Below are 57,671 nucleotides of genomic sequence, written 5' to 3'. Positions count from 1 at the left end.
TCAGGACTATATTCCAGTTCGTTTAAAAAATCGAAATCTTCATCAGCGGCTGCAGCTTCGGCAGTAGGCGTGTAAACGTTGCCAAACTGTTTAGGGGCTTCACCAGCGGTTTTAACCGTTGCGGGATAAGTTACGCCGGCCGTTTCATCTAATATTTTTACCAGTTCTACGTGGAAATCAAACGGACGGTCAAAATTTGATGTATAGTAGAATTTTTGGTGAGGATCGTCTATAAAAGCGGCAAGCTTTGAATTTTCCATCAGGGCAATACCGCGGTTTACCTTGCGCTCGCTGGGTTTAAAGGCAATTTCCTCGCCTTTGGTCCACTGGTCGTTGCTGATGTAAAAAGAAGAAGAGTAATCAGGGTTATAACCAATTGACTGATGAATGGCCTGATGCAGATCGGCAAAAGTATGAGTTGATTTAATATCAACTTCCCTGCTTACATCATCATAATCTTCAAAAGTTACCCTGAACCGGTATAGTGCCATTTTTATTAGGTTGATTTGTTAAATAATACTGTTAAAATTTATTTTGTGTTTGCCACAACTTTTAAGCCAATTTCGTTACCCTTTTGAATTGTGAAGGCTAAAGCGGCCTCGTACGTGTTCGAAATGTCGCCTTCCAGTATGGCTTCGCGGATCTGATTTTTGATAATACCTACCTCGCGGCCTTCCTTTAGCCCAAAAAGCTGCATAATATCATTCCCGGTAATGGGGGGCTGCCAGTTGCGTAATTGGTCGCGCTCTTCAACATCTTTTAATTTTTGTTGAACCAGCTCAAAGTTTTGACGATACTTTTTTACTTTGTACTCATTTTTGGTAGTAATGTCTGCTTTGCATAACAGCATCAGGCTTTCAATATCATCGCCGGCCTCAAATAGTAAGCGGCGCACGGCCGAATCTGTTACAATGTCCTGCGTTAAAACTATGGGGCGCATGTGTAATTGTACCAGCTTCTGCACAAATTTCATGCGGTCGTTCAGTGGCAGTTTCAACTGGCCAAAAAGCTTGGGCACCATTCGGGCACCGCGGTCTTCGTGGCCGTGAAAGGTCCACCCGTGGCCGGGTTCAAAACGTTTGGTGGCCGGTTTGGCAATATCGTGTAAAATAGCACTCCAGCGCAACCATAGGTCATTAGTGGTCGCCGCTATATTATCGAGCACTTGGAGCGTATGGTAAAAATTATCTTTATGCCCGCGGCCGTTCACATAATCTACGCCATACAAATTGGCCATTTGAGGAAAAATGATTTTCAGCAAACCGGTATCCATTAAGTACTTAAAGCCTATAGAAGGCAAGGGCGATAGGATGATCTTGTTCAGCTCATCGGTAATGCGTTCCTGCGATACGATGTGAATGCGATCTTTATTAAGTTTAATAGCTTCTACCGCTGCCTCCTCAATGGTAAAGTTCAGTTGCGAGGCAAATCTTATGGCGCGCATCATGCGCAAGGGGTCGTCTGAAAATGTTTCTTCAGGGTTTAGCGGCGTACGGATAAGTTTATGCTCCAAATCGGCTATGCCGCCAAACGGGTCTATCAGTTCGCCAAAATTATCGGCATGCAGGGCAATAGCCAGTGCGTTTATGGTAAAATCGCGGCGTTGCTGGTCGTCTTCCAAAGTGCCGTTCTCTACAATGGGCTTACGCGACTGCGCCCTGTAAGATTCTTTGCGTGCACCTACAAACTCCACTTCTACATCCTGGTACCTGAGCATAGCCGTGCCAAAGCTTTTAAACACGGCAAGCTTAACATTCAGTTTTCTGGCAGCAGCCTCGGCAAAATCAATTCCGTTGCCCACTACTACAATGTCAATATCTTTAGAAGGGCGGTTGAGGAAAATATCGCGCACAAAACCACCTATGGCATAAGCCTGCACTTGCCGCTCGGCTGCTATGGCCGATATAATTTTAAATACAGGATGCTGCAGGTGTTGTTTCATGAATAGGTTTGTACAGCTTTATAGTCAATTTGGCCGCAAAGGTAAAACTAAATTGTAAATACTGCGGTGCATATGCTTAAACAGGACACATTGTTACTTGTACATAAGTATAGCTAACAAAAAAAGAGCCGTGTATCCACACGGCTCTTTCTATCACTCTGCACCTAAAATCACACTCACAATATGTATGTAGTTAGGCAAAGTTGATGCCAAAGTGTATTTATATAGTATTAGATCATGTCAGAATACTCGTAAGTTATACTTATTATTACCTTATGAGTGATCTTCAAAGCCTATTAAGCCAAATCAATGCGATACTAACAGCATATAACAAAGTCATCAAGAACAGCAGTGAAAATTACAATATATTTAAGGTGCTAAACCTTCAAACAGATGAGGTAAAATTACATTCACTTTTTCTGGCAGAATTACTCAATCCAAAGGGTAGTCATAACAAAGGGAACTTATTCTTAAAATGCTTTATTGAAGTAGTATTTACTGATAATACTCCTATTAATATTGAAAACGTAACATTAGAGATAGAAAAGTTTATTGGGCCAGTCAGCCAAGATAAAAATACAGGTGGGCGAATAGATATTTACTTAGAAGATCACAAAGGTAACTGTCTCATTATTGAGAATAAAATATATGCAGGCGATCAGGAAAAACAGTTACAACGTTATTTTAATTACAAAGGAAACCGGCAAGGAGCTATATTATATTTGACATTAGACGGAAAGTCACCAAGTAAAATTAGCTGCTGTGATTTGATAGAAGGCAAAGATTTTCAACTTATCTCATATAATTTTACCATTTTAAGCTGGCTGGAAAAGTGTCATCAAATTGCATCAGATTCACCATTTGTACGCGAAACAATAAGGCAATATATCAATTTAATTAAATCATTTTCGGGACAAACAATTTTAAAAGAGATGTATAAAGATTTTAAATCAATAATACTTCAAACACCGCAAAATTTTGAAAGTGCATTTCAGATTGAGGTTGAATTAAAAAATATCAAAATTGATCTGTTAGTTGATTTTTGGGAAGAAGTATATCAAAAGTTAAAAGAAAAATTAGGCAATGAGTATAAGATTTCATATCAAAAAGATAAAATAAAAGGAAATGCAAACTATCCCGGCATGTGGGTTAATAAGAATAATTATTCTAATGATCCATGTCAGTTTGTGTTAGAACCCTTAAATGGAAATAGCTTGTGGAATAAACACTCTTTATACTATGGTATATGGATTAATGGCAATGAAAAAATTGTTCAGCAAAAAAGTGTAGAATTACGAAAGTTGTTCGACCAAAAACTAAGGAATTCCTCTTGGTGGTTAGATTACATTTACGTAAAAAATTTATACTTTAACGGTAAAGAAACTCTTAAATCAATTTTGCCTGGAACAGAATCTCGAAGTAAAATTCAAGAAAGAATTGTTGTTAATTACAGTGAGTATATAATAAAGAATGAGGATTTAATGAGCCGTTTGATTAATATTTTAACTTAAAATAGGCTGTTTTAAGTAGCTCATAAAAAGGGGGTCGCCAAACGGCAGCCCCCTTAAATAATAGACACGATTTAACTATTTAGCCGAACCGTATAATTGGTTAAATAACGATTTAAAAGTGCCATGCGCCTGTGCCCTGAAAGTAATTTCGGGACCGAACACGTAGAGTTTACCGGCACCCACAGGAGCCATGAAAGAAGCTACGCCGCCTTTTAAATATTTTTGTCCCCAGGCCCAACCGCTGCGTAACGATTTTTCGGTAGGGTAGGTGGCTAATGGCTTAATGCCCATGCCGGGTGCTTCTGTACCTAATTTGAAAACAGGGCTGCCGTCAAACATCACATCGCCGGTGGCAGGCATACCCCAGTTGGCGGGTTGTGTGGTATCGTAGGCTACTTCCAGTACGCTGCCCGGAATGTAAAATTTATCGCCCGAAAGTGGTCTTTCCTGTCCGTTTACGGTTTCAGAAAGTGCACTGCTTACCGGTAGTTTTAATTGGTAAGCCAGGTTGGCGCTGCTGCCAATGGTTACAATGTTGCCACCTGCTTCTAAAAATGCTTTTAATTGAGGGACAGATTTATCGGGCGTAATGCGGCCGGTTTGTGTACGATACTCGGCAGGCAGTTCATCATTAGATGGTCCGCGACCGCCAAACTCTCCACCACCAAAGTTGCTGCCACCGCGGTTTGCCGATGGTATAGCGCCACCTACAAATACTAACACATCATATTTGTTTTTCAGGTTTCCGGCATCAATTTCTTGTGCGTAAACACGCTCAAAGGTAAAGTGCTGCTGCTCCATTAACCAGCGCAACCATCCCGAAGGGATAGAACCACCGTAAATATCCCACAAACCAATCCGCAAAGCATTTATCTTAACGGCACCTTTGGGAGCTTTGCCTGTAGCAACAAGTTCAACACCTAAATCTCTGTCTTTTGTAAACACGGTTTGAGCAGTAGCCGACAGTGGTACATAAAATGTACCGGGAGCAAGCGTTGTACCTAAACCATTAGGCAAACGGTATACAGGTACACCAGCCTTGAGTAAATCGTTTACTACTGTAAACGTATTATTCACACTTGGGCTTAAGGTGTAACCTCCCTGGGCTTTAACCGGAATAGTTGTCATAGGCGGGGTTTGCAATTCGCCGTAAGGCAAACGCTTGAACGGACCATCAAAGCCATCCATCATACGGTCAAACTTTACGCCCATTTGGAAAGCCAGTGTCCAGCCTGCATTGTCATACGGGCGAATAGGAGGGCCTCCCGGGTATTGAAAATCGTTAGGGTGATCTTGCGGTTCAAACATATCCAGCACATGCGGACGGAAAGCCTGATCGGTTTTAACAATGTACGAACCGGCAGGATAGCTTGTGCCGTTCACTTTAAAATCAGCCGTAGCTTTTTGAATAACGATACCCGCACGTACCAAAGTATTGATGAATTTAACCGCGGTAGGAAAATCGGTTTGATTGGCCGGGATGATGTAACCACGCGGATCGCGCAGTTTAGGGTCTTTTAATACCTGGTCGTAATATTTAACCGGTACACCGGCACCACGGCCACCTGCAAAGCCTCCGCCTGCACCTGCTGCCGGAGCTGGCGTATCTTTACGGAAAGCTGCATTAATAGAGTCGGCTTTTTTGGGCGATAAGGTCCAGTTATCCGCGCTGCCACGTTTAATGGAGTTTTGTCCCATTACATACATGTTGTACAACAAAATATCGCGCTGGCGTGTGGCATATTCTAACACCGCATAGTTTAACGATACCGAGTAATCAATAGACTGCTTATAGTGCCAGGACTGTGGCGTAACCGGGAAAGGGGTGTTGCTGCTGGGCACTAAACGCTCGGGCACCAAAGGAATACTTGATGGGGTAGGGCTACCTATAATTTCGGTTAGCAAGCCAACCATGTTATGAAAGTAAGTGGTAGTACGTAATCCACCGTTCCACCAGGTAGAAAAACTGGTTCCGTTGCGTTCGGTATAGCCGGGTTTGTTTTCGGCATTTAAGCGGCTGCTCATGGCGGCACCCAAAGCATCGATACTGGTTACCAGCAAAGGATCATATACGTAGTTGAACGGGTCGCGGTAAGGCGGGCCTGCTACTACCGAACCTGCTGGGCCGGTTTGGTGGTGGTTATACACAATTTGCGGAAACCATTCCAAAAATTGCTGGCGGGTAATGTTTTGCGATTCTTTCATGTTCATCATGTAGAAATCGCGGTTATTATCGTGGCCAATGTATTTCTCATACAGGCGCGGAATGTTCATGTTACGCTTTGCCGGGTCTTTTTGGCCCATATACCAGCTCGACACCAGTTCCTGTCCGTCGGGATTGGCATGCACCATCAAAATAATGGACTGATCCAGAATGCGCATGGTTTCGGCATCGGTGCGGCTAACAAGGTCATAAGCCGTTTCTATGAGTTGGTGCGTGCCCACGGTTTCGGTGGCATGCAAGCCGCCATCTATCCATACAATGGCTTTACCTTGCTGCGAAAGTGTTTTGGCTTGCTCTGGTGTAAGGTTTTCGGCCCGGGCCAGTTTACGCGATATCTCCTTGTATTTTTCTAAGTTCTTAATGTTCTCGGGCGATGAAACAATGAGCATCCACTGGTGGCGGCCTTCTTCGGTTAAGCCAATATCAACCAGTTTGGTACGCGGCGAGGCCGACAGTTTTTTAAAATAGGCTTCCGTTTGGGTGTAGGTAGCCAGTTGGTAATCGTCGCCAATGTTAAACCCAAAGTGCTCCTTGGGCGAGGGGACGTTTTGTGCCTGTACCGCCGTGGTAAGCCACAGCGACAAAGCCAGCGTGCCGAGTAAGTTTAGTTTCATCAGGAAATATAGTTTAGTTTTAGAATGCCCTAATTTAAAAATTAATGAACGGGGTGCATGTAACTTTTTTGAGAGATGCCCCTCCCAACCCTCCCCGGGAGGGAGGGCTTTTCTATTCAGGCGTTAAAATCTTCTACTTGAGAGAAAGTAGGCAATGATATTTTGGGGATATATTATTGAAGCCCTCCCTCCCGGGGAGGGAGGGGAGGGGCTATTTTTCTTCAATCAAAACAACTTCTGCAACGCAATGGTTAATACCTAAGCAGCCTGCAACCAGCTGCGCTTAACTTAAACATATACTATTATGGCAAATTATGAAACTTTAGTGGATGCCACTAACGATTTGATGCAACGAGGATATACTGCCAACCTTAGCTTTGAGGATGATGGCGAAACTATAGATGACAAAAGCAATAACATACACATGCACGCCGATGACTTTGAGGTAGACGAATTTTTCCGCTTTGAAGGGGCAAGTAACCCGTCGGATATGTCTATCGTGTATGCCATTTCATCGGCTAAATATAACTTGAAAGGTGTTTTGGTTGATGCTTACGGAACTTATGCCAACACCAGCGCATCGGCTATAGAGGCTAAGCTGCATCACCACCAGGTGAGTGATAACCTGCACGGCGAAGACCGCCCTACAGATAACAGTCCGGCTAACCAGTAATTAGCCTGCTTAATAAACACGGCGGCCTGCGGCTTGTATGCCCCGGGCTGCCGTTTATTTTTCATGCCTCAACGCATTTCGCAGTTTCTCTGCCAACCAACTGTGCGGGCGGCGTAAATAAAACACCGCTTGGGCGGCGCAAGCCTTAACACATGTCTTAATATTAAGGTTAATAAGTCAGTCAAAGCGGTGCTAACCAATGGCTCCATATCCGTTTTGGAACTCTTCTATTATGCTTTAATTCCAGGTACAATGCCAACCCAAATAAAACTCTTGGGAGTAAAACTGCTTGTACTTGCAGTTTAGAAACGAAAACCTTTACCTTTGGCCTTCTAAAATTTGTTCTGAACTACATGGTTAAATTCAACCGTTTTATACTCGACAACGGCCTGCGGGTTATTGTGCACGAAGATAACACTACCCCTATGGCGGTAGTTAATATATTGTATGATGTTGGTGCCCGTGATGAAAACCCCGAACAAACCGGCTTTGCCCACTTGTTTGAGCACCTCATGTTTGGCGGGTCGGTAAACATTCCTACATACGATGAGCCTTTGCAACGGGTAGGGGGCGAAAACAACGCCTTTACCAGCAACGATATTACCAACTATTACATTACCCTGCCGGCTGCCAATCTCGAAACCGCCTTTTGGCTCGAGAGCGACCGCATGTTGAGCCTGGCCTTCAGCGAAAAAAGCTTGGAAGTGCAGCGCAACGTGGTGATGGAAGAGTTTAAGCAGCGCTATCTTAACCAGCCTTACGGCGATGTTTGGCTGCGCCTGCGCCCTTTGGTATACAAGCACCACCCTTACCAGTGGGCAACCATAGGTAAAAATCTGGAGCATATTGAGCATGCTAAAATTGAAGATGTAAAAGCGTTCTTCAAAAAACATTACACCCCGCAAAATGCCATAATGGTAGTAGGTGGCGATGTGACCCTGGAGCAGGTAAAACAACTGGCCGAAAAATGGTTCGCGCCTATCCCTGCCGGCGAAAAGTATGTACGCAACCTTCCCCAGGAGCCCGAGCAGCACGAAGAACGCCGCGAAACGGTGACCGCTAAGGTGCCATTGAATGATATTTATATTGCCTTCCAGGTACCGGCGCGTACCGATGGCGATTACTTTGCACTCGATCTGATATCGGATATTCTTTCGCGCGGACAGTCTTCACGCTTATACCGGTCGCTGGTGAAAGAAAAGCAATTGTTCAGCGAGATACATGCCCACTTAACCGGCAGTTCTGATAAAGGGATGCTGGTAGTAGAAGGCAAGCCACTCGAAAATGTGAGTATTGAAGAAGCCGAAGCTGCTATTTGGCTTGAACTGGAAGCTATTTGCAATAACCCGGTGCCCGAAGATGAATTGATCAAGGTGAAAAACAAAACCGAATCAACCATGGTGTTCTCGGAAATGGCTTTGCTGGATAAGGCTATGAACCTGGCGTTTTTTGAATTGCTTGGTGATGCCGATCTGTTTAATCATGAAACAGAAAAGTATTTGGCCGTAAACGCGCAGCAAATTCAGGAGCAATCTAAATCTGTTTTCCGCAGAGATAATTCGTCTACGTTAATTTACCTGGCCGAGAAATAACTAAACACCCTGTCAGTCTGAGCCTGTCGAAGACCTCACCAAAGCGGCGAATGCTTCAACAAGCTTAGCATTACAAAGGGCTAATTGCTTAGAATAAAACACCCTGTCAGTCTGAGCCTGTCGAAGACCTCACCAAAGCGGCGAATGCTTCAACAAATTCAGCATGACAAAGGACTAATTGCATCATAACATAACTAACCATGTTAGACAGAACCATTGCACCCGATTTTGGGTCTATTGATATTATAAAACTAATTGAACCGGAACATACCACTTTGCCTAACGGTTGTGAGGTGTACTTGTTCGATAGCGGCGACCAGGAACTGGTGCGTATAGAATGGATTTTTGGCAACCTGCGCTTCAATCCCGAAAAGCCGTTATTAAACATGGCTGCCAATACACTCCTTACCGAAGGTACGTCGGCATTAACGTCATCACAAATTGCCGACCGTATTGATTACTACGGCGCATTTTTACAGGCCGAATATGGTTATGACCAGTCTACCGTGACCTTGTACAGCCTTACCCGCCACCTGGGTAGCACGCTGCCTGTTATATTCGATGTTTTAACTGATAGCCAGTATCCTGAAAAAGAACTGGATACTTTTATCCGCAACCAGCAGCAAAAATTACAGGTAAGCCTGCAAAAGAACGATGTGCTGGCCCGCCGTGCTTTTAACAAAGCCGTTTATGGCAATACCATCTACGGACAATCGGGCGAGGCGGCCGACTATCAGCAGTTAAACTGTACCGATCTGCTTGACCATTTCAAGCAAATGTATCAACCGTCAAACTGTACGCTGGTTATTGCCGGTAAGGTTAAAGAAGATACGCTGAAGCAAATTACCGATGCCTTTAACGGCTGGACCAACTATTCCCAGCCTGCCAATACTACGCAGCCAACTGTAATACCGCAAACCGAGCGTTTGTATTTTACTGATAAGCCTGATGCCCTGCAATCGGCCATTCGCATGGGCTTGCCTATGGTAAACCGTGCACACCCCGATTTTCCTGCCTTACAGGTGTTGAACACCGTACTGGGCGGTTATTTTGGATCGAGGTTAATGGCCAATATCCGTGAGGATAAAGGATATACGTATGGCATAGGCTCGGGTATATCATCGCTTAAACATGGCAGCGCTTTCTTTATTGCTACCGAGGTAGGCGCCGATGTTTGCCACAGTGCCATTGCCGAAATTGAAAAAGAGATCAAGTTACTAAAAACAGAACTTATTTCGGAAGAAGAACTTTCGTTAGTGCGTAACTATATGCTGGGCAGCCTGCTGGGTAGCCTGGAAAACGTATTTTCTCATGCCGATAAATTTAAGAATGTATATTTCTCAGGCTTAACGTACGATTACTATACCCGCTACACCGAAATTATTAAGCATGTTACAGCCGAAGATCTTCGTGCTTTAGCAAACCAATATTGGGATTTCGACAGCTTTTACAAAGTAATTGTAGGTAAGTACTAAAGCTTGCAAGCAGGACTTTAATGGCCTTAAATAAAAAATCCCCGTACCGGCAAACCAATATTTGACTTGCTGTACGGGGATTGATTTTTATAAGACTACATCAATGTAGTTTTAATTTTCTAATTTCTGTGCCGTCTGCGCTTTCTGTTGCTTTCACGGCTGCGCGACGATTTTTTCTTTACTGATGATGAACTGCTTCTGCTCGAAGAGGTTTTGCGGGTCTGTGTGCTATTTGAACTGCTTTCTGATTTAGGCTTTTCTGCTACTGCAGTTGCAGCGGTGCTCTCTTTCAGGGTAGAATCTTTACTTACCTGGTCGGCAGATAAGCTGTTGCCGCTTAACGTGTATTTGATTAGCCTTTTTTGAACAGGTTTTTTAGCCAGGGAGTCGGTTTCGTCAAACACATCAAACTCACGCATCAAATTGCCGTCTTTCACAAAAAAGTTATCGTTGCCGCGGTAGCCTTTACGCTGCGAGCGGGTAAGGCGCGGAAAGTCTAATTCGCGGGCTTTATCGTTATTATACTCAAAAGCGAAAACCTTGGCCGCGTTAGTACTATCGCTGGCCTGGGTGTGTATAAAAATCTCGGGATTGCCGTCGGTATCCATATCGGCGTTCAGCACATCTTTGATACTTCCTTCCAGGTCGCCCGTGGTGGTGGTGTATTTCATTGCAGCCGAATCGGACCGGAGGATCTCAAATGCGCCCACCGTTTGCGACCCGCGCCCCCATGACAAAACATCGTACGACTGTCCCGGCGCAACTTCAATGGTTTTATGATATCGAAAAGGTGCCAGCACTTTAGGAGATTCAACAGCACTGGGCGCAGCAATAGTTGCTTTGTCCGCCGGATTACTACAACCTGCAGCCACAGCCAGGCAGCCAAGCCCTACATAAATACCGTACTTTTTAATCATAGTTTATCAGTTATATGTTCTGCAACCACTATTAGGGTAGGGTTGAAGAAGTTTTGTTTACTATTGTTATCTAACCGTTATTGCGAGGTACGAAGCAATCCCTGCGAAGGCTTATCATGCGCCTACCCGTCGTGCAGCGATTGCTTCGTACCTCGCAATGACGTGTTTTTATATTGTCGTTCTTAGTTTGTCGAAGTCTTTTACGCTTGGTTAAGTCTTTGACAAGATCAGACTGTCAGTTTAAATGATGTCATTTCGAGTGATAACGAGAAATCTTGTTACTCCTATAACACGGATAATATCCGTCTAAACAAGATCTCTCACTATCGTTCGAGATGACAACAGATTGTTTGTTTGAAATACATAAACGCAATTACTTCTTACTTCCAATAATCACATTGACAATTCTTACCATTTACTACAAACGCAGATTTGCCTAATTTAACATAGTTTCTGCCGAAAATTCTCCTTTAGGCTTACCCGGCATGGTCAGGTACACACGCAGGGTACTAAAAGCACCGGCTTCAAAATATTTCAGCGTGAACTTGTGCATGCCTTTTTGCAGCAAAACTTCGCCTGGTTGTTCGTAGAGGCTGTGCTTGCCATCATTGTCTACCACTAACTGGTCGTCTATAAATATAACCGAACCATCGTCAGACTGGGTAGAGAAGATGTATTTACCATCGGCGGCTACATTAAAGTAACCCTCGTAAGTAACACCGAAGGTGCGGTTGCCTTTTTTAAAGGCCGCCGTGTTAAATGTTTTTACAGTACCGGTATCTAAAATACGGGCACCATCTAACTGGCCTGTGCCGGTAAACAGTCCGGCTACCAATTCGTACTTTACCCCGGGCTTAGTGCCGGTAAAGGCAACCGCCGGCAAAGCGGCGCGGTTATAAACCATAGTACTGGTAACCAGGCTACGCTTGCCGGTAGGGGTAATTACAATGGTTTTTAATTCGCGGTAGTTTTCTGCCGGTATGTTTAGTGTAAACGGTTTGGTATAAACCAGGTCGGTTTCGCTTGGGTTATAGCCATCTATGGTATAATAAATAGTTGCGCCATCTACCGGTGCTTTGAGGTTAACGGTAAGCTGCGGAGCCGTGTAAGAGGTGTCTTTAGCGCCAATGGCCACAGGCACACGGTAATTGAAACCATTTTTATCGAACCAGGCCAGGTGGCGGGCCACACGGGTTTCTGAGAAATCGGTATAATTCTTATTAGCCAATGGTGTCCATGCCACTTCAGATAGTGCCATTAAGCGGGGTAAGAGCAAATATTCCACTTTCTTCTCGGTGGCTACGTACTCTGTCCACAAATTGGCCTGCACTCCTAAAATGTATTTGTTTTGGGCAGGAGTTAACGCCGCAGGGGTAGGATTATAAGCGTAAACTTTTGACAGGGGGGCAAAACCTCCTATGCTTAATGGCTCCAGATCTGACCGTGCCTGTGAATGGTCAAAGTACAGGGCGCTGCTGCTGGGGGTCATAATTACGTTATGGCCTTGCTTGGCGGCGGCAATACCACCGGCCTCACCGCGCCAGCTCATTACAGTAGCGTTGGGGGCTAAGCCGCCTTCGAGTATCTCATCCCAGCCAATAATGCTGCGGCCTTTGCTGTTCACAAATTTTTCCATCCGTTGTATGAAATAGCTTTGCAGGCCGTGCTCATCTTTCAACTTTAATCGCTTGATAATGGCCTGAGCCTCGGGCGATGATTTCCAAACCACTTTAGGCGCTTCATCACCACCAATGTGAATGTACTTACTCGGAAACAGGTCTATTACCTCACTCAAAACATCCTGCAAAAAGCCGAACGTTTTTTCCGTAGGGCAAAAAATATTATTAAATACCCCCCAAGTGCCCGAAACTTTGTAATCCTGCTTTGGGTCGCAGCTCAATTCGGGGTAAGCGGCCAGGGCAGCCATGGCATGACCCGGCATTTCAATTTCGGGGATGATAGTGATGTATTTAGATGCTGCATATTGAATAACCTCGCGTATTTGGTCTTGCGTATAATAGCCTCCGTAAGGTGTATTATCAAATTGCTGAGGCATACGGTCGTGGTAGTTACCTATCAGGGTTTCGGCACGCTGACTGCCTACCTGGGTTAAGCGCGGGTATTTCTTGATCTCTATGCGCCAGCCCTGATCGTCGGTTAAGTGCCAATGGAAGGTATTGAGCTTATAAGCGGCCATGAGGTCGAGGTAGCGCTTCACAAACTCAACTGAGAAAAAGTGGCGGCTCACGTCCAGGTGCATGCCCCGGTAGCCAAAGCGTGGGTAATCTTCAATGCGGGCACAAGGCAGTTTAATTGTACCCGACCGCTCTAAAGGAAATAGCTGAATAAGAGTTTGAATACCATAAAATAAGCCCGCTCCCTTACCTGCAATAGTAATTTGATTAGGTGCTATGGTAAGGCGGTAACCCTCGGCCGGTAAGCCTTCGGTGCCGGCAGCGGTCAGGATGATAGCATTGTTAGCAGCAGTGCCGGTATTGGTTTGTAATTTGTTACTGAACGAGTATCTGTTTTGCAGGTAGTCGGCCAAAAATCGGACAGCTTTATTAGTAACCGTATCGGCCTGTATAAGTGTTTCCTGGCTTAACACAAAAGTACCTGCTTGCTTTTGTACCGATACTGGGGCAGGAATAACACCCATGTTGGGATCGGTGTTTTGAGCCTTTACACCGGCACTAAAAATAAATACAGTAAGCAGAAAAAGTAGACAGGATTTATAAGACATATCCAGGTTTAATCAGTTTAAATAATAACGAAAAGTGAAGTTAGCAGAATTGGCAGAGAGCCCCAACCCAAAATGTAAAAAAATGTAATTAAACGTAAAAAAGCCATCATTTCTGGTGGCTTTTTGTACTTTATTAAAGTTCCTGAAACAGGAAATAGGAGTGTTATTGATGGGCCATTACTTCTTCGGCTTCTTTGTCAGCCAGGTAACGTTCGGCATCCAGGGCGGCCATACAACCGGTACCGGCGGCAGTTACGGCCTGGCGGTAAATGTTGTCTTGCGCATCACCACAGCAAAATACGCCTTCTATATTGGTTTGGGTAGTACCGGGCTTGGTTTTAATATAGCCGGTTTCATCCATATCAATAACGCCTTTAAAAATATCGGTATTAGGGTGGTGGCCGATAGCTACGAAAAAGCCGGTTACATCCAATACTTTTTCTTCACCGGTTTGATTATTAACAATAGCTACGCCATTGACACCCTGTTGGTTACCCAAAATTTCCTTGGTTTCGGTGTTATATAATATTTCGATGTTGGGAGTATTTTGCACACGGCTAACCATAGCTTTTGATGCTCTGAATTCACCTCTGCGTACCAGCATATATACTTTGCGAGCCAGTTTAGCAAGGTAGGTAGCTTCTTCGGCAGCGGTATCACCGGCACCAACAATGGCTATATCCTGACCACGGAAAAAGAAACCGTCGCACACGGCACATGCAGAAACGCCAAAACCGTTGTATTTTTGCTCAGATTCCAGTCCCAGCCATTTAGCCGATGCACCTGTAGAAATGATCACGGTATCAGCTGTAATCGTCTTTACTTCATCTACCACCACCTTATGCGGCAGGCTCGAGAAGTCAACAGAACTTACGTATCCAAAGCGTATATCGGTACCAAAACGTTCGGCTTGTTTGCGGAAATCTTCCATCATTTCGGGTCCCATAATCCCTTGCGGGTAACCTGGAAAGTTCTCTACATCAGTAGTTTGGGTTAACTGACCGCCGGCCAGCATGCCGGTATATAAAACAGGCTTCAGATCGGCGCGGGCAGCATAAATAGCAGCCGTATAACCGGCTGGCCCCGAACCAATGATAAGACATTTAACGTGTTCTGTTTCTTGAGACATCAGCAATGATATTTAAGCTACAAATTTAAGCTTTTAAATAGGTTACCGCAATGCTGCACGGTCAATTAATTGACATGCTTTTGTGATACTACGCTTATAGTTTTCGTTTAACTAATACTATTTAACGCTTTAGCTTCTTTTTTGCTTTTAGGTTAGTACTAAGTCTCACAGGACTTTACGGATTGAATTACCTATCCCTGCTCAGCAATTCAATGATCTTTTCTTTATCCTTCAACTGGCTTTCCAGCAGGCTGATCTGCTTTCTTAAACCCTCCTTTTCTGAGCCATATTGGGCAGGCGGCTCAGCTAAATTAAAAGATGATGATGCTGTTTCGTAAGATGACGCCGAAGAATGATCGTCAAAGAAATAGGCTACTGGCTGCCTCAAAACTTCAGATACCTTCTTGAGCGTTTTTACCTTAATGCTGTCGGTCGACAGCATTTTGTAAAACCCGGCTTCGGTCATCTCAATGTGTTTAGCCAGATCAGATAACGTAATGCCCAGCGCCTTGGCCTGTTGCCTTATGTTGCGCTCAATAACACTAAAAAAATTATCTGATTGTTTAACAGCCATTTTAACTAAATAAATATAAAAATTAAACTAAAATTGTATATTTACTAAACTTTATTTTAGTTTGGTGTTTGTAATATATTACAAAACTTGGAAAATTTTTACTGAATACACAAATTTATGAGCGAAATTAAGTTTAAGTATAAAATTGATGAGTTATTGAAGAAGTTTTCAATTACTCAGTACAGACTGGCTATGCGGATGATACCAGAACAATTAAATGTAAGTGCTAAAACTTTTGCCAATTATCGCAATATTAAACTAAACGATAGTCAGGATATTCCGCATGAGAAAGTGGTAATTTTAGAAAATTTATTTGATTTGGCAGCCGGTAAGCTTCAAAATTTCGTAGTTACTATAAAGCCTATTACTGAATTTACTGAAACAAACATTTAAAACACGTAACAAAAAACGTATATTTAACAAATATGGATTCACAAAACCACCAGTACTTTGCCGGCTTGCTGGAAGAACAGCGATCTAAGCAACTGGCTTTCGATGAACAAATAACACTCGAACTTTTAGGCCTTGAAGAACCGGTTTCTGATAAAGATAACCGACAGGAATACATGAAATATTTAGCTAACCGCATACTCCAAATAAACAGTCTTATGGAAAAGTGGCTAAATGCTATTGAACTCAATGTTGACCGCTTTGTCAAATAAAACTCAGGCACTAAATACTCCTCATAGGGAGACATTCTTATTTATATATTAAATTAAATTACGGTCTTTAAACCATACGTCGTCAGGCTCTGCTTTAAAGCCTTCCATAAGGTTAACTAATTCAATGGGATTAGCCGAGGTTAATACCAGTTCACGGTTTACAGGTTTCAGAAAACGTTGCTCTACCATTACGTCCATTTGCTTGAGTAGGAAGTCGTAAAAGCCATTTACATTCAGTATACCAATGGGCTTTTGATGAAGGCCCAGCTGTAACCAGGTAAGCACCTCAAAAAATTCTTCAAGGGTGCCAAAGCCGCCGGGCAGTGTCATGATTCCATCGCACAGATCATTCATCATTTGCTTGCGCTGATGCATGTTTTCAACCAGATGCAACTCCGTTAAACCTGTGTGGCCTACTTCTTTGTTCAGTAAAAATTCCGGGATAACTCCTATGGCCTTACCGCCTTGTTTCAACACGGCATCGGCAATCATACCCATTACACCTACACGGCCGCCACCAAATACAAGCGCTATATTGCGGCTAACCATCACTTGTGCCAGTTGTTCAATTGCTTCGGTGAGTATTGGGTCGCCGTTAAAATTAGCGCCGCAGAATACGCAGATTGATTTCATTTTGGGTTGATTTTTGATTGGTTGATTGTGTTAAGTAGTTGTATATATGGTCAGTTATTTAACTGGCTTCTGATTGGACATATCATCAAGAAGCGAATATCGTTTTGCACTTTTCTCGGGCTGTAAGTGGCTGTTTACATCAATAACCATAACCTGCCTGGGCATATTGCCTTTTAAAGCGTTCCAGTTGGGTAAGCCGCTACCGTCTGGATTGCCGGTTTTAATGAAATTAACGAAATAGCCCTGTAAAGTTTCGGCTACCTTGAAATCATCTGCAGTCCAATTGTAGGTTTTGTTGTATTGCAAATTGCCCAAAGCATATTCTATTTCGGCCGAATGTACGGCACCCGACGCTTTTTCAGGATCACCGCGCTTGCGGGTATAATAATAAAGATAAACGGGCTTACCGCCTGTTTGGCTTTGCATATGTGCAAATTTCCATGTAGCAAAGGCAATAAAGCGGTCAGATGCTAACTCGGTAGCTACCTGCTTTACCTCGTCGTTATTAGTTGCCGGGTATACTTCCAATACCTGATTGGCTTTATTGCCATATAATTTCTGAACTGCATTTTTATAAGCCTCAGGCGTAGGTTCATCTTTGCCTAAAATAGAATGATAGTCGCCTTCGGCAGAGTTCCAGCCTGCTAACAATGGAATATGCATTTGTTTACCTTCTTCAAATATTTTAGCGGGTAATTGTGGTAGAAGATACCCGTCTACAGTAGATGGAAAACGGGTATTGGCAGTAAGTGCTAAAAGCGTATCAGCAGAAAGATTACGCAAATCTGCGAGGCTTTTTGCACCAATATTGCTCGCAAAAGCTGCACCAAACTGTTCAGCATCGGTATGCGAAACCGGCGATAAATTGGCAAGCAAAGCACCACTCTCGCCAATAGCACGTGCAAATAGGCCTTTAGAAAGCGGAGAGGCTACCTGTGCACTTACAGACATTGAACCCGCCGATTCGCCTGCAATAGTTACTTGGTTAGGGTCGCCGCCAAAAGCTGCAATGTTTTTCTGTACCCATAGCAGAGCGGCATGCTGATCCAATAATCCATAATTACCCGAGGCCTGGTAAGGCGATTCTTTAGTCAATTCTGGATGTGCCAGGAAACCGAATATACCCAGGCGATAATTTACGGTAATAGCCACGATGCCTTTTTTGGCCATGCTTTCGCCATCATACCTGCCTTCAGAACCATCGCCTGCTATAAAGCCTCCACCGTAAAAGTAAACTAACACGGGCAGTTTTTCTTTGGATGATTTGGCGGGCGTCCAAACGTTCAGGTACAGGCAATCTTCGCTTTTACCATCGCTTCTGAAAATCATATCGCTGTAAATGGCACGTTGCATAGCCTGCGGGCCAAAGTGATCGGCTTTGCGTACGCCCTGCCAGTTTTGCGGCGCTTGTGGTTCTCTCCAGCGCAAATTGCCCACTGGCGGCTGGGCAAAAGGCACGCCCTTAAAAGAATGAATACCGCTGGTTTCTACAACGCCCTGCAATATGCCATTGGAAGTTTTTACCTGCGGCGCATCTTGTGCGTAGGCGCCAAAACCAATGAGTACAAGTAATAATGATTTGAATATTTTCATAAGAGATGAGAACTGATAATTGGTTAACAAATTTAGCGTTATTTAGCAACCAGCAATGTTATGAAACGAAAAAAGGTTATTAAGCTGCCGGGTGGCAACTCAATAACCTTAATCTGTAAAGTTTGTCTGTCGGATACCTAATCAAACGGCTAATGCTTTGACAAGCTCGGCATGACAGACATTAACTACCGACTATAGTTCGGAGCTTCTTTTGTAATGGTAATATCGTGCGGGTGCGATTCGCGGATACCGGCTGCTGTAATGCGTACAAAGCGGGCTTGTTGCAAGGCCTCAATGTTTTTAGCACCGCAGTAACCCATACTGGCTTTTAAGCCACCTACAAACTGGTAAGTAATTTCGGCCAGAGTACCTTTTAATGGAACACGACCCACAATACCTTCCGGAACTAACTTCTTGATGTCATCTTCTACGTCCTGGAAATAACGGTCTTTCGAACCTGATTCCATGGCCTCGATAGAACCCATGCCGCGATAAGATTTAAAGCGACGGCCTTCGTAAATGATAGTTTCACCCGGCGATTCTTCAACACCGGCAAACAATGAACCAGCCATGATAGAGCTTGCACCGGCAGCAATGGCTTTGGCAATATCGCCTGTGTGCTTAATACCGCCATCGGCAATAACAGGTACGCCTGTACCTTCTAATGCCTTGGCGCATTCGTAAACGGCATATAGTTGCGGTACACCTACACCGGCAATAATACGGGTAGTGCAAATACTACCAGGGCCAATACCCACTTTAACGGCATCGGCACCGGCTTCGGCCAGTGCACGGGCGGCATCGGCAGTGGCAATATTGCCGGCTATTACCTGTAGATCGGGGTATTTGGCTTTAACTTCTTTTAATTTATTGATTACGCCTTTAGAGTGGCCATGCGCAGTATCTATGGCAATAACATCAACCCCGGCTTTTACCAATGCATCTACACGTTCCATGGTATCGGCAGTTACGCCAACAGCAGCACCTACCCTTAGGCGGCCATGCTCGTCTTTACAGGCAATAGGGTAGTTTTTAAATTTTTGGATATCTTTAAAGGTAATGAGTCCGCAAAGGCGGCCATCAGCATCTACCACAGGTAATTTCTCAATTTTGTGATTTTGCAATATTTCTTCGGCTTGGGTAAGGCTGGTTTTAAGCGGAGCGGTAATGAGGTTTTCGGTGGTCATTACCTCACGTACCGGCTTGGTCATGATCTTTTGGAAACGAAGGTCGCGGTTGGTTACAATACCTTTCAGTTTGCGTTCGGCATCAATAACAGGGATACCACCAATGCGGTACTCACGCATAATTTTAATAGCATCGGCCACAGTAGCATTTTCATCAAGCGTAACCGGGTCCTGGATCATGCCGCTTTCTGAACGTTTTACTTTACGCACCTCATCGGCCTGACCTTGAATACTCATGTTTTTGTGCAGCATACCCAAACCACCGGCTTGTGCAATGGCTATAGCCAAAGCTGATTCGGTTACGGTATCCATAGCGGCCGAAACAATAGGAATGTTCAGTTTGATTTTCTTGGTCAGATACGAACTCGTATCAACTTCGCGCGGTAAAACTTCTGAATAAGCCGGTAAAAGCAGTACGTCATCGTACGTTAAACCTTCGGCAACAAATTTGGAGGGGTCGAGCTGCATGGCAAATAATTTTGTTATTTGCCGGGCAAAGCTAAGTTTAAATCTGCAGATGTGCAAATGAGCATATCTGCAGATAGTTGAAATGACAATCGAATGTAGAAGCAGACTGCTACATTAAGCAGTTTACACGTCATAAGTTAACTTTGTGAACTTAGGGAGTAAAAAAGATCCCGTTTAAAGCCGTTTGGGTTGACTATTGGAACGGGATTCTTGAATATTGATAATGACAGGCGTTATGTTTATTTAATTTATAAGGTGCACTTTATCCAGTTCTCCGGTAATAAAAGCCATTTCATCATCATTCAATTTGATCTCAATGGCTTTTGCATTTTGCGAGGCCTGCTCCGCGTTGCGGGCACCAACAAGGGCCACAGTTATGCCCGGGCGGTTTATGGTCCAGCGGATAACTAACTGTCCTAATGTGGCGTTCTTTTCATCGGCAAGTGGCTTGATTTTAGCTAAGAATGCATTAGTGCGTTCAATGTTCTCGTCTTTAAAAAATTTAAGACCAGCACGGTGATCACCTTCGCCAAACTGTTGTCCCGGCTTCATTTTGCCGGTAAGCAAGCCGCGTTCCATAGGGCTATAGGCCAATATGCCTTTGTGGTGTTCTATGCAATAGGGTACAATGTCTGCTTCAATGTCGCGCTTAACCATGCTGAAGGGTGCTTGGTTTGAGGCAAGTTTGATGGTTTTTTCAGCTTCTTCCATTTGGCTTGCACTGTAGTTACTAACACCAGCTTCGCGTATTTTGCCTTGTTCTTTCAACAGCAGTATAGCCTCCATAGTTTCGGCAATAGGTGTGCTGTCATCGGGCCAATGTATCTGGTACAGATCAATGTAATCGGTACCCAGTCGCTTAAGGCTATCTTCGCATTCCTTAATAATACTCTCTTTGGCGGCATATTTATAAACATCTAAATCTTTGCCTTCATTATCCTTTGATTTAAAACCAAATGTACCTTTAGCCAAATCCCAGCGCATGCCATATTTGGTAAGTATTTGCACTTTATCGCGCGCTATGTCTTTAATGGCCTGGCCAACCAGTTCCTCGCTCTTTCCCTGTCCGTAAATAGGAGCGGTATCAATGCTGGTTATGCCTAAATCATAGGCCGCTTTCATTGCGTTTATAGCTTCATTATCGTCATTTCCACCCCACATCCATCCACCCGCAGCCCAGGCGCCAAAGGTAATAGCCGAAACCTCGAGATTGGTTTCTCCCAATTTTCTGTATTCCATATTTGTAAATTATTATTGATACGGAAACAGCTAAAATGCAGTAATGTTCGTATTAGGTAAAAAGGGGAAAATAATAAGTGTAAGGCATGATTTTATTTTTACTTTAAAGAAAGGCGAAATTTCGTTTCTTTTAAATAAATTTTTTTACAACAATTAACCTGTTTAATCGTAAGAGAAACAGTAAATTTAGCCTCTAAACCGAGGCTATAATCCATATTCAGAACCAATAGTTGTTACCCGTCGATACTTATAATTACCAGTTAGTAAATTTGCTTCTCCTCAGAAAAAGCAAGAGGATATTTTTTAAAAGCTTGTTCGTATGGGCAGCTCTGGTGTTTACACTTGAGGTTAATGCCAAGTCTAAAGATGCCAGGCATCATCCTAAAATTACCGCTTACGTAGATTCGCTTAACAGCAAGGCTGCGCGTTTAATAAGGCGTGATGCAGGTAGTGCTTTTACTTTGCTAACCGAAGCAGAGCTGCTGGCCACCGAATACAAATACGATAAAGGTTTAGCCATTGTTTACCTTAACCAAGCTGAAGTTTTGAGTCAGCGTGGTTACTCGCAGCGTGCGCTCGAATTATACTACCGTTCTATGCAGCTGAGCATGCATAATAAAGATATTTATAATGTAGCCCGTGCCGAGCAGCATATAAGCTCTATAAAGCGTAAAGGCGGTAGTTTGGCAGAGGCAGGCATTTTATTGCAGCGTACGCTTAGCATATTTACCAGACTTAATAAGCCTGTTGATATGGTTAACATACTGCTGCGCCTTGGCTTGTTGCGTACCGATCAAAAGCAATATGATGACGCCAGGCATTATTACGACCAGGCCTTTCAGCTTAGTAAAAAAATAGCGTATTCGTTCGGGGAAAAGAAGAGTTATTACGACAGAGCTCTGCTGTTGAAAACGCTGAATAAGCCCGATTCGGCTATTTATTATTTGAACAAAGCCCTGCATATTGATACCATAACTAAAGATGATTATGGCATGGCACTGTCGTACATTGAACTAAGCCGCATTTATATTAACCTAAAGCAATATAACAAAGCCAAGCCCTATGCCAGGCTGGCTTATGCCAAGGCCGATAGCGTTGCGGCGTTGCCATTAGTTAAAACGGCTACCGAGTTGCTGCTTTACGTTAGTAAGGAAGCTCTGGATAAAGACGCGATCATAGAGTGGCAGGATCAGCTGCTTATTTTAGATAATACAATATCCGAACGCGAAAAGCGGGAATCGACAAACTTTATTGATGCTCTTCGCATGCAGGAAGACCAGCAGCTTAAAAGCCAGCAACGCATTAGTGAGGTAGAAAAGCAAACCCGCAAGCAAGACTCGTTATTACTGGTATATACAGCGCTGTTATTGGCAGGTTCAGCTGTGGTAATAACACTGGCTTACAACTTTCGCAAAGCCAAAAAGTACAGCGCTAACTTAAATGCCAAAAATAGCCACATAGAACAGCAAAACCAAAAATTGGAAGAAGACAGCGAGTTGAAAAGCAAGTTGATCTCTATCATGTCTCATGACTTGCGTAAACCTCTTGCTAATACGCAAAGCATTATTCAGTTGGTTAATATGGATCTGTTATCTCCCGAAGAGTTTAAAGATTTGTTTAAGCAACTGGAAGATCAGTATGCCCGAGTAATGGCACTTACCGATAATTTACTGTTTTGGATAAAAGGCCAGGTGAGTGGTGCCCCGGTTGAACTGGCGAAAGTACCTATGCAACAACTGGCAGACAGTGTTATAGAAGAACAAAAAATACCACTTACCGAAAAGGAGATCACAATAAGTAACCGGCTAACCCCCGGCTTTGTATGGCTAAACGAAACCGAAATGCTACGCATCGTTCTTAGAAATTTGCTCAGTAACGCCGTGAAGTTTACGCCGGCTGGTGGCATTATCGAAATTTATGGTAGCAATACTGCCTCCGAAACATCTATTACGGTGAAAGATACGGGGATAGGAATGAGCCCGCAGGCCATAGAGCGCATTAACGATGAAAGCTATTACACCACCAAAGGTACCCAAAATGAAGAAGGCAGCGGCTTTGGCTTAATGCTTATTCGCGACTTGGTTAAGAAGCATAACGGTAAATTAACAATTGAGAGTACGCAGGGCCAGGGGAGCGCTTTTACCATCAGCTTTCCGCCATCCGTGTTTATAAAGGCATAATTGTTGGTATTTTGCCTCATTAAGGTATATTTGCTATAAGTACATCTATCTTCATACCACGGATATAATTAATGCAATTTATCTATCCTGCCTTTTTGTTCGCTTTGCTCTCACTGGCTATACCGGTGCTGGTGCATTTATTCAATTTCAGGCGGTACCAAAAGGTATATTTCAGTAATGTACAGTTTCTTAAAGAGGTAAACGAGCAGCAATCTTCAAGACGTAACCTGCGCGAAAGGCTGATACTGGCCAGCCGCTTACTGGCACTTACATTTTTAGTGCTGGCGTTTGCCCGTCCATACCTCCCTAACCAAAATACCATTACACCCGGTGTGCAACAAGCCATAAGCATTTTTGTAGATAACTCTTACTCTATGCAAACGCTAAGTCCCGAGGGCAGTTTGTTAGATGAGGCCAAGCGCAGAGCCAAAGAAATTGCCGCTGCCTATTCTATTAATGACCGCTTTCAATTGCTTACGCAGGATTTTGAGGGCAAACATCAACGCCTGCTAAACCGCCAGGAGTTTAATGATGCGGTTGATGCCGTTAATATTGGACCTCAAAGCCGTACTTTGCAACAGATTGTACTACGGCAACAAAGCTTATTACAAAACAGACCGGGTGGATTGTCGTCTGCATATATCATTTCCGATTTTCAGAGAGAGGCCACGGGCACTTCGGCTACAAAAGCAGATAGCGGCTTCAGGGTAAATTTAGTGCCATTGCGTGCCAATGTGCTACCCAATGTAGCTGTTGATTCGGTTTGGCTTATTGGTGCCGTGCATCGCCCAAACGAAACAGAGAAACTGGTAGTTAAACTACATAATTACGCTGCCGAAGATGCCAAAGGCATTCCTTTAAAGCTACTCATCAACGGCACGCAAAAAGCACTGGGCAGTTTTGATATTAAGGCTCGTGGAAACCGCCAGGATACACTTACTTTTTCAGGGCTGCAAGCTGGCTGGCAGCAAGCTAAAATTGAGTTGCAGGATAATCCTGTTATTTTTGATAACGACTTTTACTTTACCTTTAATGTAAAAGCCGGTATGCCGGTGCTATTGGTAAACGGGGGGCAGCCCAACAAATACCTGCAAGCTGCTTTTGGTGCCGACCCGTTTTTTACACCTGTAAATAGTAATGAAGGCAGCGTGAACTATGCCGGGTTAAACACTTTTCCTTTAGTGGTGTTGAGCGACATAAAAAGTATAGCCACAGGGCTTGCCCAGCAATTAAGAGCATACGTGGCCAAAGGCGGTACGCTCGCCGTTTTCCCTGCTGCTGATGCAGATCTTTCGAGTTATCGTGCTTTACTGCAACCGGCAGGTGCGGCATACCCCGAAAAGTTGGTTACCGAAAACATCCGAGTAAATACGCTGAATACTCAAAATACTCTATTTAAATCGGTGTTTGAAGATGTACCCCGCAATCCTGATTTGCCCTTGGTGCAAAAATATTATCAACTAAGCTCGGCCACGCAAACCAGTAGCGAAAGTCTTATGGAGTTACCCGGCCGACAACCCTTTTGGGCGGGCTACCGTAGCGGTAACGGCAAAATTTATGTATCGGCCGTGCCATTGCAAGAAGATTTTAGCAACCTGCCCCGTCATGCATTGTTGCTGCCTATTTTATACCGCATGGCACTGGTAAGCGGCCACGACCAGCCTTTATTTTACACCATTGGTCATGATGCTGCCATAGAAGCGCCGCCCGTACAAATGAGTGAAAAGCAGGTTTTGAAACTTGTAAAAGGTACACAAACTCTTATTCCCGATGCAAGGCAGCAGGAAGGAAATACCTTGCTTTACCTGGCCGACCAGGTGCAGCAGCCTGGTAATTATCAGCTTAAAAAGCAGGATAGTGTGGTGGCCGTTATTGCTTTTAATAACAACAGGATGGAGTCTGATCTTACTTATTTAGACAAAAGCGCACTTGATAAATTACTGCCTGCCAAGAGTGCGGTTTTGCAGCCGGGCAAGGGCTCTATGCAGGGGTTAATAGCCGATACAAATTTTGGCCTGCAATTATGGAAACTTTGTATAATTTTGACCCTGATTTTCATCGCAGCCGAAATAGCGCTTGTACGGTTTTACCGGGTAAATAAGCAGCTGGTTTCGGGTAGCTGATCTTCACTTATTAATTGCGTAAGCATCATAAAGCCTCCTAATACATGAATTTGCTCATCAAATCTGCTACCATTCTGTACCCCGGCTCGCCGTTTCACCAGCAAACTGCCGATATTTTAATAGAGAACGGACTCATTAAAACTATTGCCGAAAGTATTGAAGCCGATGTTGAAATATTTGATGCAAAAGGCAGTTATTTATCGCCCGGTTTTTTTGATTTGAACTGTAACATGGGCGAACCCGGCCTGGAAACCAAGGAAGACCTTAACACCGGTTTGCAGGCAGCAGCAGCAGGCGGCTTTACCGGTGTTGCTTTAATGCCCGATACGCAGCCACCCGTGCATTCTAAAACAGAAGTAGCCTATCTTGTTAATAAAACTAAGGAAAATTTGGTAGACGTATATCCTTTAGGTACGATATCGCATCAACGCGAGGGTAAAGACATGGCAGAAATGTACGACATGTACCTTAGCGGTGCTAAAGCCTTTACTGATGGTAAGCGCCCGGTTAAAGATGCAGGGCTTATGGAACGCGCTTTGCTTTATGCCCAGGGCTTTAATGCGCTTGTTTTTTCTTACCCCGAAGATGTAGCCATAGCCGGTAAGGCAAAAGTGCATGAAGGCGTGGTAAGTACGCTACTGGGTATGAAAGGCATCCCCTCGCTGGCCGAGGAACTGATGATTGCGCGTGACCTTTACCTGGCCGAGTATACCGGCTCTGCAATTCATTTCAGCACTATATCCACCGCACGTTCGGTAGCTTTAATTGGCGAAGCTAAGCGCAAAGGACTACGGGTAACTTGCGATGTGGCCGCCCATCATCTGATACTCACCGACGAGGCCTTATTAGGTTTTGACAGCCTGTACAAGGTGAAACCTCCACTGCGTACACAAACAGATATTGATGCCCTGCTACAGGGTTTAACCGATGGTACCATAGATGCTATTGTATCGCAGCATACGCCGCACGAAATAGAATTTAAAGAAATGGAGTTCGAAACTGCCGAATATGGAATGATTGGTTTGCAAACAACATTCTCATTAGCTTTACAAGCAGGATTACCCGTGGAATTAATTGTAGAAAAGCTGGCCATCAATCCGCGTAAGATATTAAATGTAAGCGCTGTTGTGTTAGAAGAGGGTCAGCCCGCTAATTTTGTTGTGTTTAATACCGATGATACCTGGACCTTCGATAAGCAAAACAATCGTTCTAAATCTGCCAATTCACCTTTCCTGGGGCAGAACTTAAAGGGAAAAATACTGTTAACCTGTAACAACAAACAGGTATATACCAATTAAAAAAGTAAAAAATGATAGATCCAATAATACAAAATGCCATAAGTGCAGCGCTGCTTTCGTATACTGCTTTTACACCTATTAATGTAGAGGTATTGACCACAGAGCTGGTAACGGTTTTTTCGTCAGATAAAGATTTTCTGGATAAGGTGAACGATATGGACGATGTGTTTGACGCACACCCTCATGCCGATAACCTGCGCGAAGTATTTTTCGACCTGCTGATGGTCAATTTTTTCAGTGCCGATATTAACCGCCTGGAAGAAGATTACCTGGATACCCAGGAATGGGCCGATATTGAGGAAGAAACCCTTGACCGCGGTACCGAACTGTTAAATTTATTGCTGTATTTGAACGAATGCCGCGACGAAGGTATAGAACCATCATTGGAAGATTACCTTACCGAGTTTTTACTGGTTGATGATGATGAGTTTCAGGATGAGCACCAGATATATGAACCCATTATTGCCAACCAAATCCTGGTAGAAAGTTCGCCGGAGGAAGTAAACAAGGTGGCCGTTAAGTTATCTGAAGATGCTGAGCTAAAAGACCTGTTCTATCCAATGATAACCTTTTTCCAAAATACGCAGCCAGGCAGCCGTGATAAGGAAGTAATAGCAGAATATGCCGTTGACCAAAGCTTTGATATGGCAGTTTTCGCTATACTCGAAACGCTGAATAAAGATTAAGGACAGGCCCGGAATGGAAGATATAAATTCGGCTGTACGAAAACAGGGCGCATTGCGCGGTGTGTTGTTTGGGTTAATAATGCTCGCTATAGATATATTGAAGCTGTATTACCTCGCTTATTGGGCTAAATCGCCCATCAACACGTTTATTATACTCTACCCGGTATATTACATCGTACTGTTCGGTATAGCCCTGTTTTTCATTAGCGGGTTAAGAAATAAAATAGGCCGGTACTGGACACTTAAACAAGCCATTACCGGCATTTTTATCCTGCTGTTTGTAAGTTCGGTAATCTGGAATAACGGGCTAACGCTTTTTTCGGCTAAGATCAACCCTGATGTTGCACAAAAAGCACACGTTGGTTTTGTTGAAACGCGCCGTGCAGCCATGCTATCGCAAAAACAACCTGTTGAAAAGATCAACAAAGAGGTGAAGAACATGAACGAAAACTTCTCGGCAGGCAGCCATATGACTGTTGCCAGCTTTTTTAGTTCTCTGTTTATCTCTATAATTCTGGTGTTTGCCGTATCGGCACTGTTGGGTGTGCTGTTTAAGCGCGAAAGAGTTGTTAGCCAATAATATGCTTAAAGTACAAAGGTTAGTTCACAAACACCTTAACAAAGCTTATTAAAAAGTATTGATCGGCCTCAGGCTGCGTTTAAGGCTGGGTTGTAACAACCGGTTTAATCGAAATCACACTGTCAACCACAAAATTACTTACACCGCGCCAGGGTAGGGTATGCAGGTATTCTTTATAATGCAATTCCAGGTAGGCACCGGCGCTGCTATTTAGCTTTTGCGCCACTTTTTCATCCGTTACCGAAAACATAAATTCATTAGATTGTATGTTGCCCTGTGCAGGCGTGCGTATACCGGTTTGTATTAAACGGCCCTCGTAGGTTTTAAACAAATAACCTTTATGAACAAAATAGTTCATGGTTCCGGCTTTCGTGCCATCGCCAAAAACGAAATAATAGCGGTAATAAAACACGCCAATAAATACTAATAAGAATACAACGGCTATAATAGAGATGATGCGCTTGTTCATAATGTGTGTATAACAACGCAAGGGCTAATTTGTAAGATAAATTTTACAAATAAGAATTATACCTCTATGAGTTTTTGTTTTATGGCATATAAAACCAATCCAACACGGCTTTTAATGTGTAATTTATCAAACAACTGGTCACGGTAACCATCTACAGTACGTGCACTCACGCACATTTTATCGGCAATTTCTTTATAGGTGAGTTCGGTAGCTGCCAGTTTTAAAAAGTCGGTTTCACGGTTGTTGAGTTTAACAGCTTCGGGTCGGTTTACGTTAGATACGAGATGCCGGGTTACAAACGCCGGGAAATACACCTCATGATTGGAAACCTTCTTCAGCGCCTCTTCAAATTCGTGAGGTTCGGCATCCTTTAATAAGTAGCCTTTTACACCAAGGCGCAGCATGGTCATTACCTTATCAGCATCCTCAAGCATAGATAATACGATAACCTTAATGTCGGGGTAGTTGGTTTTTAGCCATTGTGCTGTTTCAATGCCATTCATGTGCGGCATATTAATGTCGAGCAATATAATATCGGGCTTAGTTTGAGGATTGATCTTTTGGCTAAGCTCGAGGCCGTTGCTGGCTTCATACATAATTTTATAGCCCGGTATACTGTCTATTAAAGCAGCTATTCCGCTCCTGAACAAGCGATGGTCATCAACCAATACAATTTGGATAGCCTCAGTTAACATTTGTTTGTGATATATGATGGTTAAGTTGTAGGCTGATGGCGCATCCTTTTCCCGGCATGCTGTTTATAGTGGCAACGGCTCCAATAAGGGCGGCCCTGCTTTCTATATTTTTCAGCCCCGAGCCGTTAAAGCTACCGAGTTTATCTGCAACAGTAAAACCTTGTCCGTCATCAGCGAGGGTTAAATTAAAGGTTTCGGTGTTAAACTGCAAATTGATGGTAAAATTACGGGCATCGGCATGTTTAAGCGAGTTATTAAGTGCTTCCTGAAAAATGCGAAATAGCACGAGCTCGCATTGTTCGCCTAACTCGTAAGGCGTACCTTTAATATTGATGTTCAAATTTAGCAGGCCGCTTTTATTCATACGTTCAACCTCTGTCTCTATTGCTTTTAATAGCCCCAAATGAGCAAAATATTGAACGTTCAGGCTTTTTGAAAGATCGCGCAGATCGTTAATGGCTTTGGCTACCAGCTCGCGGCTGTCGTGCATTTTTTGCTGTAGCTGTTCCAGACTGCCGCCCGCCGGGTTTAAACTAAGCTTTACAAAGGATAGTACCTGGCCAATATTGTCATGTATCTCTCGCCCAATATTGGTTAACGTTTGCTCTTGTATTTCCAATTGAGCCTTTAGTAATTCGTGCTTGTAATTAGATTGCAGGTTAAGTTTTTCTAACAAATGCAGGTTACGGCGCTTACGATACACCAACACAATCATTACAATGAAGGCACCAAGAATTAAGAAAACAATGGTAATGGCTATGATTGCAGCTTCGAAGCTAAACGGTTGTTGCTGCATACAAAAATGGCTATACTAAAACAGATGTATTCAAATATAATAAGATTATTGTTGATGATATGAAAAAGATGAAAGCTCTCTTTTTGCATATGATTTTTAATAAAATAGGGCTGCATCAGGTTGTAAGTAAAATCGCCCAGATAGAATAAGAACAAGCCTATCGAGATCCAGAACATGGGCTCTTTGGGCAAGCTCAGCGGTTCTTTATCACTAAAAGCTTCATAAAAATAAAAGAAGACAAATACTATAATAAACACCGTACCTACTAGCATGGTATAGGTGTGAAAGTTATTAAAACCCTGTATGAAAAGTTGGTTAACTGCAGCCAGAACCACGTATAGTGGCATGGCATATAAAATGATATTCTTAAGAACTGCACTATTGATGTTCTTATAAAATAGAAAATAAAAGATTACAAACTCAATAACTGTAGTGATATTGAACAGGTTAACATTTTCTTTATAACGATGATGTATGCCCAGATAATTGCCGGTAAGCTCGGCCGCGACCGTCATTAATAGATAGGGTATCAATATTAAGAAAGGCGTTTTAAAAAGATTTTTGTAAAAAATAATGCTGGCTATTAAAGCCAGCATTTCTGCATAATTATATAACGAAAGTGTTAGCATCTATTATCCATTCAAGTCTGAACCTGCACATATGTCGTCAACCCCGGTATCGTGCTCGCTCCTGCCATCAAAAGGAGGGCATAAGGCGCCATGGTTGAAAGCTTCCAGCACGTTATATAAAAGTGGATCGGCATCGTCACTCATGTTCAATATATCCTGGTTTACGTTATCCTCCGTGCGGAGTGTTGGTACAAGCATTACAGTAACACGATTCTCATTATGTTCGGGGAACTCAGCATCATATTGGCCAAAATATATCTTAATACCGGCCTTGTCCAGCTTTTCTTTTCCGAGGTCTTCGCCCACCGCTACCAGGTAGTCCATCAGCTTATTATATTCGAAAAATGCCTGCTGTGTTTTGCCTCTGTTTTTATGGAGATAATTCTGGCGAATAGATTTTGCTTCGCTAAGGGTAATTGGTTGATCTTGTTTCATAATTTAAGTTTGCTATAAATATAGCTTTATGCACTTATAAAAAATACCCCGTGTTTTAACGGTATTCATATTGTGAAAGCCACCCGTAATTTACCGTATGAAAGCCATTTGAATTAAAATACATTCGCCGCAAATTAGCGCTTAAATATATATGCCTACCCTGTTTGCCTGCTTATTAAATAATGCATGGTATTCTATGTCTGAGCGTAGCTAATTTGCTTTTTTGTTCGTTTTAAGTTTAATAAAGTTAGTTTTAAAAAAAAGCCCTTCGCGAGGAAGGGCTTTTAGTTTTTAAGTATGTGTTAGCTTATTAGTGCTAAGTTGACGATTCAATTATCCTTATTTTTTAAATAACTTAAATATATCACTGCCAAATACAAACACCATTAGCGTTACTAAAATTACGAAGCCAACAATTTGTGCTTTTTCCAGGAACTTATCGCTCAACGGCTTGCCTTTGATCATCTCAATAATTAAAAATAAGGCGTGACCGCCATCTAAAGCCGGTATTGGCAGCAGGTTCATTAAAGCCAGTGCCATAGAGAGTAAACCAACCAGGCTCCAAAAGCGCAGCCAATCAATATGGCTACCAAACAATCTTGCAATGCCTATGGGGCTCGATAAGGCTTTTTGTGGCTTTACATCGCCGGTAAATACTTTGCCTAAACCTTTGGCATTATCGCTGAAGGTGCCCCAGGCTTTTGATGCGCCTACAGGTAGGGAACCAAAGAAACCGAACCTCAATGTTTTTTCTTCGGGAAGATCAAATTTTGGTACGAAACCTAACTGGCCTAACGAATCTACTTTAGCAGGTATTTTCCTGATTTCGTTGTTGTGCTTAATATCTAACTCGATGGCTTTGTTTTTACTGTTAAGCAGCACCTTATGAAACTCATCAAAGAACGCCACCTTTTGTTCGTTGATACCAACAATGCTATCGCCACGCTGTAAGCCAGCTGCTGCGGCGTTACTTTTGGGTTTAACTGATTCTATCGCAAATTTGGTACGGGGTATGCGGTTAATAAATTGCTCAATCCCTAAATCTGATACATCGTTCAATATGTTGGCGGGTACCGGTACATCAAGTTGTTGATTGTTCCGTTTAACCGTAAGTACGCTATTGCCCATTAATACTTTAGAGCTAATGAGATCTTCAAAGCGTTCTACCTTTTGGCCGTTCACGGCAGTTACCTGATCGCCGGGACGAAGGCCGATGTTCTCACCAATGGAGCCAGGTACGATACCGTATTTCAGACTTTCATTAGGGATATAAGTTTCACCGTATTTTATAGTAAGTACCCAAAAAATGAGGATACCCAAGATAATATTTACAAAAATACCACCAAGCATGACGATTAAACGTTGCCAGGCCGGTTTTGAACGGAATTCCCAAGGTTGCGGCGGACCTGCCATTTGCTCGGTATCCATAGATTCATCTATCATACCGGCAATTTTTACATAGCCGCCCAATGGCAACCAGCCCATACCGTATTCAACGCCTTTATAGTTAAATTTGAAAAGGCTTATATTCCAGGCATCAAAGAACAAATAAAATTTCTCTACTTTAATTCCGAAGGCACGGGCGGCTATAAAGTGGCCAAACTCGTGTAATATTACTAAAATTGAAAGGCCCAGTATTAACTGGCCTACCATGATCACTATGTCCATTCTGTTATTATACGTGCTAAACGCTCAAAGCCTTAAACGGCATTTGTGCAATTAAATTTTGTGCTAAGATGCGGGTTTCTTTATCAGTATTCAAATAATCTGCTAAAGATGGCTGTTTAATGGTGGGTATTTGCTGCATGCATTGTTCAATTACATGGCTCATTCCCAGGAAGCTTACACTATCTGTTAAAAAGCCGGCCACGGCCACTTCATTGGCTGCATTAACTATGCAGGGCATATTACCCGCAGTTTTTAAAGCCTCAAAAGCCAGCGCCAGGTTACGGAAGGTACCCGTGTCAGCCTTTTCAAAGGTGAGGGTAGGATAGGCAGTAAAATCGAATCGTTTGTAATTGTTTTTAATACGCTCGGGATAACCCAGTGCATACTGAATAGGCAGCTTCATATCGGGCAATCCCATCTGTGCTTTCATAGATCCATCCTGAAATTGAACCAGTGAATGTACAATGGATTGCGGGTGCACAATAACCTCAATTTGCTCCAATTGGAGATCAAACAACCACTTGGCTTCAATGACCTCCAGCCCTTTATTCATCAGCGAAGCCGAATCAATAGTGATTTTGGCGCCCATGACCCAGTTTGGATGCTTTAGCGCCTGATGCCGGGTAACGGTTTCTAAAAAACTGCTGTCTTTACCCCGAAAAGGGCCACCTGACGCCGTGAGAATGATTTTTTCTATAGGATTTTGCTCTTCACCTGCAAGGCATTGAAAAATGGCTGAATGTTCAGAGTCTACTGGCAAAAGCTTAACGTTATGCTGTTTAGCCAGTGATGTAATAAGTTCGCCGGCTACCACCAGTGTTTCTTTATTAGCTAAAGCAATATCCTTACCTGCCTTAACGGCGTTAATGGTAGGCTCTAAGCCGGCAAAGCCAACCATGGCGGTAAGCACAATGTCTAACTCTGGTAGGGTGACTATGCTTTTTACTTCATCATAACCGGCCAGCACCTGCGTTTTAGTGTGCGACAAGGCTTCTTTTACTTGCCCGTAAAGACTTTCGTCGCAAATGACGGCATAGGCCGGGGCAAATTTAAGTGCTTGTTCTATCAGCAAATCGGCGTTACGGTGAGCGGTAAGCACATGGGCTTTAAAGCGTTCCGGATTTTCGGCAATTACTTCAAGGGTTTGCGTGCCAATGCTGCCCGTAGAACCGAGAATGGCAATATGCTTTACAGGGAAATTAGATACGATATGCATTTATAATGGGCTATCCTAAGTACGTAACCCCGCAAAGGATGGTTTGTATTTTGGATAACAAACTAAATTTATGGTTAAATAATATAATTTACAAGTGCATCCGCAATCTTACGATCGTTGGATAGCCGGGGCACTTTATTTTGTCCGCCGAGTTTTCCCTGCGAGCGCATAAAGTTAATAAAACTATCGGGCTGCAAACTTCTGACTACTAAAGGGCGTAAAATATTACCGGTAATAAGGTCCTGGTAATAAATGTTTTTTTGCTGTAAGGCTGCATCTACTTTTTGAGCAAAGCTAACCATATTTGCTGGAGCTTTGCCAAACTCCACAAACCACTCGTGATAGGGTAAACTGTCTTCAACTGGGTTCACCTGTGGAGCTACGGTAAATTCTACCACATCAACACCCTCTTGTTTAGCTACGCTCATCAACGCATGTTCTACCTCTTCGCCAATTACATGCTCACCAAACGCCGATATATAATGTTTAATACGGCCAGTCACTACAATTTTATGCGGCTTTAACGAGGTGAATTTAACGGTATCGCCCAAACTATATCCCCATAAACCGGCATTGGTGTTCATGATGAGCGCATAATTTTTATTTAATTCTACCTCGCCCAAGCTTAAACGGGCAGGATGGTCATTAAAAAACTCGTCGGTTGGTACAAACTCGTAAAATATACCGGAATTAGCCAACAGCAGTAAGCCTTTATCTTTTTGCGAATCCTGGAAGGCAATAAATCCTTCAGAAGCCGGATAGGTTTCAATGGTATCAATACCAAAGCCTATGCTTTCTTCAATACGGGAACGATAGGGTTCGTAGTTAACACCACCGTAAACGAACAATTTAAAGTTTGGAAAAATATCCTTGATCTTTTTACCGCCCGCCTTAGCCGATAACCGGTCGAAATACATTTGGCACCAGGGCGGTATGCCGGATATGAGGCGCATATCCTGGTTATGGGTTTCTTCCACTATAGCGTCTACCTTTTGCTCCCAATCGTCAATGCAATTAATTTCGTAGCTGGGCAGGCGGTTCTTTTGCAGGTAGGCGGGCACATGGTGCGCTACAATGCCCGATAAACGCCCGGTAGCTATGCCGGCTTTCTCGCTCATAACCGGACTGCCTTGCAGGAATATCATCTTACCATCCACAAAATCGGCCTTACCTGTTTCGTGGATATAACTCAATAAAGCGTTGCGGGCAGCTTTGATGTGCTCAGGCATGCTCTCTTTAGAGATGGGAATATACTTAACGCCTGAGGTGGTGCCCGATGTTTTAGCCAGATAGGCAGGCTTGCCGGGCCATAGTACATCCGGCTCGCCATGGGTCATACGGTCAATATACGGGCGCAAATCCTCATAATCGCGTATGGGAACGTTGAGTTTAAAATCTTCGTAAGTATGAATGTTTGTAAACTGGTGATCTTTGCCAAAAGCGGTAGCGGTAGCTTGCTGAACCAATTGCTGCATGGTTTGACGCTGAAGGGCCACAGCATTTTGCCTGAGGTTGTTGATGTCGCGGTTTACCCATGCGGCAAATAGTTTACTTAATATTGCTTTTAAACCCATTTATTACAAGGTTTCAGAAACATCATCATCCAGGTCTTTATGGCTGTAAACCAGCTTACGGTACGATACCATGATCATCACCTGAACCAGCGGGAACGAAAGGGCAAACCAAAATATAGCTGCTATCTTAGCTACGTAACTACTGCTATCTACATCGAATAGCAGTGTAATAATCAGGTTAATGATGATCAAAAGTAAAGCTATAAAACCAACTACAATAAGTATAAGCCCAACCACCTTAAAGAAGTTGTTCCAGGTAATGTAAAAGCTTTGCTTGAGCGATTCTATAGGGCCCGAATCTTCGTCAACAATAAAACAAAGGCAAAATATGGAACGGATGAGGAGGTATCCAACGCCTAAAATCTCCAACTTATCGAGCACCTTGCTGAGCATTGGATAGCTATTTACCTGTAGGTTTAAGAAGATGATGGTACCTATTAAAAAGGTGTACAAAACCCCAATAGTAACAAAAGAAAGCGCCATTTTCAAGGATGGAAGAATATCCCGAAATTCAAACTCGTAATATTCCTTATCCATTAGCGTAAGGATAAGTTTATAGAAACTTAATACCAGGTAAGATTGCACCAGCATCATGAAAAAAACGAATGCAACCTGGCTGTATTGGTTATCATAAACTACAATAAAGCCTGTAAAGAAGCTGATCACCTCGTAAAAAATTAGGGAGATCACCGAGTATACGATCAGCGATATATAATTTTTCTTGATAATATCCCATGCTGTCTTGATAGTTTCGGCAATGGAAAACGGGTGATACATAGGTGATTACGATTTTTTAAGTATAACGCGCTTCCAGTAATCCTGCATAAAACCTAAACCATATGCTATTAATTGAATAAAGGCAGCGCCTACGCTCAAAAATGCAACTTTTAACGATTTGTTTTTGTACAGCGAGTGAAAAAATATCAACAAAATAATCAGGGCCAAAATTAGGTTGCCCACTATTGCAATACGCCATTGCAAAATATTAGCCAGCAAGGTAAAAATAACGCCCAGGGTGAACGCCGCCGGAAAAAAGTGGACAGGCTTTAGTTCTTTAGGGAAAAACTTGTAAATGTTAATGCGCGCCCTGCCAAAAAAGTGTAGTTGTTTATAAAATTGCAGGTAACTGGTGCGGCGTTTATGGTAAACCTTGGCCTCGGGTATTAGCCCAATTTTAAAACCTAACGAATGTATGCGGATGCTGTACTCAATATCTTCGCCCAATCGGGTTATTATAAATCCTCCGGCCTTTTGCCAGGCTACCCGCGATAAGCCCATGTTGAAGCTGCGGGGATGGAATTTGCCTATGCCTTTTTTATTGCCCCGTATGCCACCCGTAGTAAAAGGCGAGGTCATGCTGTAACTAATGGCCTTTTGCATGGGGGTGAAGCTGGGATGCGCGTCATCGGGCCCGCCATAAGCATCCAGGTAATCTGTGGTTAACCGCTGGTTTACTATCTCCAGGTAGTTTTCGGGGACTAAGACGTCCGAATCAAAAATGACAAAGTAATCGCCTTTGGCGCGTTCAAAGCCAAAGTTGCGGCTAAAGCCCTGTCCTTCGTTGGGTTTGAAATAATAATGTACATCTAATCTTTCGGCAAAAGCAGCAACAATATCCTTGGCATCTCTTACCGATCCATCCTCAATTACCAAAACCTCAAACTGCTTGTAAGTTTGCAATGTAAGGCTTTCCAGGAGTTCTTTAATTTCCTGCGGGCGGTTGTAGAGAGGGATGATGATAGAAAAAAACATTCAGCAGATACACAGGTTTTAGCTGTGCAAATATGCGGATGATTAGCGGTTACGCAATGCGTAAATTTAAAATGTTAGTAATGTGTTAAGACCAAATGGTATTTAGAACACAAATGCCGGTTAAACTTGTGCTTAACCGGCATTTGTATTTTATGGATAAATATCTAATAATGCTAAATATTAATTGGCAGGTGCAGCCCAAAATAGGGTAGGGTTATTGGTGGCGTAGGTAGTGTAAGTAACCTGGCTTTTATTGTTTGTACTTACGGTTTTATTATCTCCTTTGTTTTTAAAGTATTCCAGCGGCAGCAACTGTACGTATTGAATATTCTTTCCAGAGGCTGTAGTTTCGGTATCGTACTCACTGCTTACCGGACACTCTAAGTAATACAGGTTTTTAGACATGTAATAATCCAGGTAATGCGCCTTGTTTTCCGAATATTTACGGTTCCAGTTAGCATCTGGGTTTAAGATGAGTGTTTTATTAGCTATCAAGCGTTCGCGAACCTCCTCCGGACCTAATAACTGACCTTTTTCATCAAGCACATAGGCATTGTTCGTTGGATCCATCCAAACCCATTTTTTTAGGTCGTTAATGTACACCATGTTGATCACATGGCAGTCATTATCTACTCCTAAACTGTCTTTAGGTAAACAGGTCAAAAACCTTGATTTTATGCCCATAGATAAATAACACTCGTTAAGTACCGTTGCCAGTCCGCGGCAGTTTAAGCCCCGGTTATCCCTTTTACATTCGTTAATCATGCTCATCGCATTCTTAACCACAGGATTTCCGTGATTCCCATCGTGTGGTACCAGGTTATGTATCCAGTTCATCATGTTAATAACCTTAGATACTTCGTTGCCTTTACCGGCTATGGAGTCGAGGTTGAAGGTTTTGCGTAGCGTAACCAGGTTAGGATCGGTAGCAGCCTGGTAGGTAAAAACAGGAACAGCGCGTTTGTCTTTCGTATTGTAAGCTGCTGCATTTTTAAGGATATAGGGGTAATCGCCCACTTTGCGCAGGGGTTGTACAAGTGCTTTATAACCGGCTTCTTTACGGATGTTTTCGAGATCGGTATCTTCTAAAATATGGGAGTAGTTAAGATACCCGGCTTTGATAGATTTATCGAGATAGGTAACGGCTTCTTTTTTTTGATTGAGAAGGGAGTAGGTACAGCTTAAATTATAGTAGGCGTTGGTTAAATAGCCCGAATAGAATTTTTTGTCTTGCGGCGTAAGCTTTTCATAACGGCTAACAAAAGTACTCAGCAATTCATCGTAAGCTTTGATGTCTTTTTTCTCATAAGCTTTTTGCATTAACTGCGATTGCTCCTGTGCAAAGGCTTCAAATTCTTTGTTTTCGGCAAAAGCGCTTAACGTAAAGCACCATAATAAAAGCAGTGTAATTGTCGATTTGATAGTCATCGTGTGAGAGGTAAGTTAATACTCAATAGATGCAACATATTTCAAAACGTTGCACTAAACTTCACAAAAAGTAGGAAAAACTTCAAATAATTATACGGTAGCCTCAATCTGGTAGCTGTTTCGCTCCGGTGCATTTCTCGACACTAGTTCGGCCACAAAACCTGTAAGGAATAATTGAAAACCTACCACGATGGCTACCAGTGCCAGGTAGAAAAGAGGCTGGTCGGTAGCGTTCCTGTATTTTTCGTTATGGGCAATGTGGATCAGTTTTTCTGCCAAAATCCATATGGCCATCACCAGGCCCAAAAAGAAACTCAAAACGCCCATCGATCCAAAAAAGTGCATGGGGCGTTTTCCAAATTTGCCAACAAAGAAGATAGACAAAAGATCTAAGAAACCATTGATAAAGCGGCTCATGCCAAACTTGGTGGTGCCATATTTACGGGCACGGTGCTCCACAATTTGCTCACCTATTTTGGTGAAACCTGCCCATTTGGCTATTACGGGTATGTAGCGGTGCATTTCGCCATACACTTCAATGTTTTTTACCACGGCTTGGCGGTAAGCTTTCAATCCGCAGTTAAAATCGTGCAGGTTATCAATGCCCGACATGCTGCGGGTAGCCGCATTAAAAAGGCGGGTAGGAATGGTCTTGGTTAAAGGATCGTACCGCTTGGCTTTCCAGCCCGATATAAGGTCAAATTTTTCTTCAACAATGCGGCGGTATAGTTCGGGTATTTCGTCTGGACTGTCCTGTAAATCAGCATCCATGGTAATAATAACGTTGCCTTGTGCCGCCTCGAAGCCAGTATTCAGCGCGGCTGATTTTCCATAATTACGGCGAAATTTTACGCCTTTAATATGAGGGTTTTGTGCATGCAGGTTGCATATTTCATCCCATGAACCATCGCGGCTGCCATCATCAACCAAAATAACTTCATAGCTAAAACGGTTGTTATCCATTACACGGCTTATCCAGGCGGTAAGTTCGGGCAACGATTCAACTTCATTATATAAGGGTACAACAACTGAAATATCCATGGATAAGCAAAAGTAGAAAAATTTAAGATAGTTGGGAGAGTCAAGAGTACAGCGTCAGGAAATACAGATGCATTGATGTTTACGAAGTGTTAAAAGGTCTTGACTCTGTACTCTTGGCTCTCCTTTACTGTACTCTCTTTCTTATCGTGTTAAAGTAAACAGCCGTACCTGCGCCCATGAGTGTGCCTGTGGCTACATCGCTTGGGTAATGTAAGCCCAGGTACATGCGCGAATACGCTACCGATGAGGCCCATAACGCGGCAGGTGCAATAACATACCATTTTGGATATGCCAACGAAAGTGCCGTAGCTGTGGTTACTGAAGATGATGAGTGCCCGGACGGGAAAGAATAATCGCCGGCTATGTAAACCGGTATGATGCGAAAATTACCGCGAAAAGGTCTTGGGCGTTTAATGAGGCGCTTAATTAAAAGCACGGCCCCGTAAGAGAATACCGAACTGCTGGCCACATACAAAGCATTTTGCCGCATTTCTTTATCATGGTTTAATGCGCCGCCTATGAGTAAACCTGCAGGCACTAAAGCGTTGCCATAAATATTGGTCTTGCTCATAAAATAATAAAACCCGGTGCCTTCAGGTGTGCGGTTGCGGGCCAGGCTTACCATAATACGATCATCAAAGGTTTTGCCCGCAATAAGCGTACTTACAGGTACGCGGTAAGTTACCGTATCATTATTGGGTGTAACTACCACACCGGGCTGCGCCTGCGCAGGTTTTAACAGCAGCAAGGCATATATGGTAAAACTTAAAAATAAGCAAGTGGCTTTACAAGTCATCAGGGTAAATAAGCTATAAGCGTATCGGTGCGTTAAAGTTTGTTATATAAGCTGCTAACTTACACATATTGCTGTTTTTTTTAAGGGGTGTAAACCGCTATAAATACTTCTATACTGTTGTTGCTTATATCAAATTGTAATTCATACCTTTAAAATGCGTTAGTATTTCAGCTTACACTATGCAACTGTTTAAAACCAAATTGAAATAAATTTATTATTAAGCAGTATTTGCCTTAACCAAGCCGGTGCCTGCAAGTTGCGCCCGCTGTTTTTTAAAGTTTTAACCGCCTATGAACTATCAACAACTGCTGGAAAAAGTTAAACAGCAGGTTTTATCTTATTTTAAGCTTCGCAATAACGAAGATCTGCTTTACCACAACCGCAAACATACCGAAGATGTAGTGGCCGGCGCCACACAAATTGCCAACCATTACCAGTTAAACGACCGCGACTTTTTTATCGTGTTGGCTTCGGCATGGTTTCACGATACGGGGTACATGGAAGATGCATCTAACCATGAAGAAAAAAGCGCTCGCCTGGCCGAAGAGTTTTTAAAAGCGCAGTATGTTGATGAAGATATAATTAAAGAAGTTCATGGCTGCATCATGGCCACTAAAATGCCGCAAAAACCGGTGGGCTTGTTGCAAAGTATTATATGTGATGCCGATGTGTTTCACTTAGGTACCGCCGATTTTGATGGGAATAACAAGCAATTGCGTAAAGAGTGTAAGGCAATTTACCAATGCGATTTTAGCAAGCAAGACTGGCGCCATAAAACTATCCAGTTTATGCAGTCGCACCACTACCATACCGATTATGCTCAGATGCTGCTGGCCGATCAAAAAGAAAAGAACCTGCAGCAACTGAAAGATAAAGAGGCCGAATGGCGCGAGAAAAATCAGTCTGAAGTGACAAGCGCGGTAGCCGTGCCGGTTATGTCAGCTGCTGTTAAGGAAAAAGAAGCTAAGCCTGTATTTGAAGAAAAGCCGGTTAAGAAAAAAGAAAGGCCCGATAAAGGTATTGAAACCATGTTCAGGGTAAGCTCGAGCAACCACCAGCGTTTGAGCGATATGGCCGATAACAAAGCCCATATCATGATCACGGTAAACTCAATCATCCTTTCTGCCATCATCAGTTTACTGCTGCGCCGTTTAGAAGACTACAGTTACCTTATTATTCCCACGTTTATTATACTGGTTGTAAGCTTAACCACTATGGTGTTTGCCATACTGGCCACCAGGCCTTCTATTCCCGAAGGGCGTTTTAATCAGCAGGATATAGACAATAAAAAGGTGAACCTGCTCTTCTTTGGTAATTTTTACCGCATGAACCTGCCCGATTATATTGCAGGCATGCGAAGCGTAATGGCCGATCGCGAATTTTTGTACGGAAGTTTAATTATCGATCTGTACTCGCAAGGGGTAGTTTTGGGGCGCAAATATCGTCTCCTGCGTATTTCCTACAATATATTTATGTTCGGTTTAATTGCATCGGTGTTGGCTTTTATCATAGCGGCAGCGGTAAACGGCAGTGGCAAACACTAAAAAGTAACTATGCAGTTTCAATTTTTTAACCGCGATTTGAGCTGGCTCTCGTTTAACGAACGTGTATTGCAGGAAGCCGACCGCCAAAGCCTGCCATTACTGGAGCGGATCAATTTCCTTTCCATCTACTCGTCTAATCTAGATGAATTTTACCGGGTCAGGATGCCGGTTTTACAGGCGCTGCACAAGATCAATAATCGTAAAAATAACGTTGAAGAAGGTGAGCTTAAGCTGCATGACCTGCATAAGGCGCAACAACAAATACAACAGCAGCAGGAGCACTACGGCCAAATCTTAACCCAAAGCATATTGCCGCAGTTAGATGAAAAAGGCATCCATCTTATTTATAACCAGGAGTTTCCTGCGCAAATAGTACAACCCGTTACCGATTACTTTTTAAGCCAGGTTATGGCTTTCTTGCAGCCCGTCGTTCTCACTGCCGAGAGTGCTTTCTTTCCCGAAAATAACAAGCTTTACTTTTTGGTACAGCTGCAAACCGGGGCCGACGAGGAGCAGTTGGTTGCGCTAAATATTCCATCCGATGAATTGCCACGGTTTTTTAGCATACCGGTTCAAAACGAGCTGTACATTGTTTTTATAGATGACATCATCCGGTACAATCTTGATAAAATATTTGATCTTCCGGTAAGTGGATGTTACAGCTTTAAAATAACGCGCGATGCCGAGTTCGATTTTGAAGACGAATACAACGGTGACCTGGCCGAGCAACTGGAAAAGCAATTACGCAAGCGCGATTATGGCTTGGCCACCCGCTTTTTACATCAGCCCGGCTTGCCGTTGCGGGCGCTGCAAACACTAAGCAAACTTTTGGGCTTGCGCGATGGTAGTTTGGTAGCTGGTGGCGTATATCATAACCTTAAAGATTTTGCAACCTTACCGGTAAATAACGCCGAACTCAAAGTTGAAAAATGGCCTGCACTGCGTTACAATGCCCTGCCCGAAACCCAATCGCTTTTAGACAAGATAGGCCTGCAAGACTACATGCTGCATACGCCTTACCAAAGTTACGATAGCATTCTACGCTTTTTTAATGAGGCGGCCATCCGCCCTAATGTAGAGGAGATCTACGTTTCGCTATACCGCGTTGCCAGCGACTCAAAAATTGTAAACGCGTTAATAAGCGCGGCACATAATGGTAAAAAAGTATTTGTACTGGTAGAACTCAAAGCCCGTTTTGATGAGGCTAATAATATAAAATGGGCCAAAAAGCTGAAGGCTGCCGGTGCACGCCTTATTTACAGCGTTACCGCGCTAAAAGTACATGCCAAAATTGCACTGGTTAAGTTACGGGCCGGTACGCGTACCCAGTACCGCGGCCTGCTGGCCACCGGAAATTTTAACGAGAATACGGCCCGCTTTTACACCGATCATATTTTGCTTACCGGCAACCATCAGTTGCTGCGCGAAATTGAATTACTGTTCATTTTCCTTTCTAAAAAGCAGAAGCCCGATAGTGCCAAAGTAAAACCGTTTAAAAACCTGCTGGTTGCACAGTTTAATTTACAGCAGCAGTTTTTAGAACTGATAGATGCCGAGATCAGCAACCATAAACAAGGTTTGCCGGCTTTCATTACCATTAAAATGAACAACCTCGAAGAGGAAGTTCTTATTAGTAAGTTGTACGAGGCCTCTAATGCGGGTGTGAAGATTAATTTAATTGTGCGCAGTATTTGCCGTTTAATACCGGGTGTTGCCGGGCAAAGCGAGAACATAACCGTTACCCGCATTGTTGACCGTTACCTGGAACACGGTCGTATATTCGTATTTGGCAATAACGGCGATACACGGGTGTACATGGGTTCGGCCGATTGGATGAACCGCAATATCTATCACCGTATTGAAGTATGCTTCCCTATATATGATGAAGCCATTAAAAAGGAAATACTGCAATTTATAAATTTTCAAATCCAGGATAATGCACAGGCCGTACATCTCGACACGCAATTAAGCAATATTCCTGTTGAGCAAAATACGCCGGTGTTAAGATCACAACAGGAAATTTACAAGTATTTACAGCAAAAGGCCCAAAGCCTTTAACCGACACTATTGATCATGATAAAGAAGAAATTTCAGTTTATATATATAACCGCTTTGGTAAGTTTGTTAAGCTATTCATGCGCGCAAAGCCAGCAGGTTTATAAAAGTCCTAAGGGTTATGACCTTAATAAACCTACCAAATATAAAATGCCCGACGATCTGCTCGAAATTTCGGGTATTAGTTTCTCTAAAGGAAACCCCGCTACCTTTTACGCCATACAAGATGAAGAAGGAAAGCTATTTTATGGTAAACTTGGTGCCGACAGGGTAAGCCACTCCAAGTTTGGTAAACACGGCGATTATGAGGATGTCGCCATTAGTGGCAACATCGTTACTGTGCTAAAAAGTAACGGTAAGCTGTATACCTTTCCGTTAAATCAAATTGCAGAGGTCGAGTTAACCAACGTTCAGGAGCAACAAAACCTGCTACCCTCAGGCGAATACGAAAGCATGTATGCCGACGAAGCGGCACGCAAATTATATGTGCTCTGTAAAAACTGCGATGATGAGAAAACTACCAAAAGCAGCAGCGGCTATATTTTTAATATTCAACCCAACGGTACTGCGCAAGCCGCCGGAAACTTTAAAATAGAAGTAAAGCAAATTAAAAAGCTAACCGGCGATAGCAAGATCAAGTTTCGCCCGTCGGCTATGGCCAAAAACCCTGTTACGAAAGAGTGGTACATCTTATCATCGGTAAACGGATTACTGGTAGTTACCGATGCTAACTGGGACGTGACCGCCACTTATGACCTTGATCACAAGTTATTTTTGCAACCCGAAGGTTTGGCTTTTGACAAACAAGGCAACATGTACATCAGCAATGAGGGAGATGAATTTAGCCGCGGAAATGTTTTAAAGTTTACATACAGCGGAGCAAAACGTTAATGGTTTATCATAACTTTACATTTAATTAAAATAGCCGTAACCATTAAATAAGCTTTCCCGCTTTAGCGGGATAAAAGCAGTTCATGCAAACAACATCTTTTTACATTAATAAACACCTGGCTAATTGCGACCTGGTTGAAAATACGTTATCATTTAAACCTTTTATACGCCAGCTCCAAAAACGGCTGCAAGAGGAGAGTACTGTTAAATCGCGCTTTTATAGTTTTGTGCTCGATCATTTTAAGTCAGACGGCGAAGTTATTGTTGAAAACAGCGCCGACACTGTTAATGATGCCTATGCGCTTGAATTAATTTACAGCACATTATCGCCTGTGTTACAAGGTGAGCAGGAGTCTTTTTGGGCTTTGAGTACGCCTGTGCCAAACCATGTGTTATACAGTACCGATGCTTTTTACGACCTGATAACCAGTAAAGGCATCAATGAGAGTGCATCACGTCTTATGGCCGATGATAACAATTTTTTGAACCGGCAGCAGGAGTTTGTTTACCGGCTTATATTAAAGCGCCTTTATGGTTTTACATCGGTGTTTAGCAGCAACGAGTATTATGCCTACTTAAACCCCGATACGGGTTTAAACCGCTACTATCATATCCACGTAGATACCACTTTTATTGATATTGAGGTATTAGGCCACCTGCCCGAACTGGAATTTGAAACCATTGAGAACTATCTTCACGATGATGAAGGCGTAAAAGTACTGGCCGATATATTGCCACTGAGCCTTTTTAAACTCGAAGGCTTTTCGGTGATCACACTGGAAGATGTAACCGCTCAACGAGCCATTGAAGATATCCGCGAAGCCATAGCCGATCCGGTTGAAGACCAGACGGAGCTTTATAAAAGGGTGATCTCTTCCCTTAAAACGCTTACCAATAACAGTGGGGTACGTTTTGGATTGCTTCCGTTTTTAAAACTGAATGATGAGCCCGCATTCGATATTAACTCATGCTCGCAGAGCGTGCTCATGAAATCGGCGCATAAGTATGGCATAGCCGAAGAAACTTATTACGCATTAGTAAACAGGTACGAAAAAGACCCCAAAGCTGTTTTCTTTAGTTCATTGTCAGAAACACGGCAAAAGAAGTTCTTCTTTCTGAAAGCACTTAGCGAGGCAGGCATTAAATCATATGCTGTAATACCGGTTTTCTACAATAAGCATATTGCTGGTATTATGGAGGTTTACTCCGAAACCGAGCTGGTGTTTTATGAAAATCTGCTTTCGCGCCTGGAATATGCTATCCCGTTAATTGCCCAGTTATTGCAAAATAGTATTGAGCACTTTAACACCTGTATAGATAGCGTGATCAGGGAAAAGTTTACCTCGCTGCAACCCGCCGTACAATGGAAGTTTAACGAAACAGCCTGGGAAGAGGTAAGAAACCCCAACAACCGGCGCAAGCAGGCCGAAGTAAATGCCATTACGTTTAAAGATGTATATCCGCTTTATGGGGCAATAGATATCCGCAACTCTACTATTGAGCGTAATTTGGCCTTGCAGCAAGACTTGCGCCGCGTAATGAAGTTGCTGAACAAGATTCTGGCAAAATTAAACGAGCTGCATCCCCAAAACCATTGGTTGGTTTTAATAGATAAGACGAATAAATGGCTGGATGTGATCAAAGAAAGCGTAAATACCAGCGATGAGATTCTCATTAACGATTTCCTGGAAACGGAAGCTGGCGTTGCCCTTGCCACTTTCAGAACAGAGCATCCTGATGTAAGTGAGGTGGTAGATGATTTCCTGGAGATGATCTCAAAAGATTGTGAGGGGCCTGCCTTTACCCAGCGTAACCGTTTGGAAACGGCCATGCAAATGATCAATGCGGCTATCAACAATTACTTTGAAAAAGCACAGCACCAGTTACAGGAGATCTACCCATGTTATTTTGAAAAATTCAGAACCGACGGAGTGGAGTATGATGTGTATGTGGGGCAGTCTATCTCACCTAAAAAGCCTTTTACCAATGATTATTTAAAGCAAATGCGCCTGTGGCAGCTTACCTCTATGGTAGAAGTGGCCCGGCTTACCCATCATTTGCTCGAAAATATGCCGGCTTCTTTACGCACCACCCAGCTCATCTTTATTCACAGCATGAATATTGATATTAGTTTCCGCAACGATGAACGTCGTTTTGATGTGGAAGGTGCCTATAACATCAGGTATGAGGTTATTAAGAAACGAATAGACAAGGTAATGTTGCTGGATGGCAGCGAACGTTTAACCCAGCCCGGCAAAATAGCACTGGTATACTTTACCGAGCACGAGGCTGAAGAACAGGTTACATACATCAAACAGTTACAATCTAAAAACATGCTTTTGCCCGGGATAGAATACCTCGACCTGGAAGAATTGCAGGGCGTAATTGGTTTAAAAGCGTTACGGGTAAGTATTAATTTTGAGGAGTAAGATTGCTGTTTACTTTCTAAACATTCCAGGTGTAATGAGAATGCTAAAACGTTCTGTCAGTCTGAGGTTGTCGAAGGTTTGTATGCCTCGCTAAGTCTTCGACAAGCCAATAACGACAATGGGATTATACAATCGTAAGGGGGATAACCATTTAACTAATTAAGCTCAGCCTGCGCCAACGCAGCAACCCTGGCCTGACGACTCAGACGCTTGCGGAACATCATTTTCTGCAGTTTATTGGTCAGGTAAGCCGATCCGGAACCCACTAACATACCGCACAAAACATCGGTTGGGTAATGCGCACCGCGGTACATGCGCGAGTAGGCCGTGGCGCCTGCAAAAGCAAAGCTTGGTGCTATCACATACCACTTAGGATAAGCCATACTTACCGAAGTAGCCACCGAAAAAGCCGTAGAAGTATGTCCTGAAGGAAACGAGTAATCGGTAGGCGATGTATTCCCTTGCAGCATGATTTTATCGCCCCAGGTTACAAAGGGGCGCTGGCGCTGTATGCTGTTTTTCATGATCATGGTAATGGCCGTATTTCCTACCAGCGCAACACCGGTATTAAAGGCCACCTGCTTTAACTTTTGATCATGATTAGCTAAACCAATGGCCATTAAAGTAAGCGGAGTAGCAGCCGAAATATAGATAGCATTGTTAGAAACAAACTTCCAGGCCGGGTTTTCAGCGCCATTGTTCGGATTAAACTTGTTTAACAAGTTAATATCCATGTTTTGCGATTTAACCAATGATGCCTGTAGGATAAGCACCAGCACAAATAGTTTAAACTTCATTTATATTTAAGTATAGGGGTTACTGAGTAAAAATCTTATTCTATAACGGCTTACTTTAAATAATGAAAGGGTGAGGTTAAGCGATATTAAATTGTGAATACTTCAAAAGTGCTCTTGAGATATCCGCTTGTTTTATAAAAGTAGCAAAAAAAAGCACGTAGTCAAAAAATGATCCTAAAAAAGGTAAGCTTACAATTATTGACAATGATGCTTAATTGCTTATACTACTTTCTCCTGTTTACGGTGTTGTAACTGCGTTTGTTTGCGTAAAAGATTAATTACTACATAAGCGCCTATTAACGCAGGGAAAAAAAGAAGGAAAGAGCGTTGCAATAAAGTAAAGATAGACAGCAGTGCAGGCGGAACAATTTTACCGAACAATACCGAGATACTTACCTCGGCAAAGCCGCTGCCACCAGGGCTGGGGGCAAAGTAGATCATAAACTGGATCAATATCTGTATAGAGATCACCTGCACAAGGCTGGCATTTACGCCTAAACCCAGCAAGATTACATACTGCATGCAATATTTATTCATATATAGTAACGTAGTAATCACCAAACTCAGCGGGAATAAGAAAGGGTTTTGCTTGATGATGACGCTACAGGTTTGCTGATACTTGGCAATACTTTCATAGGAGTTATTAGCCCAGGCATCCAACTTGTCTTTACGCTTTGGAAACACTTTGGCTAAACCGGTAGCAATTTTTCTGATGATGACACCTACCCAAACCGGCTTCCAAAAAGCCAGCAAAAAAGCCATTAAAAACAGCAGGAAAAAGCTGAACCCGTACTTTAACATGCCCGGCACAATGCCGCTCACCGCACTGGTATCCATTACCATAATAGCCACGAAGCCTGCCAGGGGCATAAAAATAAGTGTAGCGCCCATGTTAATTAGGCTAACCGCAAAAGCATCAATAAAGGTTACGCCTGCGCTGGTATATACAAATATTTGTGCCGGCCCTGCACCGCCATGGGCGGGGGTAACCGCACCCATAAACATGTTGGCCACGTTAGCCCTGAAACTTACCCAGTGCGATACCGCTGGGTTAAGCTTACGTATATAAATATGGTTGCGCCAGCTGCCCAGCATCAGATCTATAAAAAGCATCACCAAACAAATGGCAATGTATTTATAAGAAATGTGGGTGAGGGCCTCAACGGTTTCGCCGGTATTGTTATAAAAGAAGATGCCCGCAATGGTAAGCACTGTAATTAAGGCAAACCAAAGGCTACCCTTAATAATGAGCTTTTTGTTAAATACAGATTGTACTTCCTGCTTACCCTCTGTTTCTAACTGTTGCTCCTGTTGTTTGTTCATTACAGGTTCTTGTATATTACTATCCGGCATAAGTTGGCTAATATAAAAAATTTACGTGCAGGTTAGTACAAAGATTCACCTTCGGATGCTTTGGGCGTAATGCCTTTCCATTTCAGGATAGAATTAAATAAATCGGCCGTACGGGCCGGGTGCGTGTTCCAGTTCTTTTGATTGTAGATTAAAGGTACGTGAATATGTGAACGGTGCAGCGAACCATGCGAACCCAAGTGCTCGGGATATTCCCAAAAATCGCGCAAATCATGACCTACACGGGCACTGATCACAATATCGCCCGCGCGGCGGCTTTGCATTAGCTGATAGATCTGGTAAAGCGAATCGGGATATTCACTATCAAAGGTGGCTTCTAAAGCAGCACGATGGCCGCTTACTTTAACCGCACCGCCTAACTTGAGCACATCGGCACTTACAGGCTGGTAGCTAAATGTTTTACCATCGGCCTCTACTACGGCTTTACCCTCTGCATTGTGCACTACAAAAGTATTGTCCTTATTACCTCGGTAAAGCGCAAAATCTACCGCTTGCTCGCCAATTAAGCTATTTAAGCGCGTGCTGCCCATACATGTTAATATTTCATTCTCGCGCAATACATGGCTGCCCTCATGGTTCAATAAGTGAATGCTGCCAAAAGAGTTGCCCGAGATCATTACGGCCGATTTTGGATTACTCTTCCAGATGGTTGGGTAATAAACCGATTTCAAGCCATTGTTGGTCATCCATTCTCCCAAATCCAAATGCTGGGTGGTTGGGGTAAGGCCATGGTCGGAGGTCATGATAAACAAGGTGTCATCCCACCAGCCTTTTTGCTCTAACAATGCCCTAACTTCGCCCAGGCTGTTATCCGCAATTTTATAGGCTTCAACGGTGCGCGGGTCGCGTATGTGGTGATAGTGCGAATCCCAGTCCACGCTTGGGAACACGGCAAACAAAAAATCAAAATCTTTGCCGCTGTTCAGCATTTCCATAATACGCTGATGGCCCTGGTGGTCTACCGGGTGGTGGCGTTTCCAGAAATGGGCACGGGTGTACAGCAAGCCTTTACCTTTCTTACCCAGATCGTATTCATCGGGCACGCTGCGGGTAATCATATTGTACAAGTTGTACGATTCGCCCAATAGCTCAAAAAGTGTAGGTTTATCTGCAGGCATATCGGTATTAAACCAGGCTGCTTCGGGGCCGCAATACGAGCGCATGGCATTCTTGTTCCAGCGGGTGCGTTTAAACTCCTGCTTGTCAAACCAGCGTATCCCGGTAATACCCATGGTACCGGGCGAGTGGCCGGTTAAAAACGGCAGGTAGGCAGGTCCGGTAGTTGAGGGGAAACAAGTGGTGGCCTTGCGGTAAGTGCCTTCGTCAATGATGCGTTTTATGTTGGGTAACAGGCCTTGGCTTATCAGTTCGGGCAGCACTTCGCTATGAGCGCCATCTACCAGGTAAAACAAGGTGCGTTTGCGGTTTTGCATTAATTAGTTTGTACTTTAAGTCATCAAATGCAATGTTGAGTAAACAATTGCAACTATCCGGCAAAGATAATTTTATCGGGCTAATAAAGTAACAGTTAAGAATAATAGGGCTTTTGATAGCCATATCTTTACAAATTAATTTATAATAAATTCCTGTATAAATGTGATGGTGAACCGCTCTTAAATTTTTTTGTGAAATAATGAAACCAACGGCACAAAACACCATCTTTGCTGTTGTATTTTTCAGTTTTACCGCTGGCTAAGCATTCTTCAACCCGCTTTACACCGGCCATACCATTTTCTGATGCCTTTGAATAGATATTTTACTAAAACGACCTGCGTTTTATCAGGATTTATATTGTTACCCTTCGGATTACTTGCACAGCGCAAAGCAGCCGATAGCATTACCGTTGCCGTAGCACCCGACTATAATAAAGTAAGTGGCATCCATCGTATCTTATTGGGCGAAAATTACCGTAAAGAATGGGGTATACCTGTAAAGATCCGCATACTAAAGCTCGCTACCGAAAAAGGTGGCTTGGTTATAGAAGAAAAAGGTGGTGGTATGCAAACCAAGTCGTTGAGGTTAAAAGATAAAACAGGTCAGGAATGGGTGCTGCGTTCGGTGCAAAAATATCCGGAAAGAGTGTTACCTCCAACGCTGAGAGCAGGATTAACCAAAGCCATTATACAAGATCAAACCAGTACGGCCAATCCGTTTGCATCACTAACGGTACCGCCTCTGGCCGATGCCTTGAGCATACCCCACGCCAACCCCGAAATTGTTTACATAGGCGACGACCCTGTACTGGGTAAATACAGCAAGGATTATAAGAACAGCGTTTTCCTTTTTGAAGAACGCGAACCACTGGAATCTGAAAATACAGATAATACTAAAAAGGTACAGGCAAAACAGAGGGAAGATAACGACGTCCGTATAGATGCCAAACTGGCCCTACGCGCACGTTTGCTGGATATGATCATAGGCGATTGGGACCGCCATGATGACCAATGGCGTTGGGATAAAGATAAAACAAAGAAAGAAACCGTATACACGCCTATCCCGCGCGACCGCGACCAGGTTTATTATAAAACCTCGGGCGTGTTCCCATGGATAGTATCTCACCAATTTTTGAAAGCTAAGTTTCAGCCTTTTAAAGATGAAATAAGGGATATTGGCGCCTGGAATTTTAACGGCCGCTACTTTGACCGCTATTTCTTGGCCGGCCTTAACGAAGCCGATTGGAAAGAACAGATTGATTATGTGCAAAGCCATTTAACAGATGAGGTTATAGACAAGGCCATGCACCGCATGCCGCCACAGGTGTATGCCCTGTCTGGCAAAGAAATTACCAAGACCGTAATTGCGCGCCGCAAGAATATTGCAAAACAAGGTATTGATTATTATCGCTTTATTTCGGGCCAGGTAGATGTGCCGCTAAGCGAAAAAGGGGAGGAGATAGAGATCAATGAGCTGGATAATGGCTTGTTAGGTATCACTGTTCACAATATTAAAAAAGACAGTACTTTGGGCCGTACGGTTTACGAGCGCGTTTTCGACCCTAAAGTAACCAAAGAGGTACGCGTTTATGGCTTTGGCGGCGGCGACCAGTTTAAGGTAGTGGGTACAGGTAAATCAAAGGTTGATGTACGCATGATCGGTCAGCAAGGGAGTAATGATAGCTTTACTATTGACAAGGCGGTAGATAATAAGCGGCACTTATTTATTTACGACCGTAAAGACGAGCCCAATGCCATACCTGAGTCTAATTTGGCTAAAATACGTACCTCGGCAGATACCGGTGTAACCTCTTATGATCGTAAGAACTTTCAATACGACCGGCCCGAGCCTATCGTGTTTGCCCGTTACAATAAAGATTATGGCGTTATTTTAACGTTAGGCTATGCGTTCACCAAGCAAGGGTTTCGCCAATCGCCCTATGATTGGAGGCAGGAGTTTTTAGTAAATTATGCTTTTGGTCGTAAATCTTTCTTGCTGCGCTATAATGCCGATTTCAAGAATTTAATAGGTAACAACGATTTACTTATTCATGTTACCTCACGCGGCCCTCACAACATCAGCAACTTTTTTGGTATAGGCAACGAAACTAACTTTAGCGGCGGTGAGGACAATATAAAGTTTTTCCGTAACGAGTACGATTACCTTTATGGTGATGTACGTTTAGCTCACACTTACAATAAGTTGAAGCTGAGTGCCGGTGTAACCGGGCAGTTTTACTACGCCAACGGTAAAGAAAACACCAACCGCTTCTTGAACAATTACAGCGCTCAAAACCCTAACGAACAGGTGTTTTCTTCAAAAACCTATGCAGGTTTAGTTGCCGGTGCCGAAATTGACACCCGTAACAATCAGCTTTTAACCACCAAGGGTATTTACTGGAATACTACACTACGCGGTTTGCAGCAGCTTAACCAGCAAAACCATCGTTATGGCGAGTTGATGTCGGAGTTCAGCTTCTTCGCCAACCCCGACCGCGATTCGATATTTGTGCTGGCCGCCCGTGTAGGTGGCGGTACCATATTAGGGCACGCCGAGTATTTTCAGCAAATGAAACTGGGCGGATCGGATAACCTGCGTGGTTTCCGTACCTGGAGGTTTACCGGTAAAAGCATGTTGTACAACAACATTGAAGCCCGTTTAAAGCTGTTCGATTTTAATTCTTACCTTTTCCCCGGAAGCTTTGGTATTATTGGTTTTAACGATGTGGGCCGTGTTTGGACACCGGGCGAAAAATCAAATCAATGGCACGATGGGTACGGCGGCGGTATCTTCCTTATCCCGGCAGAACTTTTGCTGGTTCAGGCCACCATAGGACACTCAAACGAGGGTAAATTTGTTTACGTGAATTTGGGTTATCGCTTTTAAAGGAAGTGTCAGTTAGGTGATAGAGTCGGTTAGTCTGTAAGTAGGATATTTAGTCAAAACAAGTTTTCCAATCCGGAATTTGGACTAACGGACTAATTAACTCTCAGGCAGTTGTTAATAGTGCTAATAAAATCGTTAAGATCAAAAGGCTTGGCTATTACAGCATCACAGCCAAAGGTGTAGAAATCTATATTGTTGGAAGTGTAAGCTGAAAATATGATTACGGGTGTTTTATGGAGCGCTTTGTGCGATTTAAACGTACGACAAATCTCTCCACCATTATCATTCATTAATTTGTAATCTAAAATAATGAGATCGGGCTGGTATTCTTCGGCTACTTTAACGATAGTCTTACTGTCTGATGTGCTATTCACTTCAAATTTTTCGTACGTAAGTACTTCGTGAACCATCTCAAGGATGTCCATATTGTCATCAAGTACCAAAATACGTTTCAGCATACAATAAGGTATTAAATTAAAAAGCTGAAAGGCTGTATGCTATAGCAGGTTACAACGAAAGCAGGCTGCTAAAAAAGAAGGATGGGCTTAATTAAGTAATTCAGATTTTAATTATAACAAAACTAATAATATAAATTGGAAATAGAAATTTATAGGCTGTATGCTTGTGATTACGGGTGTGAGCGTATGTAACGCATAAACACCGTTAGTTAAAGATTAACTAACAGATAGGAAATGTTTTTCTAAGATAATAGTAAAGTGCCGATAGCTAACCGTTAAAAAGTACAGCCGTTAGGCTATGGCAGCTAACTTGTTCGCTAATAAGCCTTCAATTTTCTCAAGCAAGTCCTGCATATCGAATGGTTTGGCTAAAAAGTCGTTAGCACCCGATTGCAGGGCCGATTGTTGAATGTCTTTACTGGCCGATATCATAAGCACCGGGATGTGCATGGTTTCTTCGTTAGCTTTAAGCGCTCTGCAAATATCACGGCCGTCGCAGCCCGACATCCAAATGTCTAATAAAAAAAGATCAGGGTAATTTTCTTTGATGGCTAAAACATCGGTTCCGTTATAAGTAAAAGAAACATCGTACCCATGAAAGTCAAGGATCATTGCTACGGCATCTACAATGCCCGGATCGTCGTCTGCAATTAGTATTTGTTTTGGCATATTATGTATAGGTAATTGCAAACTTAAAAAATTGTTAAATCAGTTAAAAAGTTTTTTAAATATTTGTTTGAACATCTTATTTGAAAAGATAATATATCAGATTTTTGAAAAACATCACTCATCTTAACTATTAAGCGGCAAGGCAAAGCAAAACGTAGAACCCTCGCCCTCAACCGAGTTTACCCAAATGCGCCCGCCTTCACGTTTAATAATTTCGGAGGAAATATAAAGGCCCAGGCCAAGCCCGGGGAAGGTGTGTTGCTTATCGCCGCTTACGCGGTAAAACTGCTCAAATACCTTGTCTTTTTTATCAGCACTAATACCAATGCCAAAATCCTGTACGCACAGTAATATTTCGTTGTTTTCGATGCTGGTATTAACAATTACCTTATTGGCATTGGGCGAATATTTAATGGCATTGCTGATGAGGTTGGTAATAACCTGGCCAATGCGATCCTTATCGGCATAAGCTATACCGGTAGGGTGCAGTTCTGTAATGATCTGATGTTTAGTGGTGGTGCGTTGAAGATCTTCTGTTAGCTCAGTAATCAGTTTATTAAAGTCAATGTAATCATCGTTGAACTGCAAACGACCCGATTGTATTTTGGTAACATCAAGCAAATCGCCTATAAGGCTGGTTAAGCGGTCTATCTGGCTGTTCATTTTACCGAGCATGGCTGCTTTCTTTTCGTCGCCTTCGCGGTTAAAAATAGCTTGCAGTACCTGTGCATAAGCCTTAACGCTGGTAACAGGAGTTTTTAACTCATGGCTGGCAACACCTATGAATTCGTCTTTTTGTTGTTGAAGTTGTTTTTGTTCAGTAATGTCAACGCAAGCGCCAATGTAGCCCTTGAAAATCCCATCGGCATTATACTGTGGGTTGCCGGTGCAGGCTATCCAGCGTAAAGTTCCGCTGATGTGTGTAATTCTGAACTGGCAATCATGAAAGCGCTGTGCCTCAATATCTGCCGAAAATTTTTCAATCACCCTGTTTAAATCCTCCGGCAAAATAGCATCAAGCCAGCCGTTACCTAAGTGGGTGTTGAGTGGTTTGCCGGTCCAGTTGATCCAAATTTGGTTTACATAGGTAATGTTACTTTCGGTATCGGTCATCCAAAGAGCTGCGGGCGATGCCGTAGTTATAGCCCTAAACAACTCTTCGCTTTCGGTAAGCGCCTTTTGGTTGGCAATATCAGCCCGTAGATCGCGAATAACGGATGCTCTACCCAACGGAGCATCGTCTACAGGGTTTTTTAACAGCAAAATATTGGCGTAACAAGGTATTGCCTCGCCGGTTTTATGATTGCGATAGTTGAGTTGTCCAGACCAGCGGCCACCTCCTAACAAAGCTGCATCAATAATTTGTGCATCTTCCGGCATCAAGTTAGGCGTGTCATTCCATTGCGCGTCTTCCGAAACGTCTACGCTTAATATTTCCTGTCCCGCTTTATTTAAGTAAGTAAGCTTGCCATACCAGTCAGACAAACTGATGATATCATTGCTGTTATCAATTAGCCACAAAAGGTTTAGTTGTTCTTGTTTAGCTTCGGTTTCGTGGGTAACATCTTGTGCTAAGCCTGCAAAGTTCAAGGGTTTGCCTTGGTCATCAAGCATGTAACGACCGTTAATGCGTACCCAGTGTATGGTGCCGTCATCCCATATAAAGCGGACCTCATAAAACAGCTTTCCGGTTCTTAGAGACCTGTTATAGGCCATATCCCTTATCTGAATATCTTCAGGATGTATGTGGTTGATAAAGGCGTCACGCGTTAACCCCGTAGCTTCGGTGCCTGTAATTACTTTGGCAAAAAGGGGTGTATAAGTAATAATGTTACCCGGTAAATGAATAAGGTAGCTGCCGGCATCTGCATTTTCAAGTGCCAGTTGAGCCAGTTGCTCTGCCGAGTGCAGGCGTTCGTCTGTGTTAACCTCCGAAGTTATATCTGATGCAATGCCCGAAAAACGTTGCGGAATGCCCTGATCATCAAAATAAGCTTTGCCTTTGCAACGTAGCCAACGTACTTTATGATCATTGATACCTATGGTTCTGAATTTAACATCGTAATTACTGCCCGAATTGGGATTCAAGGCCGAAATAACCGCCCGGTCAACCAGCAACCTGTCATCAGGATGAATGTGCTTTAATACATCATGGTACGACACGGTATCTTCTTCCGAAAAACCATAGAGCTCTTTGGTGCGCACGCTCCAGGTAATAAGTTGGGTTGGAATATGCATATCCCAGGTGCCAATTTCGGCAGCGTTAAGCGAAAAATTCAACTGCGCTTCAGCATCGTCAGCACGCTTGCGCGCCAGTACGAGGTCAGTAACGTTAGTAGCAGTATTTAAAATTCCCCATACCTTACCCTCCTGATCGAGCAGTGGTTTATAAGTGAAGTTGTAATAAAAGTTTTGTAAACGGCCGTCCACTACCAATTTTACCAAATCTTCAGTGGCCTGGTAAGTTTCGCCGGTGGTATAAACACTATCCAGTATTTGATGGAAAGGTTGCCCGTCCAGTTCGGGCAGGGCGTCGGTAAGCAATTTTCCGATCACGTCGGGCTGTTTACCCCAGGCATCACTGATCATGGCTTT

General features: G+C 43.1%; 46 protein-coding genes (2 of these 46 only partly in view). 16 read left to right on the top strand and 30 right to left on the bottom strand.

Annotated elements, in window-relative coordinates; translation table 11 throughout:
• Together IEV61_RS02250 and IEV61_RS02245 are read right to left on the bottom strand one after the other, a co-directional pair.
• Window positions 1–491 carry the 5' portion of an IS1096 element passenger TnpR family protein gene (locus tag IEV61_RS02250; RefSeq protein ID WP_188413386.1) on the bottom strand. It extends 166 nt beyond the left edge of the window, so the window shows 491 of its 657 coding nt (coding positions 1–491); its start codon is at window positions 489–491; the stop codon falls past the left edge of the window.
• A gap of 38 nt (window positions 492–529) precedes the next feature.
• On the bottom strand, window positions 530–1,942 hold the full coding sequence (locus IEV61_RS02245) for a CCA tRNA nucleotidyltransferase (RefSeq protein WP_188413384.1): 1,413 nt from the start codon (window positions 1,940–1,942) through the stop codon (window positions 530–532).
• Window positions 1,943–2,217: 275 nt separating this feature from the next.
• Between IEV61_RS02245 and IEV61_RS02240 the strand changes: the two genes are divergently transcribed.
• The gene (locus IEV61_RS02240) at window positions 2,218–3,453 is read left to right on the top strand and encodes a PDDEXK-like family protein (RefSeq protein WP_188413382.1); all 1,236 of its coding nucleotides are present in this window, start codon (window positions 2,218–2,220) and stop codon (window positions 3,451–3,453) included.
• Between the two features lie 75 nt (window positions 3,454–3,528).
• Here IEV61_RS02240 and IEV61_RS02235 read toward each other — a convergent pair whose 3' ends face one another.
• On the bottom strand, window positions 3,529–6,291 hold the full coding sequence (locus IEV61_RS02235) for a M14 family metallopeptidase (protein WP_188413380.1): 2,763 nt from the start codon (window positions 6,289–6,291) through the stop codon (window positions 3,529–3,531).
• Window positions 6,292–6,595: 304 nt separating this feature from the next.
• Between IEV61_RS02235 and IEV61_RS02230 the strand changes: the two genes are divergently transcribed.
• The 3 genes from IEV61_RS02230 (at window position 6,596) to IEV61_RS02220 (ending at window position 10,031) form a co-directional block, all read left to right on the top strand.
• Entirely contained in the window at window positions 6,596–6,964 is a 369-nt protein-coding gene (locus IEV61_RS02230) for a phosphoribosylpyrophosphate synthetase (RefSeq protein WP_229747005.1), read from the top strand.
• A gap of 353 nt (window positions 6,965–7,317) precedes the next feature.
• Entirely contained in the window at window positions 7,318–8,556 is a 1,239-nt protein-coding gene (locus IEV61_RS02225; RefSeq protein WP_188413378.1) for a M16 family metallopeptidase, read from the top strand.
• Between the two features lie 200 nt (window positions 8,557–8,756).
• Window positions 8,757–10,031 carry a M16 family metallopeptidase gene (locus IEV61_RS02220; protein ID WP_188413376.1) on the top strand — a complete coding sequence of 425 codons (1,275 nt, stop codon included), beginning with the start codon at window positions 8,757–8,759 and terminating at the stop codon, window positions 10,029–10,031.
• Window positions 10,032–10,150: 119 nt separating this feature from the next.
• Here the strand turns inward: IEV61_RS02220 and IEV61_RS02215 are convergent, their stop codons facing one another.
• The 4 genes from IEV61_RS02215 to IEV61_RS02200 form a co-directional block, all read right to left on the bottom strand.
• Window positions 10,151–10,948: a hypothetical protein gene (locus IEV61_RS02215; RefSeq protein ID WP_188413374.1), complete on the bottom strand. Its 798-nt coding sequence runs from the start codon at window positions 10,946–10,948 to the stop codon at window positions 10,151–10,153.
• Between the two features lie 436 nt (window positions 10,949–11,384).
• Complete coding sequence (locus IEV61_RS02210; protein WP_188413372.1) at window positions 11,385–13,691, bottom strand: family 20 glycosylhydrolase; 2,307 nt, start codon at window positions 13,689–13,691, stop codon at window positions 11,385–11,387.
• Between the two features lie 163 nt (window positions 13,692–13,854).
• Window positions 13,855–14,820: a thioredoxin-disulfide reductase gene (gene trxB, locus IEV61_RS02205; protein WP_188413370.1), complete on the bottom strand. Its 966-nt coding sequence runs from the start codon at window positions 14,818–14,820 to the stop codon at window positions 13,855–13,857.
• Between the two features lie 187 nt (window positions 14,821–15,007).
• Complete coding sequence (locus IEV61_RS02200; protein ID WP_188413368.1) at window positions 15,008–15,394, bottom strand: helix-turn-helix domain-containing protein; 387 nt, start codon at window positions 15,392–15,394, stop codon at window positions 15,008–15,010.
• A 117-nt stretch (window positions 15,395–15,511) separates the two neighbouring features.
• Here IEV61_RS02200 and IEV61_RS02195 point away from each other — a divergent pair, with 117 nt between their 5' ends.
• Window positions 15,512–15,787 carry a hypothetical protein gene (locus IEV61_RS02195; protein WP_188413366.1) on the top strand — a complete coding sequence of 92 codons (276 nt, stop codon included), beginning with the start codon at window positions 15,512–15,514 and terminating at the stop codon, window positions 15,785–15,787.
• A 32-nt stretch (window positions 15,788–15,819) separates the two neighbouring features.
• Window positions 15,820–16,056, top strand: coding sequence for a hypothetical protein (locus IEV61_RS02190; protein WP_188413364.1), 237 nt, complete (start codon window positions 15,820–15,822; stop codon window positions 16,054–16,056).
• A 48-nt stretch (window positions 16,057–16,104) separates the two neighbouring features.
• Here the strand turns inward: IEV61_RS02190 and IEV61_RS02185 are convergent, their stop codons facing one another.
• The 4 genes from IEV61_RS02185 to IEV61_RS02170 form a co-directional block, all read right to left on the bottom strand.
• A complete protein-coding gene (locus IEV61_RS02185; protein WP_188413362.1) occupies window positions 16,105–16,689 on the bottom strand; it encodes an LOG family protein in 585 nt (194 codons plus the stop codon).
• A 54-nt stretch (window positions 16,690–16,743) separates the two neighbouring features.
• Entirely contained in the window at window positions 16,744–18,282 is a 1,539-nt protein-coding gene (locus IEV61_RS02180; protein ID WP_188413360.1) for a carboxylesterase/lipase family protein, read from the bottom strand.
• 185 nt (window positions 18,283–18,467) lie between these two features.
• Window positions 18,468–19,937 (bottom strand): IMP dehydrogenase, encoded by a 1,470-nt coding sequence (gene guaB, locus IEV61_RS02175; protein ID WP_188413358.1) that lies wholly within the window; start codon window positions 19,935–19,937, stop codon window positions 18,468–18,470.
• A gap of 243 nt (window positions 19,938–20,180) precedes the next feature.
• Complete coding sequence (locus tag IEV61_RS02170; RefSeq protein WP_188413356.1) at window positions 20,181–21,176, bottom strand: aldo/keto reductase; 996 nt, start codon at window positions 21,174–21,176, stop codon at window positions 20,181–20,183.
• A 311-nt stretch (window positions 21,177–21,487) separates the two neighbouring features.
• On the opposite strand from IEV61_RS02170, the gene IEV61_RS02165 reads away from it, so the two are divergent.
• From IEV61_RS02165 to IEV61_RS02145, 5 genes are all read left to right on the top strand, one after another.
• Window positions 21,488–23,356: a tetratricopeptide repeat-containing sensor histidine kinase gene (locus IEV61_RS02165; RefSeq protein WP_188413354.1), complete on the top strand. Its 1,869-nt coding sequence runs from the start codon at window positions 21,488–21,490 to the stop codon at window positions 23,354–23,356.
• Window positions 23,357–23,427: 71 nt separating this feature from the next.
• Window positions 23,428–25,479 (top strand): BatA domain-containing protein, encoded by a 2,052-nt coding sequence (locus IEV61_RS02160; protein WP_188413352.1) that lies wholly within the window; start codon window positions 23,428–23,430, stop codon window positions 25,477–25,479.
• A 44-nt stretch (window positions 25,480–25,523) separates the two neighbouring features.
• On the top strand, window positions 25,524–26,777 hold the full coding sequence (locus IEV61_RS02155) for a dihydroorotase (RefSeq protein ID WP_188413350.1): 1,254 nt from the start codon (window positions 25,524–25,526) through the stop codon (window positions 26,775–26,777).
• An 11-nt stretch (window positions 26,778–26,788) separates the two neighbouring features.
• Window positions 26,789–27,463 carry a hypothetical protein gene (locus tag IEV61_RS02150; RefSeq protein ID WP_188413348.1) on the top strand — a complete coding sequence of 225 codons (675 nt, stop codon included), beginning with the start codon at window positions 26,789–26,791 and terminating at the stop codon, window positions 27,461–27,463.
• A 13-nt stretch (window positions 27,464–27,476) separates the two neighbouring features.
• Window positions 27,477–28,043, top strand: a complete 567-nt coding sequence (locus tag IEV61_RS02145) for a DUF4199 domain-containing protein (RefSeq protein ID WP_188413346.1) — start codon at window positions 27,477–27,479, stop codon at window positions 28,041–28,043.
• A gap of 79 nt (window positions 28,044–28,122) precedes the next feature.
• On the opposite strand, the gene IEV61_RS02140 is transcribed toward IEV61_RS02145, so the two are convergent.
• From IEV61_RS02140 to IEV61_RS02080, 13 genes are all read right to left on the bottom strand, one after another.
• The gene (locus tag IEV61_RS02140) at window positions 28,123–28,512 is read right to left on the bottom strand and encodes a hypothetical protein (RefSeq protein ID WP_188413344.1); all 390 of its coding nucleotides are present in this window, start codon (window positions 28,510–28,512) and stop codon (window positions 28,123–28,125) included.
• 56 nt (window positions 28,513–28,568) lie between these two features.
• Window positions 28,569–29,207 carry a response regulator transcription factor gene (locus tag IEV61_RS02135; RefSeq protein WP_188413342.1) on the bottom strand — a complete coding sequence of 213 codons (639 nt, stop codon included), beginning with the start codon at window positions 29,205–29,207 and terminating at the stop codon, window positions 28,569–28,571.
• Window positions 29,197–30,003, bottom strand: a complete 807-nt coding sequence (locus tag IEV61_RS02130) for a sensor histidine kinase (RefSeq protein WP_188413341.1) — start codon at window positions 30,001–30,003, stop codon at window positions 29,197–29,199. The genes IEV61_RS02135 and IEV61_RS02130 overlap by 11 nt, the downstream gene beginning before the upstream one ends.
• Window positions 29,964–30,632: a hypothetical protein gene (locus tag IEV61_RS02125; RefSeq protein WP_188413339.1), complete on the bottom strand. Its 669-nt coding sequence runs from the start codon at window positions 30,630–30,632 to the stop codon at window positions 29,964–29,966. The genes IEV61_RS02130 and IEV61_RS02125 overlap by 40 nt, the downstream gene beginning before the upstream one ends.
• A gap of 3 nt (window positions 30,633–30,635) precedes the next feature.
• Window positions 30,636–31,067 carry a hypothetical protein gene (locus IEV61_RS02120; RefSeq protein ID WP_188413337.1) on the bottom strand — a complete coding sequence of 144 codons (432 nt, stop codon included), beginning with the start codon at window positions 31,065–31,067 and terminating at the stop codon, window positions 30,636–30,638.
• 339 nt (window positions 31,068–31,406) lie between these two features.
• Window positions 31,407–32,735: an RIP metalloprotease RseP gene (gene rseP, locus IEV61_RS02115; RefSeq protein WP_188413336.1), complete on the bottom strand. Its 1,329-nt coding sequence runs from the start codon at window positions 32,733–32,735 to the stop codon at window positions 31,407–31,409.
• Between the two features lie 16 nt (window positions 32,736–32,751).
• Window positions 32,752–33,951: a 1-deoxy-D-xylulose-5-phosphate reductoisomerase gene (locus IEV61_RS02110; RefSeq protein ID WP_188413335.1), complete on the bottom strand. Its 1,200-nt coding sequence runs from the start codon at window positions 33,949–33,951 to the stop codon at window positions 32,752–32,754.
• Between the two features lie 74 nt (window positions 33,952–34,025).
• Window positions 34,026–35,525 (bottom strand): GH3 auxin-responsive promoter family protein, encoded by a 1,500-nt coding sequence (locus IEV61_RS02105; RefSeq protein ID WP_188413334.1) that lies wholly within the window; start codon window positions 35,523–35,525, stop codon window positions 34,026–34,028.
• 3 nt (window positions 35,526–35,528) lie between these two features.
• The gene (locus IEV61_RS02100) at window positions 35,529–36,302 is read right to left on the bottom strand and encodes a hypothetical protein (protein WP_188413332.1); all 774 of its coding nucleotides are present in this window, start codon (window positions 36,300–36,302) and stop codon (window positions 35,529–35,531) included.
• A 6-nt stretch (window positions 36,303–36,308) separates the two neighbouring features.
• The gene (locus IEV61_RS02095; RefSeq protein ID WP_188413331.1) at window positions 36,309–37,277 is read right to left on the bottom strand and encodes a glycosyltransferase family 2 protein; all 969 of its coding nucleotides are present in this window, start codon (window positions 37,275–37,277) and stop codon (window positions 36,309–36,311) included.
• Window positions 37,278–37,457: 180 nt separating this feature from the next.
• A complete protein-coding gene (locus tag IEV61_RS02090; RefSeq protein WP_229747004.1) occupies window positions 37,458–38,705 on the bottom strand; it encodes a TPR end-of-group domain-containing protein in 1,248 nt (415 codons plus the stop codon).
• Between the two features lie 90 nt (window positions 38,706–38,795).
• On the bottom strand, window positions 38,796–39,746 hold the full coding sequence (locus IEV61_RS02085) for a glycosyltransferase family 2 protein (RefSeq protein ID WP_188413330.1): 951 nt from the start codon (window positions 39,744–39,746) through the stop codon (window positions 38,796–38,798).
• Window positions 39,747–39,870: 124 nt separating this feature from the next.
• Window positions 39,871–40,542: a phosphatase PAP2 family protein gene (locus IEV61_RS02080; protein WP_229747003.1), complete on the bottom strand. Its 672-nt coding sequence runs from the start codon at window positions 40,540–40,542 to the stop codon at window positions 39,871–39,873.
• 290 nt (window positions 40,543–40,832) lie between these two features.
• On the opposite strand from IEV61_RS02080, the gene IEV61_RS02075 reads away from it, so the two are divergent.
• The 4 genes from IEV61_RS02075 to IEV61_RS02060 all read left to right on the top strand — a co-directional run bounded on the left by IEV61_RS02075 (window position 40,833) and on the right by IEV61_RS02060 (window position 47,461).
• Window positions 40,833–42,086, top strand: a complete 1,254-nt coding sequence (locus IEV61_RS02075; protein WP_188413329.1) for a Pycsar system effector family protein — start codon at window positions 40,833–40,835, stop codon at window positions 42,084–42,086.
• A gap of 9 nt (window positions 42,087–42,095) precedes the next feature.
• Complete coding sequence (ppk1, locus tag IEV61_RS02070; protein ID WP_188413328.1) at window positions 42,096–44,144, top strand: polyphosphate kinase 1; 2,049 nt, start codon at window positions 42,096–42,098, stop codon at window positions 44,142–44,144.
• Window positions 44,145–44,159: 15 nt separating this feature from the next.
• On the top strand, window positions 44,160–45,032 hold the full coding sequence (locus IEV61_RS02065) for an SdiA-regulated domain-containing protein (protein WP_188413327.1): 873 nt from the start codon (window positions 44,160–44,162) through the stop codon (window positions 45,030–45,032).
• A gap of 83 nt (window positions 45,033–45,115) precedes the next feature.
• Entirely contained in the window at window positions 45,116–47,461 is a 2,346-nt protein-coding gene (locus tag IEV61_RS02060; protein ID WP_188413326.1) for a GAF domain-containing protein, read from the top strand.
• A gap of 155 nt (window positions 47,462–47,616) precedes the next feature.
• On the opposite strand, the gene IEV61_RS02055 is transcribed toward IEV61_RS02060, so the two are convergent.
• The 3 genes from IEV61_RS02055 to IEV61_RS02045 form a co-directional block, all read right to left on the bottom strand.
• The gene (locus IEV61_RS02055; RefSeq protein WP_188413325.1) at window positions 47,617–48,258 is read right to left on the bottom strand and encodes a phosphatase PAP2 family protein; all 642 of its coding nucleotides are present in this window, start codon (window positions 48,256–48,258) and stop codon (window positions 47,617–47,619) included.
• A gap of 219 nt (window positions 48,259–48,477) precedes the next feature.
• A complete protein-coding gene (locus tag IEV61_RS02050; protein ID WP_188413323.1) occupies window positions 48,478–49,581 on the bottom strand; it encodes a lysylphosphatidylglycerol synthase transmembrane domain-containing protein in 1,104 nt (367 codons plus the stop codon).
• 62 nt (window positions 49,582–49,643) lie between these two features.
• Window positions 49,644–51,062 carry an alkaline phosphatase family protein gene (locus IEV61_RS02045; protein ID WP_188413321.1) on the bottom strand — a complete coding sequence of 473 codons (1,419 nt, stop codon included), beginning with the start codon at window positions 51,060–51,062 and terminating at the stop codon, window positions 49,644–49,646.
• A 358-nt stretch (window positions 51,063–51,420) separates the two neighbouring features.
• On the opposite strand from IEV61_RS02045, the gene IEV61_RS02040 reads away from it, so the two are divergent.
• The gene (locus IEV61_RS02040; RefSeq protein ID WP_229747002.1) at window positions 51,421–53,949 is read left to right on the top strand and encodes a BamA/TamA family outer membrane protein; all 2,529 of its coding nucleotides are present in this window, start codon (window positions 51,421–51,423) and stop codon (window positions 53,947–53,949) included.
• A 92-nt stretch (window positions 53,950–54,041) separates the two neighbouring features.
• On the opposite strand, the gene IEV61_RS02035 is transcribed toward IEV61_RS02040, so the two are convergent.
• The 3 genes from IEV61_RS02035 to IEV61_RS02025 form a co-directional block, all read right to left on the bottom strand.
• A complete protein-coding gene (locus IEV61_RS02035; protein WP_188413317.1) occupies window positions 54,042–54,407 on the bottom strand; it encodes a response regulator transcription factor in 366 nt (121 codons plus the stop codon).
• 291 nt (window positions 54,408–54,698) lie between these two features.
• Window positions 54,699–55,076: a response regulator gene (locus tag IEV61_RS02030; protein WP_188413316.1), complete on the bottom strand. Its 378-nt coding sequence runs from the start codon at window positions 55,074–55,076 to the stop codon at window positions 54,699–54,701.
• 123 nt (window positions 55,077–55,199) lie between these two features.
• Window positions 55,200–57,671, bottom strand: partial view of a PAS domain S-box protein gene (locus IEV61_RS02025; protein WP_188413315.1) — the 3' portion only. The gene runs 108 nt beyond the window's last position; the window shows 2,472 of its 2,580 coding nt (coding positions 109–2,580); the start codon falls outside the window, past its right edge; it ends in the stop codon at window positions 55,200–55,202.

It is taken from the genome of Mucilaginibacter galii, assembly GCF_014635825.1.
Lineage (GTDB): Bacteria > Bacteroidota > Bacteroidia > Sphingobacteriales > Sphingobacteriaceae > Mucilaginibacter > Mucilaginibacter galii.
The sequence above is the reverse complement of the archived record's forward strand: the minus strand, read 5'-3'. Positions and strand labels throughout refer to the sequence as shown.

Bases quoted from the DNA above. Each gene is read 5' to 3' on its own strand.
- IEV61_RS02245 (WP_188413384.1), bottom strand. From the start codon at position 1,942: ATGAAACAACACCTGCAGCATCCTGTATTTAAAATTATATCGGCCATA.
- IEV61_RS02240 (WP_188413382.1), top strand. From the start codon at position 2,218: ATGAGTGATCTTCAAAGCCTATTAAGCCAAATCAATGCGATACTAACA.
- IEV61_RS02235 (WP_188413380.1), bottom strand. From the start codon at position 6,291: ATGAAACTAAACTTACTCGGCACGCTGGCTTTGTCGCTGTGGCTTACC.
- IEV61_RS02230 (WP_229747005.1), top strand. From the start codon at position 6,596: ATGGCAAATTATGAAACTTTAGTGGATGCCACTAACGATTTGATGCAA.
- IEV61_RS02225 (WP_188413378.1), top strand. From the start codon at position 7,318: ATGGTTAAATTCAACCGTTTTATACTCGACAACGGCCTGCGGGTTATT.
- IEV61_RS02220 (WP_188413376.1), top strand. From the start codon at position 8,757: ATGTTAGACAGAACCATTGCACCCGATTTTGGGTCTATTGATATTATA.
- IEV61_RS02215 (WP_188413374.1), bottom strand. From the start codon at position 10,948: ATGATTAAAAAGTACGGTATTTATGTAGGGCTTGGCTGCCTGGCTGTG.
- IEV61_RS02210 (WP_188413372.1), bottom strand. From the start codon at position 13,691: ATGTCTTATAAATCCTGTCTACTTTTTCTGCTTACTGTATTTATTTTT.
- trxB (WP_188413370.1), bottom strand. From the start codon at position 14,820: ATGTCTCAAGAAACAGAACACGTTAAATGTCTTATCATTGGTTCGGGG.
- IEV61_RS02200 (WP_188413368.1), bottom strand. From the start codon at position 15,394: ATGGCTGTTAAACAATCAGATAATTTTTTTAGTGTTATTGAGCGCAAC.
- IEV61_RS02195 (WP_188413366.1), top strand. From the start codon at position 15,512: ATGAGCGAAATTAAGTTTAAGTATAAAATTGATGAGTTATTGAAGAAG.
- IEV61_RS02190 (WP_188413364.1), top strand. From the start codon at position 15,820: ATGGATTCACAAAACCACCAGTACTTTGCCGGCTTGCTGGAAGAACAG.
- IEV61_RS02185 (WP_188413362.1), bottom strand. From the start codon at position 16,689: ATGAAATCAATCTGCGTATTCTGCGGCGCTAATTTTAACGGCGACCCA.
- IEV61_RS02180 (WP_188413360.1), bottom strand. From the start codon at position 18,282: ATGAAAATATTCAAATCATTATTACTTGTACTCATTGGTTTTGGCGCC.
- guaB (WP_188413358.1), bottom strand. From the start codon at position 19,937: ATGCAGCTCGACCCCTCCAAATTTGTTGCCGAAGGTTTAACGTACGAT.
- IEV61_RS02170 (WP_188413356.1), bottom strand. From the start codon at position 21,176: ATGGAATACAGAAAATTGGGAGAAACCAATCTCGAGGTTTCGGCTATT.
- IEV61_RS02160 (WP_188413352.1), top strand. From the start codon at position 23,428: ATGCAATTTATCTATCCTGCCTTTTTGTTCGCTTTGCTCTCACTGGCT.
- IEV61_RS02155 (WP_188413350.1), top strand. From the start codon at position 25,524: ATGAATTTGCTCATCAAATCTGCTACCATTCTGTACCCCGGCTCGCCG.
- IEV61_RS02150 (WP_188413348.1), top strand. From the start codon at position 26,789: ATGATAGATCCAATAATACAAAATGCCATAAGTGCAGCGCTGCTTTCG.
- IEV61_RS02145 (WP_188413346.1), top strand. From the start codon at position 27,477: ATGGAAGATATAAATTCGGCTGTACGAAAACAGGGCGCATTGCGCGGT.
- IEV61_RS02140 (WP_188413344.1), bottom strand. From the start codon at position 28,512: ATGAACAAGCGCATCATCTCTATTATAGCCGTTGTATTCTTATTAGTA.
- IEV61_RS02135 (WP_188413342.1), bottom strand. From the start codon at position 29,207: ATGTTAACTGAGGCTATCCAAATTGTATTGGTTGATGACCATCGCTTG.
- IEV61_RS02130 (WP_188413341.1), bottom strand. From the start codon at position 30,003: ATGCAGCAACAACCGTTTAGCTTCGAAGCTGCAATCATAGCCATTACC.
- IEV61_RS02125 (WP_188413339.1), bottom strand. From the start codon at position 30,632: ATGCTAACACTTTCGTTATATAATTATGCAGAAATGCTGGCTTTAATA.
- IEV61_RS02120 (WP_188413337.1), bottom strand. From the start codon at position 31,067: ATGAAACAAGATCAACCAATTACCCTTAGCGAAGCAAAATCTATTCGC.
- rseP (WP_188413336.1), bottom strand. From the start codon at position 32,735: ATGGACATAGTGATCATGGTAGGCCAGTTAATACTGGGCCTTTCAATT.
- IEV61_RS02110 (WP_188413335.1), bottom strand. From the start codon at position 33,951: ATGCATATCGTATCTAATTTCCCTGTAAAGCATATTGCCATTCTCGGT.
- IEV61_RS02105 (WP_188413334.1), bottom strand. From the start codon at position 35,525: ATGGGTTTAAAAGCAATATTAAGTAAACTATTTGCCGCATGGGTAAAC.
- IEV61_RS02100 (WP_188413332.1), bottom strand. From the start codon at position 36,302: ATGTATCACCCGTTTTCCATTGCCGAAACTATCAAGACAGCATGGGAT.
- IEV61_RS02095 (WP_188413331.1), bottom strand. From the start codon at position 37,277: ATGTTTTTTTCTATCATCATCCCTCTCTACAACCGCCCGCAGGAAATT.
- IEV61_RS02090 (WP_229747004.1), bottom strand. From the start codon at position 38,705: ATGACTATCAAATCGACAATTACACTGCTTTTATTATGGTGCTTTACG.
- IEV61_RS02085 (WP_188413330.1), bottom strand. From the start codon at position 39,746: ATGGATATTTCAGTTGTTGTACCCTTATATAATGAAGTTGAATCGTTG.
- IEV61_RS02080 (WP_229747003.1), bottom strand. From the start codon at position 40,542: ATGACTTGTAAAGCCACTTGCTTATTTTTAAGTTTTACCATATATGCC.
- IEV61_RS02075 (WP_188413329.1), top strand. From the start codon at position 40,833: ATGAACTATCAACAACTGCTGGAAAAAGTTAAACAGCAGGTTTTATCT.
- ppk1 (WP_188413328.1), top strand. From the start codon at position 42,096: ATGCAGTTTCAATTTTTTAACCGCGATTTGAGCTGGCTCTCGTTTAAC.
- IEV61_RS02065 (WP_188413327.1), top strand. From the start codon at position 44,160: ATGATAAAGAAGAAATTTCAGTTTATATATATAACCGCTTTGGTAAGT.
- IEV61_RS02060 (WP_188413326.1), top strand. From the start codon at position 45,116: ATGCAAACAACATCTTTTTACATTAATAAACACCTGGCTAATTGCGAC.
- IEV61_RS02055 (WP_188413325.1), bottom strand. From the start codon at position 48,258: ATGAAGTTTAAACTATTTGTGCTGGTGCTTATCCTACAGGCATCATTG.
- IEV61_RS02050 (WP_188413323.1), bottom strand. From the start codon at position 49,581: ATGAACAAACAACAGGAGCAACAGTTAGAAACAGAGGGTAAGCAGGAA.
- IEV61_RS02045 (WP_188413321.1), bottom strand. From the start codon at position 51,062: ATGCAAAACCGCAAACGCACCTTGTTTTACCTGGTAGATGGCGCTCAT.
- IEV61_RS02035 (WP_188413317.1), bottom strand. From the start codon at position 54,407: ATGCTGAAACGTATTTTGGTACTTGATGACAATATGGACATCCTTGAG.
- IEV61_RS02030 (WP_188413316.1), bottom strand. From the start codon at position 55,076: ATGCCAAAACAAATACTAATTGCAGACGACGATCCGGGCATTGTAGAT.